Source organism: Micromonospora sp. NPDC048868 (genome assembly GCF_043198195.1).
In the GTDB taxonomy this organism is placed as follows: Bacteria; Actinomycetota; Actinomycetes; order Mycobacteriales; family Micromonosporaceae; genus Micromonospora; species Micromonospora reichwaldensis.
In genome coordinates this window covers 1-56,324 of sequence record NZ_JBICUN010000010.1, presented here as the reverse complement: position 1 = coordinate 56,324, position 56,324 = coordinate 1, and the positions used below count along the sequence as shown (strand labels likewise).

Annotated in this window: 51 protein-coding genes, 4 pseudogenes and 1 riboswitch (1 of these 56 running past the window's edge); of the genes and pseudogenes, 24 read left to right on the top strand and 31 right to left on the bottom strand. The window is 71.5% G+C overall.

Features of this window, described 5'->3' with window-relative positions:
• From ACGFNF_RS17715 to ACGFNF_RS17695, 5 genes are all read right to left on the bottom strand, one after another.
• On the bottom strand, nucleotides 1–194 hold the 5' portion of the coding sequence (locus ACGFNF_RS17715; RefSeq protein WP_393169059.1) for a polysaccharide deacetylase family protein. 601 nt of this gene lie to the left of the window's left edge; only the first 194 of its 795 coding nucleotides appear in the window; its start codon is at nucleotides 192–194; its stop codon lies off the left edge, out of view.
• 76 nt (nucleotides 195–270) lie between these two features.
• The gene (locus ACGFNF_RS17710; protein WP_393169058.1) at nucleotides 271–1,221 is read right to left on the bottom strand and encodes a MerR family transcriptional regulator; all 951 of its coding nucleotides are present in this window, start codon (nucleotides 1,219–1,221) and stop codon (nucleotides 271–273) included.
• On the bottom strand, nucleotides 1,211–1,840 hold the full coding sequence (gene idi, locus ACGFNF_RS17705) for an isopentenyl-diphosphate Delta-isomerase (RefSeq protein ID WP_393169056.1): 630 nt from the start codon (nucleotides 1,838–1,840) through the stop codon (nucleotides 1,211–1,213). Before idi ends, ACGFNF_RS17710 begins: the two co-directional genes overlap by 11 nt.
• Before the next feature lie 34 nt (nucleotides 1,841–1,874).
• The gene (gene crtI, locus ACGFNF_RS17700) at nucleotides 1,875–3,383 is read right to left on the bottom strand and encodes a phytoene desaturase family protein (RefSeq protein ID WP_357576969.1); all 1,509 of its coding nucleotides are present in this window, start codon (nucleotides 3,381–3,383) and stop codon (nucleotides 1,875–1,877) included.
• On the bottom strand, nucleotides 3,383–4,537 hold the full coding sequence (locus ACGFNF_RS17695; RefSeq protein ID WP_357576926.1) for a polyprenyl synthetase family protein: 1,155 nt from the start codon (nucleotides 4,535–4,537) through the stop codon (nucleotides 3,383–3,385). Before ACGFNF_RS17695 ends, crtI begins: the two co-directional genes overlap by 1 nt.
• A gap of 65 nt (nucleotides 4,538–4,602) precedes the next feature.
• On the opposite strand from ACGFNF_RS17695, the gene ACGFNF_RS17690 reads away from it, so the two are divergent.
• The 9 genes from ACGFNF_RS17690 (at nucleotide 4,603) to ACGFNF_RS17650 (ending at nucleotide 20,468) form a co-directional block, all read left to right on the top strand.
• Entirely contained in the window at nucleotides 4,603–5,541 is a 939-nt protein-coding gene (locus tag ACGFNF_RS17690; RefSeq protein WP_393169053.1) for a phytoene/squalene synthase family protein, read from the top strand.
• Nucleotides 5,542–5,581: 40 nt separating this feature from the next.
• A complete protein-coding gene (locus ACGFNF_RS17685) occupies nucleotides 5,582–7,039 on the top strand; it encodes a dihydrolipoyl dehydrogenase family protein (protein ID WP_393169051.1) in 1,458 nt (485 codons plus the stop codon).
• Nucleotides 7,040–7,151: 112 nt separating this feature from the next.
• Nucleotides 7,152–8,153, top strand: a complete 1,002-nt coding sequence (locus tag ACGFNF_RS17680) for a LacI family DNA-binding transcriptional regulator (RefSeq protein WP_132235096.1) — start codon at nucleotides 7,152–7,154, stop codon at nucleotides 8,151–8,153.
• A 363-nt stretch (nucleotides 8,154–8,516) separates the two neighbouring features.
• Nucleotides 8,517–9,896, top strand: coding sequence for an ABC transporter substrate-binding protein (locus tag ACGFNF_RS17675; protein ID WP_393169049.1), 1,380 nt, complete (start codon nucleotides 8,517–8,519; stop codon nucleotides 9,894–9,896).
• 78 nt (nucleotides 9,897–9,974) lie between these two features.
• Entirely contained in the window at nucleotides 9,975–10,931 is a 957-nt protein-coding gene (locus ACGFNF_RS17670) for a carbohydrate ABC transporter permease (protein ID WP_393169047.1), read from the top strand.
• 12 nt (nucleotides 10,932–10,943) lie between these two features.
• The gene (locus ACGFNF_RS17665; RefSeq protein ID WP_393169045.1) at nucleotides 10,944–11,831 is read left to right on the top strand and encodes a carbohydrate ABC transporter permease; all 888 of its coding nucleotides are present in this window, start codon (nucleotides 10,944–10,946) and stop codon (nucleotides 11,829–11,831) included.
• Between the two features lie 138 nt (nucleotides 11,832–11,969).
• Complete coding sequence (locus ACGFNF_RS17660) at nucleotides 11,970–13,583, top strand: alpha-amylase family glycosyl hydrolase (RefSeq protein ID WP_393169043.1); 1,614 nt, start codon at nucleotides 11,970–11,972, stop codon at nucleotides 13,581–13,583.
• Between the two features lie 132 nt (nucleotides 13,584–13,715).
• Nucleotides 13,716–16,595, top strand: a complete 2,880-nt coding sequence (locus ACGFNF_RS17655) for a discoidin domain-containing protein (RefSeq protein ID WP_393169041.1) — start codon at nucleotides 13,716–13,718, stop codon at nucleotides 16,593–16,595.
• 180 nt (nucleotides 16,596–16,775) lie between these two features.
• Nucleotides 16,776–20,468 (top strand): discoidin domain-containing protein, encoded by a 3,693-nt coding sequence (locus ACGFNF_RS17650; protein WP_393169039.1) that lies wholly within the window; start codon nucleotides 16,776–16,778, stop codon nucleotides 20,466–20,468.
• 100 nt (nucleotides 20,469–20,568) lie between these two features.
• On the opposite strand, the gene ACGFNF_RS17645 is transcribed toward ACGFNF_RS17650, so the two are convergent.
• Nucleotides 20,569–21,333 carry a crotonase/enoyl-CoA hydratase family protein gene (locus ACGFNF_RS17645; protein ID WP_393169037.1) on the bottom strand — a complete coding sequence of 255 codons (765 nt, stop codon included), beginning with the start codon at nucleotides 21,331–21,333 and terminating at the stop codon, nucleotides 20,569–20,571.
• A 40-nt stretch (nucleotides 21,334–21,373) separates the two neighbouring features.
• On the bottom strand, nucleotides 21,374–22,291 hold the full coding sequence (locus ACGFNF_RS17640) for a DMT family transporter (RefSeq protein ID WP_393169035.1): 918 nt from the start codon (nucleotides 22,289–22,291) through the stop codon (nucleotides 21,374–21,376).
• Between the two features lie 93 nt (nucleotides 22,292–22,384).
• Nucleotides 22,385–22,583, top strand: a riboswitch (cobalamin riboswitch).
• A gap of 38 nt (nucleotides 22,584–22,621) precedes the next feature.
• Here ACGFNF_RS17640 and bluB point away from each other — a divergent pair.
• The gene (bluB, locus tag ACGFNF_RS17635) at nucleotides 22,622–23,245 is read left to right on the top strand and encodes a 5,6-dimethylbenzimidazole synthase (protein WP_357576920.1); all 624 of its coding nucleotides are present in this window, start codon (nucleotides 22,622–22,624) and stop codon (nucleotides 23,243–23,245) included.
• A 108-nt stretch (nucleotides 23,246–23,353) separates the two neighbouring features.
• Nucleotides 23,354–24,205 (top strand): Rieske 2Fe-2S domain-containing protein, encoded by an 852-nt coding sequence (locus ACGFNF_RS17630; protein WP_393169033.1) that lies wholly within the window; start codon nucleotides 23,354–23,356, stop codon nucleotides 24,203–24,205.
• Nucleotides 24,206–24,241: 36 nt separating this feature from the next.
• Here the strand turns inward: ACGFNF_RS17630 and ACGFNF_RS17625 are convergent, their stop codons facing one another.
• The 12 genes and pseudogenes from ACGFNF_RS17625 to ACGFNF_RS17570 form a co-directional block, all read right to left on the bottom strand.
• Nucleotides 24,242–25,513 (bottom strand): LysM peptidoglycan-binding domain-containing protein, encoded by a 1,272-nt coding sequence (locus ACGFNF_RS17625; RefSeq protein WP_393169031.1) that lies wholly within the window; start codon nucleotides 25,511–25,513, stop codon nucleotides 24,242–24,244.
• A gap of 15 nt (nucleotides 25,514–25,528) precedes the next feature.
• The gene (locus ACGFNF_RS17620; RefSeq protein WP_132232360.1) at nucleotides 25,529–25,960 is read right to left on the bottom strand and encodes a pilus assembly protein TadG-related protein; all 432 of its coding nucleotides are present in this window, start codon (nucleotides 25,958–25,960) and stop codon (nucleotides 25,529–25,531) included.
• Complete coding sequence (locus tag ACGFNF_RS17615; RefSeq protein ID WP_393169028.1) at nucleotides 25,957–26,436, bottom strand: TadE/TadG family type IV pilus assembly protein; 480 nt, start codon at nucleotides 26,434–26,436, stop codon at nucleotides 25,957–25,959. The genes ACGFNF_RS17620 and ACGFNF_RS17615 overlap by 4 nt, the downstream gene beginning before the upstream one ends.
• A complete protein-coding gene (locus tag ACGFNF_RS17610) occupies nucleotides 26,421–26,885 on the bottom strand; it encodes a TadE/TadG family type IV pilus assembly protein (RefSeq protein ID WP_393169026.1) in 465 nt (154 codons plus the stop codon). The genes ACGFNF_RS17615 and ACGFNF_RS17610 overlap by 16 nt, the downstream gene beginning before the upstream one ends.
• Nucleotides 26,886–26,894: 9 nt before the next feature.
• Entirely contained in the window at nucleotides 26,895–27,104 is a 210-nt protein-coding gene (locus ACGFNF_RS17605; protein ID WP_151456965.1) for a hypothetical protein, read from the bottom strand.
• 26 nt (nucleotides 27,105–27,130) lie between these two features.
• Nucleotides 27,131–28,012 carry a type II secretion system F family protein gene (locus ACGFNF_RS17600; RefSeq protein ID WP_393169024.1) on the bottom strand — a complete coding sequence of 294 codons (882 nt, stop codon included), beginning with the start codon at nucleotides 28,010–28,012 and terminating at the stop codon, nucleotides 27,131–27,133.
• Nucleotides 28,009–28,957 (bottom strand): annotated as a pseudogene (locus tag ACGFNF_RS17595) (type II secretion system F family protein). Before ACGFNF_RS17595 ends, ACGFNF_RS17600 begins: the two are co-directional and overlap by 4 nt.
• Nucleotides 28,918–30,450 (bottom strand): ATPase, T2SS/T4P/T4SS family, encoded by a 1,533-nt coding sequence (locus ACGFNF_RS17590; protein WP_357576914.1) that lies wholly within the window; start codon nucleotides 30,448–30,450, stop codon nucleotides 28,918–28,920. The pseudogene ACGFNF_RS17595 and the gene ACGFNF_RS17590 overlap by 40 nt, the downstream one beginning before the upstream one ends.
• Nucleotides 30,440–31,240, bottom strand: coding sequence for a ParA family protein (locus tag ACGFNF_RS17585; protein ID WP_393169022.1), 801 nt, complete (start codon nucleotides 31,238–31,240; stop codon nucleotides 30,440–30,442). Before ACGFNF_RS17585 ends, ACGFNF_RS17590 begins: the two co-directional genes overlap by 11 nt.
• Nucleotides 31,241–31,242: 2 nt before the next feature.
• On the bottom strand, nucleotides 31,243–31,902 hold the full coding sequence (locus ACGFNF_RS17580; protein WP_357576912.1) for an SAF domain-containing protein: 660 nt from the start codon (nucleotides 31,900–31,902) through the stop codon (nucleotides 31,243–31,245).
• On the bottom strand, nucleotides 31,899–32,783 hold the full coding sequence (locus ACGFNF_RS17575) for a hypothetical protein (protein ID WP_393169324.1): 885 nt from the start codon (nucleotides 32,781–32,783) through the stop codon (nucleotides 31,899–31,901). The genes ACGFNF_RS17580 and ACGFNF_RS17575 overlap by 4 nt, the downstream gene beginning before the upstream one ends.
• A gap of 119 nt (nucleotides 32,784–32,902) precedes the next feature.
• Nucleotides 32,903–33,418, bottom strand: coding sequence for a hypothetical protein (locus ACGFNF_RS17570; RefSeq protein ID WP_393169322.1), 516 nt, complete (start codon nucleotides 33,416–33,418; stop codon nucleotides 32,903–32,905).
• Between the two features lie 629 nt (nucleotides 33,419–34,047).
• On the opposite strand from ACGFNF_RS17570, the gene ACGFNF_RS17565 reads away from it, so the two are divergent.
• Nucleotides 34,048–34,824 carry a prepilin peptidase gene (locus ACGFNF_RS17565; protein ID WP_393169020.1) on the top strand — a complete coding sequence of 259 codons (777 nt, stop codon included), beginning with the start codon at nucleotides 34,048–34,050 and terminating at the stop codon, nucleotides 34,822–34,824.
• A gap of 147 nt (nucleotides 34,825–34,971) precedes the next feature.
• Here the strand turns inward: ACGFNF_RS17565 and ACGFNF_RS17560 are convergent, their stop codons facing one another.
• Nucleotides 34,972–35,610, bottom strand: coding sequence for a phosphatase PAP2 family protein (locus ACGFNF_RS17560; protein ID WP_357576910.1), 639 nt, complete (start codon nucleotides 35,608–35,610; stop codon nucleotides 34,972–34,974).
• 263 nt (nucleotides 35,611–35,873) lie between these two features.
• Between ACGFNF_RS17560 and ACGFNF_RS17555 the strand changes: the two genes are divergently transcribed.
• On the top strand, nucleotides 35,874–38,189 hold the full coding sequence (locus ACGFNF_RS17555; RefSeq protein ID WP_393169320.1) for a glycoside hydrolase family 65 protein: 2,316 nt from the start codon (nucleotides 35,874–35,876) through the stop codon (nucleotides 38,187–38,189).
• Nucleotides 38,190–38,221: 32 nt separating this feature from the next.
• Nucleotides 38,222–38,713 carry a GNAT family N-acetyltransferase gene (locus ACGFNF_RS17550; RefSeq protein ID WP_393169017.1) on the top strand — a complete coding sequence of 164 codons (492 nt, stop codon included), beginning with the start codon at nucleotides 38,222–38,224 and terminating at the stop codon, nucleotides 38,711–38,713.
• Here ACGFNF_RS17550 and ACGFNF_RS17545 read toward each other — a convergent pair.
• Complete coding sequence (locus tag ACGFNF_RS17545; RefSeq protein WP_132232336.1) at nucleotides 38,657–39,163, bottom strand: hypothetical protein; 507 nt, start codon at nucleotides 39,161–39,163, stop codon at nucleotides 38,657–38,659. The two genes, ACGFNF_RS17550 and ACGFNF_RS17545, sit on opposite strands and share 57 nt — an antisense overlap.
• A gap of 104 nt (nucleotides 39,164–39,267) precedes the next feature.
• Nucleotides 39,268–39,885, bottom strand: coding sequence for a TetR/AcrR family transcriptional regulator (locus ACGFNF_RS17540; protein WP_393169015.1), 618 nt, complete (start codon nucleotides 39,883–39,885; stop codon nucleotides 39,268–39,270).
• Nucleotides 39,886–40,003: 118 nt separating this feature from the next.
• Here ACGFNF_RS17540 and ACGFNF_RS17535 point away from each other — a divergent pair, with 118 nt between their 5' ends.
• Both ACGFNF_RS17535 and ACGFNF_RS17530 read left to right on the top strand, forming a co-directional pair.
• Nucleotides 40,004–40,870, top strand: coding sequence for an SDR family oxidoreductase (locus tag ACGFNF_RS17535; RefSeq protein ID WP_393169013.1), 867 nt, complete (start codon nucleotides 40,004–40,006; stop codon nucleotides 40,868–40,870).
• Nucleotides 40,871–41,040: 170 nt separating this feature from the next.
• Entirely contained in the window at nucleotides 41,041–41,718 is a 678-nt protein-coding gene (locus ACGFNF_RS17530; RefSeq protein ID WP_393169011.1) for a hypothetical protein, read from the top strand.
• A 159-nt stretch (nucleotides 41,719–41,877) separates the two neighbouring features.
• Here the strand turns inward: ACGFNF_RS17530 and ACGFNF_RS17525 are convergent, their stop codons facing one another.
• The gene (locus ACGFNF_RS17525) at nucleotides 41,878–42,597 is read right to left on the bottom strand and encodes a TetR/AcrR family transcriptional regulator (protein ID WP_393169009.1); all 720 of its coding nucleotides are present in this window, start codon (nucleotides 42,595–42,597) and stop codon (nucleotides 41,878–41,880) included.
• A 104-nt stretch (nucleotides 42,598–42,701) separates the two neighbouring features.
• Between ACGFNF_RS17525 and ACGFNF_RS17520 the strand changes: the two genes are divergently transcribed.
• Nucleotides 42,702–43,685: an NAD(P)-dependent alcohol dehydrogenase gene (locus ACGFNF_RS17520; RefSeq protein ID WP_393169007.1), complete on the top strand. Its 984-nt coding sequence runs from the start codon at nucleotides 42,702–42,704 to the stop codon at nucleotides 43,683–43,685.
• 42 nt (nucleotides 43,686–43,727) lie between these two features.
• Here ACGFNF_RS17520 and argS read toward each other — a convergent pair whose 3' ends face one another.
• Nucleotides 43,728–45,446, bottom strand: a complete 1,719-nt coding sequence (gene argS / locus ACGFNF_RS17515) for an arginine--tRNA ligase (protein WP_393169005.1) — start codon at nucleotides 45,444–45,446, stop codon at nucleotides 43,728–43,730.
• 705 nt (nucleotides 45,447–46,151) lie between these two features.
• On the opposite strand from argS, the gene ACGFNF_RS17510 reads away from it, so the two are divergent.
• The 3 genes from ACGFNF_RS17510 to ACGFNF_RS17500 all read left to right on the top strand — a co-directional run bounded on the left by ACGFNF_RS17510 (nucleotide 46,152) and on the right by ACGFNF_RS17500 (nucleotide 47,450).
• Nucleotides 46,152–46,370, top strand: coding sequence for a hypothetical protein (locus ACGFNF_RS17510; RefSeq protein WP_393169003.1), 219 nt, complete (start codon nucleotides 46,152–46,154; stop codon nucleotides 46,368–46,370).
• A gap of 114 nt (nucleotides 46,371–46,484) precedes the next feature.
• The gene (locus ACGFNF_RS17505) at nucleotides 46,485–46,931 is read left to right on the top strand and encodes a DUF3592 domain-containing protein (RefSeq protein ID WP_393169001.1); all 447 of its coding nucleotides are present in this window, start codon (nucleotides 46,485–46,487) and stop codon (nucleotides 46,929–46,931) included.
• A 192-nt stretch (nucleotides 46,932–47,123) separates the two neighbouring features.
• A complete protein-coding gene (locus tag ACGFNF_RS17500; protein WP_393168999.1) occupies nucleotides 47,124–47,450 on the top strand; it encodes a hypothetical protein in 327 nt (108 codons plus the stop codon).
• 984 nt (nucleotides 47,451–48,434) lie between these two features.
• On the opposite strand, the gene ACGFNF_RS17495 is transcribed toward ACGFNF_RS17500, so the two are convergent.
• A complete protein-coding gene (locus ACGFNF_RS17495; RefSeq protein ID WP_393168997.1) occupies nucleotides 48,435–48,734 on the bottom strand; it encodes a DUF6342 family protein in 300 nt (99 codons plus the stop codon).
• A 417-nt stretch (nucleotides 48,735–49,151) separates the two neighbouring features.
• On the opposite strand from ACGFNF_RS17495, the gene ACGFNF_RS17490 reads away from it, so the two are divergent.
• Nucleotides 49,152–49,715: a DinB family protein gene (locus ACGFNF_RS17490; RefSeq protein ID WP_393168995.1), complete on the top strand. Its 564-nt coding sequence runs from the start codon at nucleotides 49,152–49,154 to the stop codon at nucleotides 49,713–49,715.
• A gap of 216 nt (nucleotides 49,716–49,931) precedes the next feature.
• Nucleotides 49,932–50,444, top strand: a complete 513-nt coding sequence (locus ACGFNF_RS17485; protein ID WP_393168993.1) for a hypothetical protein — start codon at nucleotides 49,932–49,934, stop codon at nucleotides 50,442–50,444.
• Nucleotides 50,445–50,560: 116 nt separating this feature from the next.
• On the opposite strand, the gene ACGFNF_RS17480 is transcribed toward ACGFNF_RS17485, so the two are convergent.
• A complete protein-coding gene (locus ACGFNF_RS17480; RefSeq protein ID WP_393168991.1) occupies nucleotides 50,561–50,818 on the bottom strand; it encodes a Txe/YoeB family addiction module toxin in 258 nt (85 codons plus the stop codon).
• Nucleotides 50,815–51,090: a type II toxin-antitoxin system Phd/YefM family antitoxin gene (locus ACGFNF_RS17475; protein ID WP_393168989.1), complete on the bottom strand. Its 276-nt coding sequence runs from the start codon at nucleotides 51,088–51,090 to the stop codon at nucleotides 50,815–50,817. The genes ACGFNF_RS17480 and ACGFNF_RS17475 overlap by 4 nt, the downstream gene beginning before the upstream one ends.
• Before the next feature lie 418 nt (nucleotides 51,091–51,508).
• Here ACGFNF_RS17475 and ACGFNF_RS17470 point away from each other — a divergent pair.
• Nucleotides 51,509–51,628 (top strand): annotated as a pseudogene (locus ACGFNF_RS17470) (hypothetical protein); the annotation flags it as partial.
• A 352-nt stretch (nucleotides 51,629–51,980) separates the two neighbouring features.
• Here ACGFNF_RS17470 and ACGFNF_RS17465 read toward each other — a convergent pair.
• Together ACGFNF_RS17465 and ACGFNF_RS17460 are read right to left on the bottom strand one after the other, a co-directional pair.
• Complete coding sequence (locus ACGFNF_RS17465) at nucleotides 51,981–52,370, bottom strand: hypothetical protein (RefSeq protein ID WP_393169338.1); 390 nt, start codon at nucleotides 52,368–52,370, stop codon at nucleotides 51,981–51,983.
• Between the two features lie 607 nt (nucleotides 52,371–52,977).
• Nucleotides 52,978–53,238 carry a GntR family transcriptional regulator gene (locus ACGFNF_RS17460; RefSeq protein WP_393168987.1) on the bottom strand — a complete coding sequence of 87 codons (261 nt, stop codon included), beginning with the start codon at nucleotides 53,236–53,238 and terminating at the stop codon, nucleotides 52,978–52,980.
• A gap of 204 nt (nucleotides 53,239–53,442) precedes the next feature.
• On the opposite strand from ACGFNF_RS17460, the pseudogene ACGFNF_RS17455 reads away from it, so the two are divergent.
• A pseudogene (locus tag ACGFNF_RS17455) lies at nucleotides 53,443–53,727 on the top strand (hypothetical protein); the annotation flags it as partial.
• 538 nt (nucleotides 53,728–54,265) lie between these two features.
• Here the strand turns inward: ACGFNF_RS17455 and ACGFNF_RS17450 are convergent.
• Nucleotides 54,266–55,447, bottom strand: coding sequence for a hypothetical protein (locus ACGFNF_RS17450; protein WP_393168985.1), 1,182 nt, complete (start codon nucleotides 55,445–55,447; stop codon nucleotides 54,266–54,268).
• Nucleotides 55,448–56,102: 655 nt separating this feature from the next.
• A pseudogene (locus tag ACGFNF_RS17445) lies at nucleotides 56,103–56,324 on the bottom strand (GntR family transcriptional regulator); the annotation flags it as partial.

The following is a 56,324-nucleotide window of genomic DNA, read 5'->3' as shown; positions in this document are numbered from 1 at the left end:
AGCGGCCGGACCAGGCGCCTGGGCGGGGTGCCGCGGGTCGGTCGCGGGGCGGCCGACGGAGCCGGCTCGGCCGGCAGCGGGGCCGAGGCGACGGGGTCGGGGCCGGCGGCCTGCCGGCCCGTCGCGGTGCCGTCGCCGCAGCCGCCGAGGAGGATCAGGGCCAGACCGGTGGCCAGCACGGCGCGTAGGCGCATCGTTCGCTCCCGGAGGGGGTCGGGGTCGGCGGACCTCCCGACGCTAGTGGACGGCGTCCCGCCCTCGGCACCCCCGTCAGTCCGCCGTCGCCTGGTCCAGGGAGTCGCGTAGGGCGAGCGCCAGCGAGACCGCCTCGGTGAGGTCGACCGGCCGCACCACCCCGGCGGGCAGCGAGTCCGCCAGCCAGCCCGGCCCGGCGGCGAGCACCAGCAGTGGCCGGCGGGGCGCGGCGAGCAGGGCGTTGAGCTGGGTGGGGTCGGCGGTGGCCCGGGTGTGCGACCAGATCACCACGGCGGCCGGACCGGTCCGGTTGACGGCCTCGAGCAGCGCGGGCAGCGGCATCCGGGCGCCGAGCATCCGGTAGCCGACCCCGGCCTCGGCGAGCGCGGCGGCGAGCGCCTCCAGCGGCAGGGTGTGCTGCTCCTCGTCGGCGCAGGTGAGCACGATGCGCGGTGGGCCGGCGGGCGCGCCGGCCCGGGCGGCCACCGCGAACGCCTCCGAGACGCAGCGCGACATCAGGTGCTCGACCTCGACCAGCCCACCGGTGGCGGCGTGCCGCTCCCCGATGCCGAAGAGCACGGGGCGCAGCAAGCCGTCCCAGGTGGCGACCACGCCGTCCGCCTGGACGGCCCGGGCGATCGTCTCGCCGATCGCGACCGCGTCCAGCCGCATGGCGGCGCGGGCCAGCCCTCGGGCCGCCGGCCCGGCCCGGCCGACCGGGATCGTCGTACCGCCGCCGTCCCGGCCGGCGACGGCGCGCACCCGTGGGGGTACGGCGGCGTCGGCGGGCACGGCGTCCGGTGCCCGGCGGGCCCAGCGGGCCGCCTCCGCCGGGGTGACCCCCTGGGCGGTGAGCCGTCGCATGATCTCCAGGCGCGCGAGGTCGGCCGGCGTGTAGCGCCGGTGGTGCCCGGGTACGTGCTCGCTGGGCCCGAGGCCGTAGCGCTGGTGCCAGGTGCGCAGGGTGGTCACGGCGACGCCCAGCCGTCGGGCGACGGCTCCCGCGCTCAGCGCCTCATCGGCCACCCGACCGCTCCGAGGCGTCGTTCGCCGGCGGGCCGGGCGGGCTGGCGTCCGGACCCGGCGGGCTGGGCGGGCCGACGGCCGTCCCCGAGGGGGCCAGCAGGCGGTTCACCACCCCGCCCAGCCACGGTGCGTACGCGCGGGGGTCGGCGTCGAGGTCGGCCGCCAGCGAGAGGGGGTCCACCCAGCGCAGCTCGGCCACCTCGTCGGGGTCGGGCAGCAGCGGGTCGCCCGGCCGGAACTCGCCCCGCAGGACGTGGTCGTACTCGAACTCGACCCGACCGGTGACCGGGTCCTCGGCGTAGTAGACGTACACCCCGACCTCGGTCAGCTCGACCGGGCCGGCGCCGAGCTCCTCGCGCAGCCGGCGGTTGGCGGCCTCGACGAGGGACTCGCCCGGCGTCGGGTGGCCGCAGCACGAGTTGGCCCAGCGCAGCGGGAAGCGGGTCTTCACCGGCGCCCGCCGTTGCAGCAGCACCCGGCCGTCGGGGTCGACGAGCAGCACCGAGAAGGCGCGGTGGAGCTGGCCCGGGGGCTGGTGGGCGGCGGCCACGGTGGTCTCGCCCTGCGGCCGCCCGGCGTCGTCGACGAGCTCGACGAGATGCTTCTCGCGGGTGGTCACGGCAGGTGTCTCCAGGGTCCGAGGGGGAGGGCCATCATGCTGCCCCGGTGATGCGGCCGGCGGCCAGCTTGCCGGAGATGAGCACCATGGGCACGCCGACGCCGGGCTGGGTGCCCGAGCCGACGAAGACGACGTTCGGCAGCGTCCGGTGCAGGTTCGACGGGCGGAACGGGCCGGTCTGGAAGAGGCTGTGGGCGGCGGCGAACGGGGTGCCGGCGGCCATGCCCTGCTCCGCCCACTCGGCCGGGGTCACGGCCCGCAGCACCTCGACGCCGGCCCCGAAGCCGACGTAGCCGCGCTCCTCCAGGGTCCCGACGAGCTGGTCGGCGTAGCGCTGGGTGAGATCGCCCCGCCAGTCGAAGGGCGCCCGGTCGAGGTTGGGCACCGGGGCGAGCACGTAGTAGGTGTGCCGCCCGGCCGGCGCCACCGACGGGTCGGTCCGGCTCGGGTTGGTGACCAGCAGGGACGGGTCGCTCATCAGCTCGCCCCGCCGGATGACCTCATCGAAGGTGCCCTTCCACGACCGTCCGAAGTGGATGTTGTGGTGGGCGATCTTCCCATACCCCTGGGTCGACCCGACGTGCAGGACCACGCAGGAAGGGGAGTAGGTGAGCCGGCGCGGACGGCTCGGCGGCAGCAGGTCGCGGTAGGCGACCGGCAGGTCGGGATTGAGCACGACCACGTCGGCCGGGATCAGCTCGCCGTCTGCGGTCACCACGCCGGTGGCCCGGCCGTGCGCGGTCTCCACCCGGGTCACCGTGGTGTCGTAGCGGATCTCGACGCCGTGCTTCTCGGCGGCGCCGGCCATGCCCCGGGAGACGGCGTGGATGCCGCCGCGCGGGAAGTACACGCCGGCCACCGAGTCGAGGTACGCGATGACCGCGTAGATGGCCAGCGCGTCGTGTGGGGCGAGGCCGGCGTACATCGCCTGGAAGGAGAAGATCCGCTGGGTGCGCGGGTCCCGGAAGAACTGGTTGATCTTCGTCTGGAGCCGGCGGAACGCGCCGCCCGCCAGCAGCTTCACGAGGTTTCCGGTGAGCAGGTCGGTGGGCGCGTCCAGGTTGCGCTCGATGAAGTCGGCGCGTTCCCACTGCCACAGCCTGCGTGCGTAGTCGACGAAGCGCAGGTAGCCGTCGGCCTCGCGCGGGCCGCAGACCCGGGCGATCTCGGCGGCCATCCGCGTGGTGTCGGTGATGACGTCCAGCGTCGACCCGTCCGGGTAGTACGCCCGGTAGGCCGGGTCGAGCGGGGTGAGGTCGAGCCAGTCGTCCAGCTCCTCGCCGACCGCGCCGAGCGCCTCGGCGATCAGGTCGGGCATGGTGAGCACGGTGGGTCCGGTGTCGAACTCGTAGCCGTCCACGCCGAGCCGGCCGGCCCGGCCGCCCGGTACCGGCTCGCGCTCCAGCACGGTCACCTGCCGACCGCTGCCCGCCAGGTGCAGCGCGCAGGCCAGCCCGCCCAGCCCGGCGCCGACGACGACCACCCGGTCCGTACGCCCGTCGACGGTGCGCACGCGACCACCTCCTTGTGCGAAGTTGCCCATCATGCCCGCCGGTTGGTGGCGGCGGTGGCGAGGCCGGTCAGCGCGGTGCGCGCGGTCTCGTCGATCGACGCGGTGCCGAGGGCGGTCAGCGCCTCGTCGACCCGGTCGGAGATCATGCGCTCGACCCGGTCGACCGCCCCGGTGTCGGCGACCAGTTCGGCGAGGCGGGCGACCTCCGCGTCCCCCACGTCGGCGCCGAGGCCGTCCAGGGCGCGCCGCTGGGTCGGCGTGGCGAGCTGCCGGGCCAGCATGAGCAGCACGGTCGGCTTGCCGGTGCGCAGGTCGTCGCCGGCCGGCTTGCCGGTGGTGGCCGGGTCGCCGTAGACGCCGAGCAGGTCGTCGCAGAGCTGGAACGCCTCGCCGACGGCCAGCCCGTAGCGGGTGTACGCGGCGGTCAGCGGGGCGTCGCCGCCGACGCCGGCCAGGCAGGCGCCGAAGAGTAGCGGACGCTGCACCGTGTAGCTCGCGGTCTTGTAGCGGGCGACCCGCAGCGCCCGGTCGACCGACCAGTTCGCCGCGTCGCTCTCGCCGAGCACGTCGAGGTACTGCCCGGCGATCGTCTCCACGCGCATCTGGTCGTAGCAGCGCCGGACGTCGAGCAGGCGGGCCGGCGGCAGCGTCGCGTGCGCGAGGAGCCGGTCGGCCCAGACCATGCAGAGGTCGCCGATCAGCACCGCGACCGCCTCGCCGAACCGATGCGGGTCGCCCCGGTGGCCGGCGGCGGCGTGCCGGGCGGCCAGCGCCACGTGCGCGGTGGGCCGGCCACGGCGGGTGGCGGAGGCGTCCATCACGTCGTCCTGGACGAGGGCGAAGGTGTGCAGCAGCTCCAGGGCGGCGAACGCGGGCAGCACCGCCGGCAGCGGACCCGTGCCGCCGGGCGCGCCGCGCCACCCCCAGTAGGCGAACGTGGGTCGGACGCGCTTGCCGCCGGCCAGCACGCAGTCGCGCGCCGTCGCGGCGAATCCGCCCATCGCCGCGTCGATCTCGCGCAACGCGTCGACCTCGGTCGCCAGGAAGGCGGCGAGGGTGTCCTGCACCGCCGTGACCAGGTCCTTCGTGTACGCGGCCAGGACCGCCCGGACCGGATCGTCCCCGTCGGTCGGGCCGGCGGGGGCCACGCGGAGCGAGTTACCCGCAACTGCGTCGTTGGCCATGTGACCGAGCGTACCCTAGGCTTACGAGTTGCGTCGATTCGTGCGTCGATAAATGAGGAGGGCCGGTGGACACCGATCTCACCGCTGCCTATGACCGCTGCCGTGAGCTGCACAAACGGCACGGCCGCACCTACTATCTCGCCACCCGGCTGCTGCCCGCTTGGAAACGGCGGCATGTGCACGCCTTGTACGGATTCACGCGCTACGCCGACGAGATCGTCGACCGCACCGAGGAACTTCCCCCTGCCGAGCGCGCCGCCCGACTCGACGACTGGGCCGGCCGCTTCGTCGCCGGACTGCACGGCGAACCGGTGGACGACCCGCTGCTCCCCGCCGTGCTGCACACGATCGCCGTCTTCGATCTCGACCGGGACGACTTCGCGTCGTTTCTCAAGAGCATGGCGATGGACCTGACGGTCACCTCGTACCGCACCTACGACCACCTGCTCGACTACATGGAGGGCTCGGCGGCGGTGATCGGCACCATGATGCTGCCGATCCTGGGCAGCTCCGACCCGGCGGCGGCCCGGGAGCCGGCCCGCCAGCTCGGCTTCGCCTTCCAGCTCACCAACTTCATCCGGGACGTGGCCGAGGACCTCGACCGGGGGCGGACCTACCTGCCCGACGACGACCTGGCCCTGTTCGGCGTCACCCGGGAGGACCTGGCCGAGGCGCGCGCCCGGGGCCGCGCCACGTCCCGGATCCGGGAGCTGATCGCGTACGAGGTGACCCGCGCCCAGGCGCACTACGTCGCCGCGGCTCCCGGGATCACCCTGCTCGCACCCGCCTCGCAGGCCTGCATGCGCACCGCGTACGCGCTCTACGGCGGGATCCTGGACGAGGTGGCCGCGCAGGACTACGACGTCTTCGTCGACCGGGCGCTGGTGCCGCAGCGCCGCCGGCTGGCGGTGGCCGCCCGCGCCCTGCTCACCCCCGCCGGCACGCCGGTGGTGATCCCCGGCCCCGCCCGGGTGCCCGGCCCGCTGGCCGTGCCGACCCCGTGACCCGCTGGCCGGCCGCCGGGCGGTGCGCGATGCTGGCGGGATGGCGGATCCGGAACTGGTGGACGTGGTCGTGGTCGGGCTCGGGGTCGGCGGCGAGGAGGTGGCCGGGCGGCTCGCCGAGGCGGGGCTGACCGTCGTCGGCGTCGAGCGTGACCTGGTCGGCGGGGAGTGCCCGTACTGGGGGTGTGTGCCGAGCAAGATGATGATCCGGGCGGCCAACGCGATCGCCGAGGCCCGCCGGGTGGACGGGCTCGCGGGCACCGCCGAGGTGCGGCCCGACTGGGCGCCGGTGGCGAAGCGGATCCGCGAGGAGGCCACCGACACCTGGGACGACACGGTCGCGGTACAGCGGTTCACCGGCAAGGGCGGGCGGTTCGTCCGGGGCACCGCCCGGCTCGACGGCCCCGGCCGGGTGCGCGTGGGCGAGCGGGTCTTCCAGGCCCGGCACGGGATCGTGCTCGGCACCGGCACCAGCCCGTCCGTGCCGCCGGTCGACGGGCTGGCCGACACGCCGTACTGGACCAACCGGCAGGCGATCGAGGTCGAGGAGCTGCCGGAGTCGCTGCTGGTGCTGGGCGGCGGGGCGATCGGGCTGGAGCTGGCGCAGGTCTTCGCCCGGTTCGGGGTTCGGGTCACCGTGGTCGAGGCCCTGGACCGGGTGCTCGCCGTCGAGGAGCCCGAGGCGTCCGAGGTGGCCGCCGCCGCGCTGCGCGCCGACGGGGTGGAGATCCACACCGGGGTACGGGCGGAGCGGGTCGGCCACGACGGGCGCGGCTTCACCCTGCACGCGGCCGGTGGGGCGCGGTTCACCGCCGAGCGGCTGCTGGTGGTGACCGGTCGCCGGGCCCACCTGGACGAGCTGGGCCTGGACACCGTCGGGGTGGACGCCGGCCGGCGCTATCTGTCCGTGGACGACCGGCTGCACGTGACGGAGGGGATCTGGGCGGTCGGCGACGTCACCGGCGAGGGGGCGTTCACGCACGTCGCGATGTACCAGGCGGGGATCGTCGTCGCCGACGTGCTCGACCACGCCCGGCGCGCCGCAGGCGGGCCCGACCCCAGCGGCACCGCGAGCGCGACGGGCGGCGCGTCGGGCACCACCGGCGTGCGCGGTTCCGCCGGTGCGGTGCCGCGCGCCGACTACCGGGCGCTGCCCCGGGTGACCTTCACCGACCCCGAGGTCGGCGCGGTCGGCCTCACCGAGTCGCAGGCCCGCGAGCGGGGCGTCAACGTGCAGGTCGGCCTCGCCCGGTTGCCGTCGTCGGCGCGGGGCTGGATCCACAAGGCCGGCAACGAGGGCTTCGTCAAGCTGGTCGCGGACGCCGACCAGGGCGTGCTGATCGGCGCGACCTCGGTGGGGCCGGCCGGTGGCGAGGTGCTCTCCGGCCTGGCGGTGGCGGTGCACGCGGCCGTGCCGCTCGCCCGGCTCCGGCAGATGATCTACGCGTACCCGACCTTCCACCGGACGGTCGAGGACGCGCTGCGGAACATGTCCTGACGACCGGGCTGCATGCCGGATGCCGGATGGCGGGCAGCGCGCGGCAGCGGAAGGCAATCGCCCGGCAGATGGCTGCTCATTTCTTTCATTCCGATGACGTACGATTGCGGCCGTGACGAAGCGGTTGACCGAAGTTGCCAAGAAGGCGGGCGTCAGCGAGGCCACCGTCAGCCGGGTGCTCAACGGCCGGGACGGGGTCTCCGAGGCGACCCGGACGGCGGTGCTGACCGCGCTGGACGTGCTCGGCTACGAGCGGCCCACCAAGCTGCGCGGCGAGCGCGCCCGGCTGGTCGGGCTGGTGCTGCCCGAGTTGCAGAACCCGATCTTTCCGGCGCTCGCCGAGGTGGTCACCGGATCCCTCGCCCAGCGGGGGTTCACCCCGGCGCTCTGCGCCCGCACCATCGGTGGCGTCTCCGAGATGGACTACGTGGAGATGCTCCTCGACCACCAGGTCTCCGGGGTGATCTTCGCCGGTGGGTCGTACGCGCTCGCCGACGCCCGGCACGACCACTACCGCCGGCTGACCGACCGGGGCCTGCCGGTGGTGCTGGTCAACGCGGGGGTGGACGAGTTGGGCTTCCCCCGGGTCTCCACGGACGACGCGGTGGCGGTGGAGCAGGCGTACGGGCACCTGCGCTCGCTCGGGCACGAGCGGATCGGGATGGTGCTCGGCCCGGAGGGGCACGTGCCGTCCCGGCGCAAGTTGGACGCGATGGCCCAGGCGGCGGGCTGGGGTGACGACACGGCGTACGTGGAGCGCTCCAGCTTCTCCATGGAGGGGGCACGGGTCGCCGCGACCAAGCTGGTCGAGCGCGGCGTGACCGGCATCGTCTGCGCCAGCGACGTGCTGGCCCTGGGCGCCATCCGGGCCGCCCGGCGGCTGGGTCGGGTGGTGCCGACCGACGTGTCGGTGGTGGGCTTCGACGACTCCGCGTTCATGACCTGCACCGACCCGCCGCTGACCACGGTGCGGCAGCCGATCGAGACCATGGGGCAGGCCGCCGTGGACCTGCTGGTCACCCAGATCGAGGGCGCCGGCGTGCTGCACGACGAGCTGCTGTTCGAGCCCGAGCTGGTCGTCCGCGGCTCCACCGCGCCCGCCCCCGGTCGCTGACCCGGGTCCGCCCCCGCCCACCTGAACGACGGAACGGCCGTCGACCGCTGCCTGCGGTCGGCGGCCGTTCCGTTCTGCCTGCCCGCTGGCAGGAACCAATCGGGGTCAAAGCCGCAACTCGGCCGCCTTCCAAGATCCTGTCAAAATCTGTCGTATCAAAGTCTCGTCTTTTCAACGCGGGATCGATACCTTGCTGGGACAAGTTCGCTTGACTACAGTGACCCCACTCACACCTGGCCCCGGCGCAGCTACCCGGGATCAGGTCGCTTGGCAGATGCAGATCAGTGCCGGCGCATCGGCGCGGTGACGACCACCGGGCATCAGCGCAGGTCATGGAGACACCGTTCCCGAAGGGATGGACAGATGTCCGTACCGCAGTACCGGAAGACTGCGGCGTTGGCGCTCGTGGCCGGCCTGGGGCTCAGCCTTGCGGCCTGTTCGACGAAGAGCGACGACGCGACAGGCAGCGCAGGCGGCAAGGTCACCGTCACCGTCGACTGCCAGCCGGTCGGCTCCCAGAAAGAGCTGTTGAAGAACTGGAACGACGACGTCGCCGAATTCCAGCGGCAGAACCCCGACATCGTCATCAAGAGCGTGAGCGTCGGCGAGCAGTGCAACAACCCGCCGGACTTCACCGCCCGCCTGGCCGGTGGCACCGTGACCGACCTGTTCTACGGATACATGACCGATCTCCAGCAGGTGCTGGACTCCGGCCAGGCGATGGACATCAGCGAGTACGCCGACAAGGACACGATCCCCACCTGGGACAGCGTCGACCCGGCGCTCAAGGAGGCCTTCAGCCACGACGGGAAGCTCTACGCCGTCCCGGCGAAGAACTACTCGATGGGCCTGGTCTACAACAAGGTGCTGTTCCAGCAGGCGGGGCTCGACGCCAACAACCCGCCCAGGACGTGGCCCGAGGTCCGGGCGGCCGCCAAGAAGATCTCCGCGCTCGGCAACGGCATCGCCGGCTACTCGGAGTACAGCGCCGGCAACACCGGCGGCTGGCACTTCACCTCCCTGCTCTACTCGCAGGGCGGCCGGATGCTGACCGAGGACGGCAAGAAGGCCGACTTCAACAACGCCATGGGCAAGCAGGTCCTGCAGAACCTCAAGGACATGCGGTACGGCGACAACAGCATGGGCAGCCGCCAGCTGCTCCAGTGGGGCGACCTGCTGACCAACGCCGCCGCCGGCAAGGTGGGCATGTTCATCGGCGCGCCGGACGCCACCCAGGCGATCGTCAGCCAGTTCCAGGGCAAGTTCCAGGACTGGGCGATGGCCCCGCTGCCCGGCCAGGACGGCCCGGCGAAGGGCACGCTCGGCGGCGGCGAGGGCTACTTCTTCAAGAAGGGCCTCTCCCCGGAGCAGGTCGAGGCCGGTCTGAAGTGGATCGCCTACCAGAAGCTGACGCCAGGCAAGGGCCAGTTCGACTACGTGCGGGCCAAGCCGCAGAACTACCCGGTCGGCCTGCCCCAGCCGCTGCTCTTCGCGGGCGGCAGTGACGCGCAGAAGCAGGAGCTCGAACTGCGCAAGGCGAACGCGAACGTCGACACCGCCAACTTCGCGCTCTTCGAGGCCACCCCGGTGCAGATCAAGGGCGAACCGCGCAACGCGCAGGCGATCTACGCGGTGCTCGACGCGGCGATGTCCGGGGTGCTGACCAACCCGAACGCGAACATCGACGCGCTGCTCAAGACGGCCGAGGACAAGGTCAACCAGCTCCTCGCCGCACAGAGCTGACCCGACGGTGGGGGCCGGTGCGCCGGCCCCCACCCCGCCCGCACCGCCCGTCCGGTCACCGACTCACCAGGAGTTGCCTTGGCGATCCTCTCCGCCCCGGGGACCACCAGAGACACGGGTCGTCCCGCGTCGACGTCCCCGGTCGGGCCGCAGCGTACGAGCCTCGGCCGCAAGGTGCGGGACAACCTCACCGGCCACGCGTTCCTGATCGGTGCGGTGCTCTGCTTCGCGGTCTTCTCCTGGTACCCGATGATCCGCGGCATCGTGATGAGCTTCCAGCGCACCCGGCGCGGCGAGACCACCTGGGTGGGCTGGGACAACTACGCCCGCATCCTCGACGACCCGAGCTTCTGGACCGCCTGGAAGAACACCTTCTACTTCACGGTCCTCGCGCTCGTCCTCGGCTACGTGGTGCCGTTCTTCGTGGCGATCCTGCTCAACGAGTTCCGCCACGCCAAGGGGTACCTGCGGATCCTGGTCTACCTGCCGGTGATGCTGCCGCCGGCCTCGGCGCTCTTCCTGTTCAAGTTCTACGCGTACGACCCCAGCGACGCGGGACTCCTCAACGCGATCCTCAAGGCCCTGCACCTGCCGACGTCGCAGTGGATGCAGTCCCCCGACATGACGATGCCCGCGATGGTGCTGGCGTCGACCTGGATGAACATGGGCAGCGCGGTGCTGATCTACCTGGCGGCGTTGCAGAACATCCCCGGCGAGCTCTACGAGGCGGCCGAGCTGGACGGCGCCGGGATCTGGCGGCGGATCCTGCACGTGACCGTCCCGCAGACCCGGCTGATCCTCGCGCTCCTGGCGATGCTCCAGATCGTCGCCACCATGCAGCTCTTCATCGAGCCGCTGATCCTCGCCAACGGCGCGGGCGCGGAGGACTCGGCGACCTCGGTCGCGTACCTCATCTATCAGCACGGGTTCTTCCAGAACGACCTCAACGGGGCCGCGGCGCTCGGCGTGATCATGCTCGTGGTGCTGGCCGGGTTCTCCGCCGTCTACGTGCGGCTGACTGCGAAACAGGACTAGGACGGACGCGGAATGGCACAGGACTCCGGGACCCGGACACTCGTCTCCCCCGCCCAGCTCAGGCGGGGACGCGGCAGGGTGATCTACTGGGCGCTGCTCGCCGTCGTCGTGACGGGCTTCACGCTCGTCTTCCTCGGGCCCCTCTACTGGATGGTCACCGGCGCGCTCAAGTCCGGCCAGGAGATCGCGCAGACCCCGCCGTCGCTGTTCCCGAAGGATCCGCAGCCGCAGAACTACGTCGAGGCGTGGAACAACCTCGACCTCGCCAAGCTGCTGTTCAACACCTTCTACTACGCGGCCGGCGCGGTCCTGTTCCAACTCGTCTTCGACACCGCCGCGGCGTACTCCCTGTCGAAGCTCCGGCCGATCTTCGGCAACGTGATCCTCGGCCTGATGCTGGCGACGCTGATGATCCCCGCGATGGTCCTCATCGTCCCGCAGTACGTGACCGTGATCGACCTGCCGATCCTGCACGTCAACCTGCTCGACTCGCCGTTCGCGATCTGGCTGCCCCTGGTCGCGAACGCGTTCAACATCTTCCTCCTGAAACGGTTCTTCGACTCGATCCCGGAGGAGCTGATGGCGGCGGCCCTCATGGACGGGGCGACCCCGCTGCGCACGCTCTGGTCGATCGTCCTGCCGATGTCGCGCCCCATCCTCGGCGTGGTCTCGATCTTCGCCGTGACCGCGGTCTGGAAGGACTTCCTCTGGCCGAAGCTGGTCATGCCGTCGCCCGAGACCCGGACGGTCAGCGTCGGCATCTACGCCTTCTCGGGCGGTACGCCCATGAACGTGGTGGTCGCCGCCTCGGTCATCGCCGCGATCCCGACCGTCATCGTCTTCCTGATCTTCCAGCGGAACATCATGTCCGGCCTCACCACGGGCAGCCTCAAGGGATAGCCCCCGGCGCAACGTTCCGCGGCGAACAACGACTGTTTGCCCGGGACACCTCAAGGTCCGGCGAACCCGCCGACGCACTGACGCAGAAAGCAGGTGCTCGTGTCCAGAGCAGACAAAGGTCCGTGGTGGCGTGGAGCGGTGATCTACCAGGTGTACCCGCGTAGCTTCGCCGACGGCGACGGCGACGGCATCGGCGACATCGCCGGCATCCGGTCGCGGCTGGACTACCTGTCCGCGCTCGGCGTCGACGCGATCTGGTTCAGCCCCTGGTACCCCTCCCCGATGGCCGACGCCGGCTACGACGTGGCCGACTACCGCGACATCGACCCGGTTTTCGGCACCCTGGCCGAGGCGGAGGCGCTGATCGCGGAGGCACACGCGCTCGGCATCAGGAGCATCGTCGACGTGGTGCCGAACCACTGCTCCGACGCGCACCCCTGGTTCCAGGCGGCGCTCGCCGGCGGCCCGGACGCCCCCGAGCGGGAGCTGTTCTGGTTCCGCCCCGGCCGGGGCCCGAACGGCGACCAGCGGCCCACCGACTGGGTCGGCGAGTTCGGCGGCGAGACCTGGACCCGGACCACCAACCCGGACGGCACCCCCGGCGACTGGTACCTGCACCTGTTCGCCCCGGAGCAGCCCGACTTCAACTGGGACCACCCCAGGGTGCGCGCCGAGTTCGAGGACATCCTCCGGTTCTGGTTCGACCGTGGGGTGGACGGCATCCGGATCGACTCGGCCGGCCTGCTGGTCAAGGACGGAACGCTGCCCGAGACGCTGCCGGGCCGGCCGCACCCGTTCCGCGACCTCGACGGGGTGCACGAGATCTACCGCGACTGGCGGCGGATCGCCGACGAGTACCCCGGCGACCGGGCACTGATCGGTGAGGTGTGGATGCCGGACCGGCAGCGGTTCGCCAACTACCTGCGCCCGGACGAGCTGCACACGGCGTTCAACTTCGACTTCCTCGGCTGCGCCTGGGACGCCTCGGCGCTGCGCGAGAGCATCGACGGAACGCTGAGCGTGCACGCGCTGGTCGGCGCGCCGGCCACCTGGGTGCTCTCCAACCACGACGTGACCCGGCACGTCACCCGCTACGGCCGGGCGGACACCACGTTCAGCTTCGCCGCCAAGCGCGAGGGCATCCCCACCGACCTGGAACTGGGCACCCGCCGGGCCCGGGCCGCAGCGCTGCTGTCGCTGTCGCTGCCCGGCGCCGCCTACGTCTACCAGGGCGAGGAGCTGGGCCTCTGGGAGGTCGAGGACATCCCGTTCGCGCTGCGCCAGGATCCAATGTGGGAACGCTCCGGCCGGATCGACCCCGGCCGGGACGGCTGCCGGGTGCCGCTGCCCTGGGCCGGCGACGAGCCGCCGTTCGGGTTCAGTCCGGACGGCGCCACCGCCCCCTGGCTGCCCCAGCCGGCCGGGTGGAAGGACCAGACGGTCCGGGCGCAGACCGGCGACGCGTCCTCGATGCTCGAGCTGTACCGGGCGGCGATCCGGATCCGGCGGGCCGAACCAGCGCTCGGCGACGGGACGATGAGCTGGCTGCCCGCCCCGGACGACGTGCTCGCCTACCACCGTCGGCCCGGCTTCACCTGCCTGGTCAACCTCTCGGACGTCGCGGTGCCGCTGCCGCCCCACACCGGGCGGCTGCTCGCCAGCGGGCCGCTCGACGACGACCTGCTTCCGCCGGACACCGCCGTCTGGCTGCGTACCGCCGAAGAAGACCCGGCCGGACCCGAAACGGTCTGACCACCCGCGCGGTGCCGGCGGCCCGTCCCGGCCGTCGGCACCGCGGCACCCGCACCCGGGAAGGAGGTGCGCAGCTCCAGCGCCACGTTGTAACGCACGGGGGGACCACCGACGACAGGGAGAAGTTCGCCGATGCCCGACCACACCACCGCCACCCCGCATGCGCCCCCCGGAACCAGGACCCGGGCGGGTGTCGCCGCCCTCGCCGGCCTCGCCCTCACCGCGACCTCGCTCACCGTCATCGCGTTGACCAGCACCGCCACCCCCGCCCAGGCGGCGGGACTCTCGCCGTTCGACATTTCGGGGCGGGGCGCCACCGTCCCGTTCGTCGAGCAGGAGGCGGAGGAGGTCGCGCACACCGGCACGAGGATCGGCCCGGACCGCCGCTACGGCACGCTGCCGTCCGAGGCGTCCGGCCGGGAGGCGGTCACCCTCGACGCCGTCGGCGAGTACGTCGAGTTCACCCTGACCGCGCCCGCCAACGCGGTGACCTTCCGCTACAGCCTGCCGGACAACGCCGCCGGCACCGGCCGGGACGCCAGCATCGACCTGCGGGCCAACGGCGCGCTGGTCAAGGCGGTGCCGGTCACCTCGCGGTACGGCTGGTACTACGGCGGCTACCCGTTCAACAACAACCCGGGCGACACCAACCCGCACCACTTCTACGACGAGACCCGGGCCATGTTCGGGACCACGTACCCGGCCGGCACGAAGATCCGGCTCCAGGTCTCCTCGACCGCCCAGTCGCCGACCTTCACCATCGACCTGGCCGACTTCGAGCTGGTGGGCGCCCCGATCGCCAAGCCGGCCGGCGTGCTCGACGTGGTCACCGACTTCGGCGCCGACCCGACCGGGGCGACCGACTCCACCGCGAAGTTCCAGGCGGCGGTGGACGCCGGCAAGGCCCAGGGCCGGGCCGTCTGGATCCCGACCGGCACGTTCACCCTCTGGGACCACGTCGTCGTGGACGGGGTGACCCTGCGCGGGGCGGGACCGTGGTACTCGGTGCTCGGCGGGCGGCACCCCACCGACCGCAAGCGGGCCGCCGGCATCTACGGCAAGTACGTCCCCGGCGGCGGCTACAGCGGCGAGATCCGGCCGCACGAGGCCGGCGGACCCAGCCGCAACGTCACGCTGCGCGACTTCGCCATCATCGGCGACATCCGCGAGCGGATCGACGACGACCAGGTCAACGCCATCGGCGGGGCGATGTCGAACTCGGTGGTCGACAACGTCTGGATGCAGCACACCAAGGTCGGGGCCTGGATGGACGGCCCGATGGACAACTTCACCATCCGCAACAGCCGGATCCTCGACCAGACCGCCGACGGGGTGAACTTCCACTGGGGCGTCACCAACTCCACGGTGACCAACACGTTCGTACGCAACACGGGTGACGACGCCCTCGCCATGTGGGCGCAGAGCGTGCCGAACGTGAACAACTCCTTCACCCGCAACACGATCGGCGTGACGATCCTCGCCAACCACCTGGTGACCTACGGCGGGCGGGACATCAAGATCACCGACAACGTCACCGCCGACTCGGTCACCAACGGCGGCGGCATCCACGTCGCCAACCGCTACCCGGGCGTGACCGGCCCGACCGCCGTCTCCGGGACGATCACCGTCGCCCGGAACACGCTGATCCGCAACGGCAACTCGGACTACAACTGGCAGTTCGGCGTCGGCGCCATCTGGTTCTCCGCGCTCAACGAGCCGATCCAGGGCGCGGCAATCAACGTCACCGACACCGACATCCTGGACAGCTCGTACGCGGCGCTGCACTGGATCGAGGGGCAGTCCAGCGGGATCAGCTTCAACAACGTACGGATCGACGGCGCGGGCACGTACGCCCTCCAGGTGCAGGCGCCCAGCCAGGTGTCCTTCACGAACGTGCGGGCCACCGGGATCGCCCAGGCCAACCCGATGCACAACTGCGTCGGCAGCGGCTTCCAGATCACCCAGGGCACCGGCAACTCCGGCTGGTACACGTCGACGCCGTACTGCGGGCCGTGGCCCGAGCCGCAGTGGGGCGGCGGCCCCACCAGCCCGCCCCCGACGTCGCCGACCACCCCGCCCCCGACCACCCCGCCGCCCACCACGCCCCCGCCGACCACCCCGCCCCCGACCGGCGGGAACCTGGCGCAGGGGCGGCCGGTGACCGCGACGAGCACCAACCAGAACTACGTCGCGACGAACACGGTGGACGGCAACGCGGCCAGCTACTGGGAGAGCGCCAACAACGCGTTCCCGCAGTCGCTGACCGTCGACCTGGGCGCGGCGCGCACCGTCGACCGGGTGGTGCTGAAGCTGCCCGCCGGCTGGGAGCGCCGGACCCAGACGCTGTCGGTGCTCGGCTCGACCGACGGCTCCTCGTGGGTCACCCTCGCCGGGTCGGCCGGGCGCGCGTTCGACCCGGCCGGCGGCAACACGGTGTCGATCAGCGTGCCGGCCGGCGAGCGCCGGTTCGTCCGGCTGACCGTCACCGGCAACACGGGCTGGCCGGCGGCGCAGCTCTCCGAGTTCGAGGTGTACGGCGGCGGCACCACCACCCCGCCCCCGACGACCCCGCCGCCGACCACCCCGCCCCCGACCGGGAACCTGGCGCTCGGTCGGCCGGCCGCGGCGACCAGCCACGCCGACGTGTACGTGGCGGCCAACGCGGTCGACGGCAACCCGAACACCTACTGGGAGAGCGCCAACAACGCCTTCCCGCAGTCGCTGACGGTGGACCTGGGCGCCAACCGGACGGTGTCCCGGGTCGTGCTCAAGCTCCCGCCGTCCTCGGCCTGGCAGACCCGCACCCAGACGCTGTCGGTGCTCGGCTCCACCAACGGTTCGTCGTTCACCACCCTGAAGGCGTCCGGCGGCCACACCTTCGACCCGGCCACCGGTAACACGGTCACCGTGACCTTCGCGGCGACCAGCCAGCGGTACCTGCGGCTGACGTTCACCGGCAACAGCAGCTGGCCCGCCGGCCAGCTCAGCGAGTTCGAGATCCACTCCAGCTAGCCCGATGGCCCCCGCCCGTCCCGGCGGGGGCCATCGGAGTCCGGGCGGCCCGGCGCAGCGCCGCCCCGACATCGCCCCGCACCGTCCCCCACCTGTCGCGGCACGACGGGCGTACCCCTGCGCCCGTCACCGGGCAACGCACCCGCACCCCACCCCCCCCCGAAAGAGGTGTAGCGACCCATGTCCAGAAACGGCACCAGACCCGGGACCGCGCCGGCCGGCGCGCCCCGTCCCGTCCCCCGGTCGGCCCGCCCGGCCAACCGGCGGCTGCTCGCCGGCGTGCTCGCCGGGCTGCTCCTCACCGCCGTCCCGGCCGTCACCCCGGCGGCCGCCGCACCGGCGGCGGACCCGGCGGCGACCGCCGCCCGCGCGGCCCTGCTCGCCGGGCTCTCCGCCACCATGAGCGCCAGCAGCCACAACCAGAACTACGTGGCGAGCAACGCCAACGACGGCAACGCGGCCACCTACTGGGAGAGCGCCAACAACGCGTTCCCGCAGTGGATCCAGGCGGACCTCGGCGCCACCGTCACCGTCGACCGGGTGGTGCTCAAGCTGCCGCCCTCGTCGGACTGGCAGACCCGCACCCAGACGCTGTCGGTGCTCGGCTCCACCAACGGCTCGTCGTTCACCACCCTGAAGGCGTCCGGCGGCCACACCTTCAACCCGGCCACCGGCAACACCGTCACCGTCAGCTTCACCGCGACCAGCACCCGGTACGTGCGGGTGCAGGTCACCGGCAACACCGGCTGGCCGGCCGCCCAACTCTCCGAGGTCGAGGTCTACGGCGCCGCCGGGAACCCCGACACCCAGGCGCCCAGCGCCCCGGGCAACCTCGCGTACACCCAGCCCGCCAGCGGGCAGATCCGGCTCACCTGGTCCGCGTCCACGGACAACGTCGGGGTCACCGGCTACGACGTGTACGCCAACGGCGCGCTGCGCGGCAGCGTCAACGGCTCCACGCTGACGTACACCGACAGCCAGCCGGACAGCGCCACGGTCTCGTACCAGGTCCGGGCCAGGGACGCGGCCGGCAACCAGTCGGCGAACAGCAACACCGTGACCCGGACCGGCACCGGCAACCCGCCCGTCGGCAGCAACCTGGCGGTCGGCAAGCCGATCACCGCCTCCGGGCACGTGCACACGTTCGTGGCGACCAACGCCAACGACAACAACGTGGCCACCTACTGGGAGGGCAACGGCAACCCGAGCACGCTGACCGTGCAGCTCGGCGCCAACGCCAGCCTCAGCCAGGTCGTGCTGAAGCTGAACCCCGACTCCGCCTGGGGGGCGCGTACGCAGAACATCACAGTCCTCGGGCGGGACCAGGGCTCCTCGACCTTCACCACCCTGGTCGGCGCGGCGAACTACGCCTTCAGCCCGGCCAGCGGCAACACGGTGACCATCCCGGTCTCCGGCGCGGCGGCCGACGTGCGGCTCTCGATCGCCTCGAACACCGGTGCCCCGGCCGGGCAGGTCGCCGAGTTCCAGGTCATCGGCACCCCGGCGCCGAACCCGGACCTGACAGTTACCGGCATGTCGTTCAGCCCGTCCGCGCCCGTGGAGACGAGCACCGTTACGCTCTCGGCCACCGTCCGCAACGCCGGCTCGGCGGCCTCCGGCGCCACCAACGTCAACTTCTACCTCGGCACCAACCGGGTGGGCACCGCGCCGGTCGGCGGCCTGGCAGCCGGGGCCTCGGCCACGGTCACCGCCAACATCGGCAACCGGGACGCGGGCAGCTACCCGCTGAGCGCGAAGGTCGACGAGTCGAACACCGTCGTCGAGCAGGACGACACCAACAACAGCTACACCAACCCGAGCCCGCTGGTGGTCAGCCCGGTCGCCAGCTCCGACCTGGTCGCCGCCGCGGTCGCCTGGTCGCCGGGCACCCCGGCGGCCGGCAACACGGTCACCTTCTCGGTGTCGATCCGCAACGCCGGCAGCGTGGCCTCCGCGTCGGGCGCGCACGGCATCACGCTCACCGTGCTCAACGAGGCGGGCACGGTCGTGCGTACCCTGACCGGCTCGTACTCCGGGGTGATCAACGCCGGGGCGACCGTCGGCCCGGTCAACCTGGGCACCTGGACGGCCGCGAACGGCAAGTACACCGTCCGGGTGGTGCTCGCCGCCGACGGCAACGAGCTGCCGGTCAAGCAGGGCAACAACACCAGCGACCGGGCGCTCTTCGTGGGGCGCGGCGCCAACATGCCGTACGACATGTACGAGGCCGAGGACGGCGTGGTCGGCGGCGGCGCCAGCGTCGTCGGGCCGAACCGGACCGTCGGCGACCTCGCGGGTGAGGCGTCCGGCCGGCGGGCGGTGACCCTCAACTCGACCGGCAGCTATGTCGAGTGGACCACCCGGGCCAGCACCAACACCCTGGTCACCCGCTTCTCCATCCCGGACGCCCCGGGCGGCGGCGGGATCAACTCGACGCTGAACGTCTACGTCAACGGCACGTTCCACAAGGCCATCGACCTGACGTCCCGGTACGCCTGGCTCTACGGCAACGAGGCCAGCCCGGGCAACTCGCCGAGCGCGGGCGGACCGCGGCACATCTACGACGAGGCCAACGTCATGCTCAACTCCACGGTGCCGGCGGGCAGCAGGATCCGCCTGCAGAAGGACCCGGCCAACACCACCACGTACGCGATCGACTTCATCAACACCGAGCAGGTGGCGCCGATCGCGAACCCGGACCCGGCGCGCTACGCCACGCCGACCGGCTTCACGCACTCCGACGTGCAGAACGCCCTGGACCGGGTGCGGATGGACACCACCGGCAACCTCGTCGGGGTCTACCTGCCGGCGGGCAACTACTCCACCGCGTCGAAGTTCCAGGTGTACGGCAAGGCGGTCAAGGTGACCGGCGCCGGCCCCTGGTACACCCGGTTCAACGCGCCCTCCGGCCAGGACAACACCGACATTGGCTTCCGGGCCGAGAACTCGGCGGCCGGATCGTCCTTCGCGAACTTCGCCTACTTCGGCAACTACACCTCGCGCATCGACGGGCCGGGCAAGGTGTTCGACTTCTCCAACGTGTCGAACATCGTGATCGACAACATCTGGAACGAGCACATGGTGTGCCTCTACTGGGGCGCGAACACCGACCACATGACGATTAAGAACTCCCGGATCCGGAACATGTTCGCCGACGGCATCAACATGACAAACGGGAGCACCAACAACCTGGTCAGCAACAACGACGCCCGGGCTACCGGCGACGACAGCTTCGCGCTGTTCTCGGCGATCGACGCGGGCGGCGCCGACATGAAGGACAACGTCTACGAGAACCTGACCTCGACGCTGACCTGGCGGGCCGCCGGTGTCGCCGTCTACGGCGGCTACGGCAACACGTTCCGTAACATCTACATCGCGGACACGCTCGTCTACTCCGGCATCACCATCAGCTCGCTCGACTTCGGCTACCCGATGAACGGCTTCGGCGCGAGCCCGCCCACCCGGTTCGAGAACATCTCGATCGTCCGGGCCGGTGGGCACTTCTGGGGCGCGCAGACCTTCCCGGCGATCTGGGTCTTCTCCGCCTCGAAAGTGTTCCAGGGCATCCGGGTCAGCGACGTCGACATCGTCGACCCGACCTACAGCGGCATCATGTTCCAGACCAACTACGTCGGTGGGCAGCCACAGTTCCCGATCACCGACACGGTCTTCACGAACGTCTCCATCAGCGGCGCCCGCAAGAGCGGTGACGCGTACGACGCGAAGTCCGGCTTCGGCATCTGGGCCAACCCCATGCCGGAGACGGGGCAGGGGCCGGCCGTCGGGTCGGTCACGTTCAACAACCTGCGGCTGAGCAACAACGCGGTGGACATCCAGAACACCACCTCGACGTTCACCATCAACCGTAACTGACCCACCCCGGTCGCCCGGGCGGCGGCCGGTCCACCGGGCGGTGCGGCCACTCGACACCCGAGTGGCCGCACCGCCCGGCCCGTCGAGATGTCCCGCCCGGTCAGTCGGCCGGGTCGCCGTGCCGACCGGCGCCAGCGGCGAACCGGGCCGCACCGGCCGCCGCGTCGGCGGCCAGCGACTCCATCCCGTACGCCAGTTCGCCCGCCATGGCCTCCGGCTCGGGCCGGCCGGCGCCGGTGAGTAGCGCCGCCCGGTCGTTGCGCAGGCAGGTCTGTGGGTGCCGGGCGATCTCGGCCGCCAGCCGCTCGGCCGCCGCCCGGGACTCACCCGGCGCGACCAGCCGGTTCACCAGACCCATGGCGTACGCCTCCTCGGCCGGCACCGGCCGCCCCGTGAGGATCAGGTCCATCGCCCGGCTCTCGCCGATCAGCCGGGGCAGCCGGACCGTGCCCCCGTCGATCAACGGCACCCCCCAGCGGCGGCAGAACACCCCGAGCACCGCGTCGGACTCTGCGACCCGCAGGTCGCACCAGAGCGCCAGCTCCAACCCGCCGGCCACCGCGTGACCGGAGATCGCGGCGATCACCGGCTTGCTGAGCGTCATCCGGGTCGGACCCATCGGGCCGTCCCCCTGCGCCTCGACCCGGTTGCCGCTCGGGGTGCCGATGGCCTTCAGGTCGGCCCCGGCGCAGAACGAGCCGCCGGCACCCCAGAGCACGGCCACGGAGGCGTCGGGGTCGGCCTCGAAGGCGCGGAACGCGTCGGCCAGCGCCCGTGCCATCGGCCCGTCGACCGCGTTGCGCGCCGCCGGCCGGTCCAGGATCACCGTGGTCACCGCCGCGGCGCGTTCGACGCGTACGCCCATGCCGACAGCATGCCTCCGACGGTGCCGGCGGCGCCAGGCGTCAGCGCGGGGCGGACCGGTCCGGGCGGACCAGGGTGGCGCCCAGCGCGGCGCCGACCACGCAGGCCACCCCCGCCGCCTGCGGCCAGGCCAGCAGCTCGCCGAGCAGGACCAGCCCGACCAGTGCCCCGATCGCCGGCTCCAGGCTGAGCAGGACCGCGAAGACCCGGGCCGGCATCCGGCGCAGCGCCGCCATCTCCGCCGAGTACGGCAGCACCGACGACAGCAGCGCCACCGCCGCGCCCAGCGCGAGGGTCCACGGGTCGAGCAGCGCCGTACCGCTGCCGGCGACCCCGAACGGCAGCACGGCCAGCGCGGCGACGGCCATCCCCAGCGCGAGGCCCCGGCTGCCCGGCACCCGGGCGCTGACCGCCTTGCCGAGCAGCACGTAGCCGGCCCAGCCGACCGCGACGGCCACGCAGCACAGCAGCCCCAGCCGGTCCATTCCCGTCCCGCCGAGCCCGCTGATCAGCAGCACGCCGCCGCCGGCCAGCGCCGCCCATGCCACGTCGGCGAGGCGGCGGCTGCCGGCGAGCGACACCAGCAGCGGCCCGGCGAAGCCGATGGTGACCGCGACGCCCAGCGGCACCCGGTGCAGGGCCGCGTAGAAGGCGAGGTTCATGACCGCCAGGGCCAGCCCGAACGCCCCGACCAGACCGGCGGTACGCCAGCCCAGGCGCAGCCCCGGCCGGACCAGGACCAGCAGGATGAGCGCGGCGAAGCCGAGCCGCAGCGTGGTGGTGCCGCCGGCGCTGGTGCTGCCGAAGAGCTGCTTGGCGACGGCCGCCCCGACCTGGGTGGAGAGCATGCCCAGCAGCATCAGCAGCGGGGGCGGCACGGCCCGGGGCTGGCCCAGCGCGACGCTCAGTCGGGTCGCCGGTCGGCCGGCCGGCAGCGGGCGGGAGGAGAGTGCGTACACCCGGACCACAGTGGCCGTGGACGGTGCTGCCCGCGACCGGATTTTCACGCCCGTGTCGCCTCCCGTCACGGGCCGGACGGCGCTAGCATCCCCGACGGCACGATCATGTGAGGTGCCCCGCGCGAGCGGGGAGAATCGGGAAGCCGGTGTGAATCCGGCACGGGCCCGCCGCGGTGACCGGGGAGCCACCGTCCACGCGTACGCGCAGCCACTGGCCCGTCCGGGCCGGGAAGGCGGACGGCCAGGCGTCGATCCGGGAGTCCGAAGACCGGCCTCGCGTCCGGTGCCCGCGTCCGGCGTGGCGTGGGCCGAGCGCAGCGGGAGCCTGCCTTGGATCTGTACGACGTCATCCACCGCCGCCGGGACGTACGCGCCCAGTTCACCGGCGCGCCGGTGCCCGAGGAGACACTGCACCGGGTGCTGGCGGCGGCGCACGCCGCGCCGAGCGTCGGCTACTCGCAGCCCTGGGACTTCGTCCTGGTGCGCGACCCGGAGCTGCGCCGCCGGTTCCACGAGCACGTCCGCACCGAGCGGAACACGTTCGCCGCGACGCTCGACGGGGAGGCGGCCGAGCGGTTCGCCCGCATCAAGATCGACGGCGTCCTGGAGTCGACGCTGTCCGTGGTGGTCACCCACGACCAGGACCGGGGCGGCCCCGCCGTGCTCGGCCGGCACGCCATCGCCGACACCGGGCTCTACTCGACCTGCCTCGCCATCCAGAACCTCTGGCTCGCCGCCACCGCCGAAGGGCTCGGGGTGGGCTGGGTGTCGTTCTACCGCGAGCCCTGGCTCGCCGAGCTGCTCGGCATCCCCGACGGGATCCGGCCGGTGGCGTGGCTCTGCCTCGGGCCGGTCACCCACTTCGAGGCGGTACCCGACCTGGCCCGGCACGGCTGGCGGCGGAAGCGCCCCCTGGCCGACGCGATCCACCACGACCGCTGGGCGGCACGCTGACCCGCCCGGGGCGTCCCGTTACGGGCCGACGGGGCGCACCTCACGTACACCTGCGGACTTGTCACCGCCGACCGGTTTGCGGGGGCTCCTGCCGGGAAGTCGGTACGGGTGCGAGCACTCTTGACGAAGATCGAGCAGGCATCCGGCCTGGACCGGGTCGGCGACCGGTTGCAGCGCGCGGTCCAGGCCACCCTCCGACCGCAGCGGGTCCGCGACCTGCTGCACGGCGTCTGGCTGGGCCATCCGCTGCACCCGGCGATGGTGCAGGTGCCGGTGGGCGCGTGGATCAGCACGGCGGTGCTGGACCTGATGCCGGGGCAGCGCCGGGCCGCCGCCACGCTGTGCGCGGTGGGCACCGTCAGCGCCCTCCCGGCCGCGGTCACCGGCCTCAACGATTGGGCGGCACTGGCTCGCGACCAGCGCCGGATCGGCCTGGTGCACGCCGCGTCCAACAGCGTCGGCCTGGCGTTCTACGCCGGCTCGGTGGCCGCCCGGATGACCGGCCGGCACAACCTCGGCCGTACGCTCGGCTTCCTCGGGCTCGGCGCGGCCAGCATGGGGGCGTACCTCGGCGGGCACCTGGCGTACAAGCAGGGCGCGCAGGTCAACCAGAGCATCTCCGAGCTGCACCGGATGAGCGACGGCTGGCACTCGATCGCGGACATGGCTGCCCTGCCGGAGCGCACGCTGATCACCCGGGATGTCGACGACGTCTCGGTGATCCTCTACCGGCACGGCGACGAGGTCACCGTGATGCTGGAGCGCTGCCCGCACCAGAGCGGCCCGCTGGGCGAGGGCGAGGTGCGCGAGATCGACGGGCACGACTGCGTGGTCTGCCCGTGGCACGGCAGCGCGTTCCGCCTCAACGGCGGCGAGGTCGTGCACGGTCCGTCCGGCAACGACCAGCAGATCCTGCCGACCCGCGTCGTCGACGGCATCCTGGAGACCCGCCTGCCCTGATCGTCGCCCGGCGGCCTCCCGGCCGGCCCCCGGGAGTCAGGGGCGGCGGTGACGGCCGACCGCCGTGTCGTCGTGGGACGAACCCGCACGGGTCCGGCCGGTCAAAACGCTGTCGTGGGTACCGGCCTCCGTGCCCCGGTCGACGCCGATCGCGCCGCCGCGTGGGGTGGTGCGGATGTCCCGGTGACCGGTGCCGCGCCTGGCCGTGGTGGTGCCGCGCGCGGTGGTGCCCCGGCGGGCGGCGGCCATGCTCCGGGCCGCGCCGGCCGGTACGCGGGCCGGGCGGCGGCGCAGGCCCAGGACCGCGCCGATCTGCGCGCCGACGATGCTCGCCACCGCCAGGACGGCGGAGACCGCGAGGGGCCGGTTCACCCGATCGGGCTCGCCGGCCCGGGCGGCTCCCACCGTCACCGTCGGGGCCTGACCGGCGTCCCTCTCCGCCGGGGGCGGCACCGGCGCCTCGGCGGCCGGCGGGGGCGGCGTGGCGCGCTCGGGAGCGACCTTCCCGGGCGCCGGCTGCGGGGCCGGCCGGGCGGGCGCGGGCGGGGTCGGGCGGGCGACGAGGCGGCCGGTCGCGTGCCGGCGGGCACCCCGGTCCTCGGCGTCCCCGGGCAGCCTCAACAGCTGACCCGGGTGGATCCGGTCGGGGTCGCCGAGCCGGTTCAGCTCGGCCAACTCCCGGTAGTCGGCGAACTCGTCCAGGTAGCGCTGGGCGACCGCGCCCAGGTGGTCGCCCCGGGCCACCCGGTAGACCGCCACACCGTCGTCCGAGGCGGATGAGGTCACCGGAGCGGACGAGGCGACCGGCGTGGACCAGGTGTGCGCGGCCGGACCCGGCCAGGCGGCCTCCGCCACCGCCCGCGCGGTCGCGGGCGGTGCCGCCGGCAGGGCGTACGGGCCGGTGACCGCCGTCGCCGCGCTCGCCGCCGGGCTGGCCGCGAGGATCAGCGCGACCGAACCGACAAGCGCGGCGGCGGCCCGTTGCTGGCGACTCATCCCCGGCAGCCGGGGCGCCGGCCGGCGCAGCGCCTGTGCGCAGAGTTCGACCAGGACGGAGAAGGCGAACGTGGCCCAGCCGAACCAGCCGGTCAGCGCCAGGACCCGCAGGAAGAGCCGCCCGTCGTCCCGGCTGGTCAGCGTCGCACCGATCTCCGCGACGCTGGGCAGGTGGTCGGGCAGCGGGTTGCCGGCGAGGGCGAGCAGCGCCACCGGCGCGCCGACCAGCACCGCGCAGAGCACGACGAGCGCGCCGAACCCGGTCAGGATGCGTCCGGTCCGCCGTACGACGGAACGCCCCGATGCGGCCATGGCTGCCTTCCCTTCCTACGGTGCCCCGGTGAGCGGCCGCGCGGTCGCCTCACCGGAGACGGTGACGGTCTCGTCGAAGCCGAGCAGGCCGAGCATGGATCGGTGGTGCGTGACGGTGACGCGTACCCGGACCCGGGTCTCCCCGTCGACGACCGGGAAGCTGACGGTGTGGCCGGCGGCGCCGGCGGCGGCGAGGTAACCGGCGACGGCCCGGCGGGCCTGGGGGCGGTCGATCCGGGTCGGCCCGCCCTCGATGGCGCTGGCCCGGTCGATGGCCTGGCCGCCAGCGCGGGCGGCCTCGGCCGCGAGGTTGTCGGCCCGCTGCAACGTGCGCAGCTGACCCGCGCCGTCGAAGGCCAGGCCGATGACGGAGAGGACGCCGACCATCGCCACCGCGAGGAAGATGCTGACCCGGCCCTCGTCGTGCCGGCCTGCCACGGCGGTCATCCCCGGCTCCGGTAGCGGTCCAGCGGCGACGTGAAGTTCGCCGACACGCGCTTGCCGGCGGGCATCCCCGGCAGGACGGAGAGGTGCAGGTCCCCGTAGGAGACCGTGCAGGCGACCCGGACGGTGACCGAGGCGTCCTGCCCGGCCGGGCTGCGGAACGCCGCGTCGAAGCTGGTGGGAGCGCCGCGTACCGCGCCGCTGAACGTCACCTCGGGAGTGCCGGCGCAGTTCAGGCCGCGCCAGTCGAGCTGCTGGCGGGCCGCGTCCCGGGCCTCGGCGCGGGCGGTGCGGGCGTCCCGGGAGATCGAGGCGGCGCGGGCGGCGTCGTGGGCGGCGGCGTCGATCGCCTCGGCCGCCACGGCGGTACGCCCGGCGACGCCGGCCAGCACGATCAGCGCGATGAACGCCGGGGCGAGCACCGCCACCTCGATCGAGACCGAGCCCCGCTCGGCGGTACGGCTCACGGCGCGGTCCACCGTTCCACGGTCCCGTGCGCGGTCTGGTGCACCGGGAAGGTGACCCCGGGTACGACCGACAGGGACCGCCCGCGCACCGTGCAGGTCACCTCGGTCGCGGTGGTCTCGCAGCTCGGTGCGGGATCCTTCCAGCCGACCAGCCAGCCGCCCGAGGCCTTCAGGAACCGGACGGCCCGCGCCTCACCGGCCCCGGGCGGCGCCTGGTGCAGCCGCTGCGCGTTGACCGCGCTCTGCGCGGCGTTGAGCGCGGTGGAGCGGGCGACGAACCAGGCCGCGGCCTGGATCGAGGCGAAGAGCAGCAGCAGGACCACCGGCATCACCACCGCCAACTCGACCGGGTTTGCCCCCCGGTCGACCCCGCCGGCCACGAGCCGCCGGCCGGCAGCCGCGACGGGACGCCGGGCGACGGTGGCCGCCCGGCGTACCGGGGTGGGGTCTGTCCGGCGCACGGCCCGGCGTTACTTCGGGTCCGGAGCCTGGTGGGTGGGGATGTTGGTCATCCAGTCGTTGGCGGCACCGAGGGCGGCGGCGGTGACCGCCATCGCGACGGCGACCAGACCGAAGATGATCACTGCGGTCGGTACGGGGCTGTCGCCCCGCTCGCCGTCCTCGCGCAGCTCGGCCAGGCGTGTCGACACGACGACGTGCAGTCGGGTGATGACGGACATGACGTGCTCCTTCTCTCGGGGGCTGATCACAGGCGGGCGATGAACGGATAGACGGCGAAGCCGAGCAGGACGAAGACGAGCAGCGCCCCGGGGATGTCGAGCCGGCTGGTCACCCCCTCGGCCCGGGCCAGGTTGTCGGTGCGGATCTGGTCGCGCAGCGAGTCGGCGCGGCTGCGCAGGGTCTCGTGCACCTGCGCGCCCTCGCTACCGGAGGAGCGCATGATCGCCCCGACGTCGCCCAGTTCCGGGATGCCGATGCGCTCGGCGAGGTCGCGAAGCTCGTCCCACGGCGAGTGCATCTGCATCTGCGCGATCCGCAGCGACTCGGAGATGCGGTCGAAGACCCAGCCGTCGCAGACCGCCGCCGCCCGCTCCAGCGACTGCACCGGCCCGTGCGCGGCGGAGAGCTGGAGGGCGACCAGGTCGAGGTAGGTGCAGACCGCCTGGCGGAACTCGTCGCGCGCCTTGTCCGCCCGGTCCAACACCGACCGGTGCGCGATCAGGGCGCAGAGCAGCGCCAACCCGAGGCTGCCGAGGACAGGTACGACCACCGGCAGCCGGATGCCGACGGCGAACAGGGTGACGCCGAGCAGCGTCGGCGCGGCGAGCCCGATCAGCGCGGAGAGCAGCATCGACAGGGCGTACTGCTCGGGCGTCCGGTCGATCAGGGCGAGCTGCCGGTGCGGTGGTCGCAGCCAGCGGGACAGCCCGGTGAGCCACTCCAACCGCCGGTCGGCGGGCGTGGCGAGCTGCCCGGCGCCGGCCGGTTGGTGCAGCCGGCGCAGCGCGGGCCCGAGCGCGGGGGTCGCCGGCACCAGCTCGCGGACCACCAGGAAAGCGCCCAGCCCGACCGCCGCCCCGCCGCACACGGCGACGGCGAGCTGCCAGTTGAGGACGACAGCACTCATGGGGTCGCCACCTCCTCCGGGGCCGGAGCCGGCAGGAAGCGGGCCGGCCGGCGGGGCTGGCTCATCGACCGCACCCAGGCCAGCAGGCCGACGAAGGCCGCGCCGAGCGTCGCCATCACGAGCTGCCCGAAGGGCGTGCCGTACGGGCTGACGTACTCGGTGTTGAGCAGCCCGTACGCGACGGTGGCCAGGGTCATCCCGGTGAGGAAGCGGACCGCGAACCGGGGCTGGGTGCGCTTCGCCTCGATCTCCCGGCGGGTGGCCACCTCGGCCGCCGCCGCCCCGGCGATCGAGCCGAGCACGTCGCCGAGGCGTTCGCCCCGGTCGGTCACGTGCAGGATCAGCGCCGCCACCACCTGGTCGCAGACCGGGTCGCCGATCTCGTCGGCGAAGGCGAGCAGCGCGGAGCGGGCCAGCCAACCGGCCTGGAGGCGGGCGGCGAGCAGCCGTACCTCCTCCTGGATCTCCTCGGGTGCGGTGCCGACCGTCCCGATGATCGTCTGCTGGAGTCCCTGGCCGGTGGCGGAGACGTCCTTGAGCCGGCGGGTCCACTCGCCGACCGCCTCGATGCGGGCGATGGCCCGCTGCTCGGCCTTGCCGACGGAGAACAGCCACGGGGTGCCCGGAACGGCCACCGCGACCAGCAGGCCGACCACCGGCAGGCCGGTGACCAGGAAGGCCAGCGCACCCGCGACCAGGGCGGCGACCAGCAGCGCCTGGTGGGCCCGCTGTTCGCGCGGGGTGACGCCCGGGCCCTTCCAGAGCCGGTCGAGCCCACGGCCCGCGCCCGGGCCACCGGGCGGCCGACGGGTGCCGACCAGCGCGACGACCGCCAGCAGCAGCCCGGCCACGCAGGCGGCGCCGGAGGCCACCGCGACGAGTTCGACGTTGTCCAGCACCTCCGGTCACCGCCGCCCGAGCCGGGTCTGCCGGGGCCGCCGCCACGCGCCCGTGCCGGCCTCGATCCACCGGCTGAGCAGCCGGGCGTCGTAGCCGACCCGGAGGAGCTGGGCGCGCACCCGCTCGGGCAGGTGCCGGGGCACGGCTCGCCCGTCCGGCCCGGGCCCGAACACCTGGGTGGTGGTGATCCGGTTGCCGTCGCCGACGCCGATGACCTCCTCGACGTGCGAGACGAAGCGGTGCTTGCGCCCGCCGATCGCGGTCTCGTCCTCGACGGTGACGTAGACGATCAGGTCGAGCGCGTTGCCGGCCATCCGGCGGGCCTGGTCGACGGTCATCTCCCGGCCGTGCGCGAGCGCCAGCTCGATGATCCGCTCGCTGACCCCGGCGGGCGTACGGGCGTGGATCGTGCACATCGAGCCGCGGCTGGTCGTCATGGCCTGGAGCATCGGGACGATCTCCCGGGACCGGACCTCGCCGACGATGATCCGCAGCACGCCCATCCGCAGGGAGACCGGGATCAGGTCGGCGATGCTCACCTCGCCGGCCGGGCGACCGTCCGCCCCGCGTTCGCCGTGCCCCTCCCGGGCCTCGAAGCTCATCACCGCCCGGTGCTTGAGCCGGCGGCGGGCCGGCAGCAGCTCGCGGCTCTCCTCCAGCAGCACGTACGGCTCGTCGGCCGGGATCTCGTCCATCAGCGCCCGGATGACTGTCGTCTTCCCGGCGCCCGCGAGGCCGGCCACCATGATGTTCAGCCCGGCGCGCATGGACGCGCGGAGGAAGTCGCGCACCAGCGGGTCGATCATCTCGTCCAGGTCGCCCCGGCCGCCGGCCAGGTCGTCGAGGCTCACGTCCAGCGTGTTGTGCTTGCGGATCACCGCGTACGGGCGGTGGCTGACCAGGAACACCGCGGCGAGCCGGCTGCCGTCGGGCAGTTGCAGGTCGAGGGTGGGCTTGGACGTCGACAGCGAGCGTTCGGTGGCCCCGGCCCGGCGGGCCGCCGCCTGGAGGATCTCCACCAGCTCGTCGTCGCTGTCGGCGATCGGCTCCACCCAGTCGACCCCGCCGCCGTGGCGGGTGACGCGCACCTGGTCGCAACCGAGGATGTGCACCTCCTCGATGGTGTCGTCGACCAGCAGCGTCTGGAGGCGACCGAGCCCGGCCAGTTCGGCGGTCACCTGGTCGAGCAGGAGCCGCTCCTCGCCGGCCGCCATCGGGGTGCCGGCCCGGCGCACCGCGTCCGCGTACTCGGCGACCACCGTCACCGCGAGCCGGGCGCGCTCGGTGTCCTCCTCGTCGACGGTGAACTCCCGGCCGCGCTGCCACAGGGCCAGCCGCTCGCTGAGTTCCCGGCGCAGCTCGCGTACCACCTGGAAGTCGACCCGGGGCCGGGGCGGCGGCTCGGGCCGCGGCGCGGTGACCGGCACCGGCAACGGGAGGGGATGGTGGCGCCCGTTGGGCGGGGCCAGCGGCGGGGCGGTCGAGGTGGCGCCGGGCGGCTGCCGGCGCGGGTCGCCGGAGACCGGTTCAAACCGCATCCGGCACCCCCTGCGGCACGGGCCAGGTCAGCCGGGCGCGCCGGCGTTCCAGCGGCGCACCGACCGGCACCTCCAGGGCCCCGGCCGCGCGCATCAGGGGCCGACCGGCCCGCACGGTGCCGCCCAGGCCGAGCACCTCGGCCGTACGCGGATCGTGCGGCATCCGGGCGATCACCGGCAGCCGCAGCGCCTTGCTGACCTCGCCGCTGCCGTGGCCGTCGCCGACCAGCAGCAGCCGCAGGGTGCCCGGCGGCACCCGGTGCTCGGCGAAGTCCCGCTCGATCGTCCTGGCCATGGCCCGGGTGCCGGAGAGGTCGGGGAGCCGGGCGCCGCTGACCAGCAGCACCACCGAGGCGGCGCGCAGGATCGGCCACGGTGGACCGACGACGTGCAGCCGCCCGCAGTCCACCACCACGTCGTACGGTGGGTCGCCGGACTCCAGGCTGCCGAAGAAGTCGGCGAACCGCTGCCAGAGCGGGATGACGCTGCCGGCCTGGGCGGGGTCGACGACGCCGGGCAGCAGCAGCCGCTCCCGCTTCGGCGCGTCCAGGTCGACCAGTTGGGACCAGAACGCCGCCTCCAGGTTGCCGTCGCGCAACTCGCCGACCGCCAGTTCGCCGATGCCCCGGGGGCCGTCGAGCGCGCCGCCCAGGTAGCCGGCGAGGATCGACCCGCCGGCCGGGTCACACTCGGCGAGCACCAGCCGCCGGTGCCAGGTCAGGGCGCACGCGAGGGCGGCGGTGGTGACGCCCGGGGAGCCCTTCGCCGACACCAGCGCGATGATCGCCATGGTCAGGCCGCCTCAATCAGTACGAGGGCGATCCGCTCCTGGCTGGACAGTGCGACGACGGCCGGCACGTCCCGGACGGCGAGCGCCAGGTAGACCACCACCTCGTCGTCGTCGTCCGAGGTGACGGCGTCGATGACCGTCGCCTCGAACCGGGTGGCGGCGCCCGCGGGGCGGTCGTCGTCCCCGTCCGGCGTGCTCACCAGCAGGATCTTGTCGCCGGGGTGGAGCCTGCGGGCGGGCACCTCGGCGGGGCTCAGGCCCAGCGCGAGCTGCTGCTGGCCGGGCCCGAGCAGCGGGTCGTCGGTGAGCTGCGCCATGGTCAGCAGCGTGCCGGGGGTCAGCGCCACGGCGGCCCGCTTGCCGACCACCTCGTCGAGCCGCCCGGCGGGTACCGGCGACAGCCCCTGGCCCCCGGCCACCTGCACCGGGACCAGGTCGTCGGCGCTGACCTGCCGGCCGACCTCGACCGCCCGGGCCACGGCCAGGTAGCTGCCGGTGGCGCGTACGGAGGTGACCGCGAACGCCGCCCCCAGGCCGCCGAGGGCGATCAGCAGCACGGCCAGGCCGAGCAGCCCGGGGCGCATCCGCCGCTGCCGGACCACCCTGGGCGGGGCGACCGGCGCGTCCACCGGCCCGGTTCCGTTCCGGGTCGCCACACTCATTGAGTCACCACCTGTAGTTCGTTGATTCGGACCGGGACCGTTCCCGTGGTCCGGTTGACCGGGATGACGCCGCTCTGGCCGCCGCCCTGCCAGGTCACCGTCCAGTAGGTCGTGGCCCGCACCCGGTAGTCGCCGGCCTTCGGGTAGCCCTGGTAACCGCAGTCGGGGGAGGGGCGGCCGGCCAGTGGGCCGTCGGCCCGGTACGGCGTACCGGCGTCGGCGCAGGTGACCTTGCGGCCGTTGCCCATGTTCCAGACGATCCGGTCGAACGTCGCCGTGATCCGTACGGTCAGGCCCCGCTCGCGCTCCGAGGCCCGCTGGATCGGCCCGAAGTACTTCTTGTCGTCGTTGCGGCCCCACATCCAGACCGGCAGCCCGACCAGGCCGGGACCGTTGCTGCGGCGGGGGGCGACCGCGATCCGGGGCGCCGCGATGGTGATCTTGGCCAGCGCCCGCCGGGCGAGTTCCTCCGGGTCGGGCGGCGCGCCGAAGCCGGGCGGCGGGGCGTCGCGCAGGACCGTGGTCTGGGAGCCGAGGTCGCCGCCGTTGCAGGTGCGCACGTACCACTGCTGGCCCTCGGGGGCCTCGGGCTGCGGTTCGGCGAGCTTGTAGTAGCAGCCGTCGCCGTTGTTGAACCAGCCGAGCACGCTGTCGTAGCACTTGACGGTGCGGCCGTTCCACTGGCACTTGGCGCCGCCGCCCCCGCCGCCCGAGTCGCCGCCCCCGCCGTCGTCCCCGCCGCCGCCGGGGTCGCCCGGGGTGCCGGGATCGTCGTCCCAGACGCTGCAGTCGCTCTGCCCCGGCGGGCACTCCGCGCCGGGGTCCGCGCGTCCTGCGGCGATCGCGGGCACGGCCGCCCCGAGCGCCAGCAGCAGGGCCAGGGCGGCGCCCGCGAGCGACCGGCGGGCCGTCCCACCCCGGCCGCCGCGGTCGGCGGTACGGACGCGAGCGGCCCCGGCGGTACGGGCGTGGGCCGCCCTGGCGTCCGATCCCGCCCGCGTCAGCACGGCTGGTCCTCGTGGGCGGCGCCGGCGCTGATCAGCCAGCGGCCGTCCGGGTAGCGGGTGGCGGTGGCGGTGGCCAGGTGCCGCGTTCCGCCGGTGCCGGGCACGACCCGCTTGTCCCTGGCGTAGACCAGCCGGTAGCCGGTGGCGTCCAGGCAGTCCTGGATCTCCACGGCGGGCGGGCTCGAATCCAGGCTCACCGAGGTCACGGTCGGGTCGGAGACCAACGTGCCGGTACGCATCGCGCCGTGCTCCTTCGCCTTGCGGATGGTCAGCCGGACCCGGGTCAGCAGCGGGTCGGCGAGGAACCGGGACAGTTCCGGGTCGTGGGGGTCGCCGCGCCCGCTCGCCTTGCGGGAGGCGGCGAGATATCCGGCGTACGCGGCCAGCGCCGCCTTCCTCGCCGCCTGCTCGTCGGCGGCCCGGTGGGTGGGGGCGGGAGCGTCCCCGGCGGTCACCGCCCGGGGGGTCGGTCCGGGCTCGGCACCGCAGGCCGGGACCGCGCCGAACATCGCGATGGCGAGCAGGCAGGTTGCCCATCGGCCGAACCGCCGTCCGCGCACGTCGTGCCTCCTCGGTGGCGACCCGGGGGCCGGTCTCGGCGGCCTCCGGGCATGCGGCGGCGTGACCGGATGGGTCGTCCGGACCTGTCGGAAATCGCCTACGCATTTGCCGTTACGGATCTCTACAAAAGCGTTGTCCCGCGTCGTCCTGTCTTTTCGCTGTGGGTTGCACCACACCCAAGGGGCGAGCATAGGCTGACGCTCGCCGATGCAACAGAGGCAATTCGTTCGAACACTGTGAGTGATGACAGGTGGTGGCGACGGGTGGTCGGGGCCGGTGCGGGTGGGTCGGGCGGCGGGAATCGGTGGGGCGCCGGCGTGGGAAGCGTGCGCGGTGGGCGAGGCGTCGTCGAGGCGGCCGGTGCGTGTCCCGGACGTGGCGTCTGGTCCGATCCGTCCCCCGCGCCGACGCGTCGCTATTCCGTCAGGGTGGGATTCCCGCCTATATGGACGCGCCATTTCCGTGGCCGACGCCGCGCATTGCGGGGGAGGGGTGCGGGCCGTTCCGCCCGTTACCGAATGGCATTCACGGCGCTACCCTGCGTGGTCACCACCTGTGCCGGCCTCCGGGGGCGATCGTGGCGCTGACCGGGCCGTCGGCGGTGGCGGAGCCGACCGCACCGAAGGTCGCCGCGCGCGGGGCGCGGCTGCTGGCCGTACTCGCGCTCGCCCCGGTGCTCCGGCTCGCCGTGATCCGGCACGCCGTACCGCCGGGGGTGGCGACCCGGACCGGGTGCGACGCGTGCGGCACCCCGGTCGGGCTGGCCCGGCCCTGGCCGGCGCTGGGCCCGACGGCGCGGTGCGGGCGGTGCGGGGCGCGCGTCGGCCCGCCGCCCGGCACGGTGGAACTCGCCCTCGCGGCGGCCGTCGGGGCGCTGGTGCTGCTCGGGCCGCCCGCCGCCGTGCTGGTCGCCACGGCCTGGTGGCTGGGCTGGGCGATCCCGCTGGTCCTCGTCGACGCGGCCGTGTGCCGGCTGCCGGACCGGCTCACCTGGCCCGCCGCTGCCGGGACCTGGCTGCTGCTGGGGCTGGCCGCCCTCGCCGGAGCCGGCCCGGCGCCCTGGCTGCGCGCCACCGCGGCCGGCGTCGCGCTGGCGCTCTTCTTCGCCACCACCACGCTGCTGCTCGGCCGTCGCGGCTTCGGCCTCGGCGACGCCAAGCTGGCGCTCGGCGTCGGCGCGCTGCTGGGCTGGTACGGCTGGGCGGTCCCGGTGGCCGGGCTGGTGCTCGCCCTGCTGCTCTCCGGGGCGGTCGGCGTCGCGCTGCTGGCCGCCCGCCGCGTCGGCTGGCGCAGCCACCTCCCCTTCGGTCCGTTCCTCGTCCTCGGCGCCCTCGCCGCCCTCGTCCTGCTCTGATCCTGCGGGCGCAGGCCGCCCGCGCTCACCTCCTGGCCGGGCGGCCTCCCGTCCGCGCAGGCGCTCCGTGCGGGCAGGCCTCCCGTGCGGGCAGCCTCCCGTGCGGGCAGGCATCCCGTGCGGGCAGGTTCCGCGTCCCGCGGGCGGTCAGCGGCGGGACGTCGGGGTGGCCGGATCGCGGACGGGGCGCTCGGCCTGGCGGGCGCGGCGGTGCAGCAGCCCGGCGGCGGGGCGGGCGAACAGCGGGGTGAGCAGCGCGGCGAACAGGGCGCCGAGCAGGACACCGGCGACCACGTCGTGCGGGTAGTGCACGCCGACGAAGGTGCGGGAGAACGCGGCCAGCGCCGCCAGCGGCAGCGCCACCAGGCCGACCCGGCGCGACAGCAGCAGCGTCGCCATCGCCAGGCCGCCCGCGATCGTGGAGTGGTTGCTGGGAAACGACCAGTCGCCCGTCGGCGGGCACTCGCCGGCGATGATGGCGAGTTCGGCGGCGATCGCCCGGCAGGGGCGTTCCTGGTCCACCACCGTCTTCAACAACTCGCTGCACCCGTACGCGAGCACCACCGGCGCCGGCGACACCAGGGCGTACGCGCGATCGCGCGGCCCGCCCCCGAGCCGGGACACGGCCGCGATCAGCCACAGCGCGCCGAGCAGCAGAATCGCGCCCTCGGTGAAGTGCTCGGCGAGCCACTGCACCGGTTGCGGGGTGTCGGCGGCGAAGTCGACGATGTCCTGGTACCACTCGACACTGATCTTCGGAACGTCCGACGTGTCCGCATCAATCATGATTCACCTCACGGATCGTTCATACCTCGTTTAGCTCCCAGGCAACCCTGGAATACCTGGAAGTCGGGCGCAGTGTGCATTGGTCGGGTGGTGGCCCCCGACTTTCGTCTCAGCGACCTCTCAGCCCCATCTGCTTCGATTGGCCCGGTACGTCGGACTTCCCTGGAGGCGCTGTGCACGAAACCCCCATCGCCGATCGGCCGCCGACCGGGCAGGTCACAGGGGGCGACGAGGCCTGGCGGATCCGGCGTACGCAGGCGGACATGGACCGCCTCGCCGAGACCGAGTCGATCTTCGCGTTGGGCAACGGCTGGGTCGGCTGGCGCGGCAACCTGGACGAGGGCACGCCCTACGGCATGCCCGGCACCTACCTCAACGGCTTCCACGAGCGGCGCGAGCTCGACTACCCCGAGGACGGGTACGCCTTCCCGCAGTTCAGCGACACGGTGATCAGCGCGCCGAACGCCGCCCTGATCCGCCTCTGGGTCGACGGCGAGCCGCTGGACGTGCGTACCGGCACCCTGCGCACCCACGAGCGGGTGCTCGACCTGCGCGCTGGCGTGGTCGAGCGGCACACCGAGTGGATCTCGCCGGCCGGGCACGGCGTACGCGTCCGCAGCGTCCGGCTGGTCTCCCTGCCCCGGCGTCCGGTGGCCGCCGTCCGGTGGTCCGTCGAGCCGTTGGACGGCACGGTCGAGGTGCGGGTCTGCGCCGACCTGCTCGCCAACGAGCGGGTGCCGGAGCGCGCCGACGACCCCCGCGCCGCCTCCGTGATCACCGACCCGCTGACCGCCGAGTACCGGCACTCCGACGGGCACGACGGCGTCCTCGTCCACCGCACCGGGCACAGCGGCCAGCGGGTCGCCGTCGCCGTCGCGCACGACGTGCACGCCCCGGACGGCTTCGCCCCCGGCGTCGACTGCACCCCCGACCGGCTGCGCCTCACGCTGACCGGGACGCTGCGCGCCGGCGAGCGGCTGCGACTGACCAAGTTCGCCGCGTACGAGTGCACCCCGGTGGACGGCCTGCCCCCGCAGGAGCTGGCCCGCCTGGTCGTCGCGGAGGCCGACGCGGCCCGCGCGGAGGGCTTCGAGGCGCTGCTGACCGGCCAGCGCGCGGCGCTGGACGCCGCCTGGCAGACCGCCGACGTGCAGCTCGACGGCGACGACGAACTCCAGCAGGCCATCCGGTTCTCGGTGTTCCACCTGCTCCAGGCGGGCCGGGCGGACGGCGACCGGACCATCCCCGCCAAGGGCCTGACCGGCAACGGCTACGACGGGCACGTGCTCTGGGACACGGAGGGCTACGTCCTGCCCGTGCTGACCTACCTCGACCCGCCGCTGGCCCGCTCGGCGCTGCGCTGGCGGCACGCCCACCTGCCGCAGGCCCGCGAGCGCGCGGCGGAGCTGCGGCTGACCGGGGCGACCTTCCCGTGGCGGACCATCGGCGGGCGGGAGTGCTCCGGCTACTGGCCGGCCGGCACGGCCGGGCTGCACCTCAACGCCGACATCGCCGACGCGGTGCTGCGCTACGCCGCCGCCACGGGCGACGAGGAGTTCCTCGCCGGGCCCGGTCTGGAACTGCTTGTCGAGACGGCCCGGCTCTGGCACGGCTTCGGGCACTGGTCCGACACCGGCACCTTCCACCTGCACGGCGTGACCGGCCCCGACGAGTACAGCGCCCTGGTCGACGACAACGTCTTCACCAACCTGATGGCCCGGCGCAACCTGCGGGGGGCCGCCGACGCCGCCGAGCGGCACCCCGAGGCGGCGGCCCGGCTCGGGGTCGAGGCGGCCGAGGTGTCGGCCTGGCGTGCGGCGGCCGACGCGGTATTCGTCCCGTACGACCGCAAGCGCGGGGTGCACCAGCAGTCGGCCGGCTTCACCGAGCAGCCGGAGTGGGACTTCGCGGACACCTCCGAGGACGACTACCCGCTGCTGCTGCACTTCCCCTACCTGGAGCTGTACCGCAAGCAGGTGGTGAAGCAGGCCGACCTGGTGCTCGCCATGCAGCGCTGCCCGGGGGAGTTCACGGCCGACGAGAAGGCCCGCAACTTCGCCTACTACGAGGCGCGGACCGTCCGGGACTCGTCGCTGTCGGCCTCCCCGCAGGCCGTGCTCGCCGCCGAGGTCGGGCACCTCGACCTGGCGTACGACCTGTTCGCCGAGTCGGTGCTCCAGGACCTGGCGGACCTCGGCGACAAGACCGGCGACGGGCTGCACCTGGCGTCGCTGGGCGGGGCGTGGCTGGCCCTGGTGCAGGGCTTCGGCGGGCTGCGCGACGACCGTGGGGTGCTCTCCTTCGACCCCCGGCTGCCGGCGGCGATCGACCGGCTCGCGTTCCACCTGCGCTGGCACGGCCACCGGCTGCGGGTCACCCTCACCGCCGACGAGGCCCGCTACGAGCTGCCGGACGCCGACCCGGAGACCGGCATCGAGGTGTGGCACCACGGCGAGCCGCTCCGGGTCACCGGAGCCGGGCCGGTCGCCCGGCCGATGCCCGAGGTGCCCGACCCGGGGCCGGAGCCGCCCTCCCCGCCCGGCCGCCGCCCCACCCGCCGCTCCGCCGGCGACCACTGAGGCGTACGGGCGCAGCTCGGTAGGGTGGCGCCGTGCCCGAACTCGAGCGGCTCGCCGCCCACCACGCCGACGCGCTGCTGCGCTTCGAACGGGAGAACCGGGAGTGGTTCGCGCGCTCGGTGCCGGACCGGGGCGACGCGTACTTCGCCGACTTCGCCGCGCGGCACGCGGGGCTGCTCGCCGAGCAGGAGAGCGGCACCTGCCACTTCCACGTCCTGGTCGACGCCGACGGGGACGTGCTGGGCCGGTTCAACCTGGTCGACGTCGCCGACGGCGAGGCCGAGCTGGGCTACCGGGTGGCCGAGCGGGCCGCCGGGCGCGGGGTGGCGACCGACGGCGTCCGCCGCGTCGTGGCACTGGCCCGCCGGGCGTACGGGCTGCGCCGGCTGACCGCCGGGACCACGCTGGACAACGCGGGCTCGCTCGCGGTGCTCCGGCGTACGGGGTTCACGCAGGTGGGCGAGTTGTCACTCGACGGGCGCCCCGGGCTGCGGTTCGCCCGCGGGCTGACGGCCGACGACTGACGCGCCGGACATCCGCTGCCGGACGGTCTCCAGCGCCTCGAAGGCGTACGCCCAGTTGTGGCACTTGAAGCTGCGCAGCCCCTCGATCGCGGTGCGGCAGTCGGTGCAGCGCACCCCGGCGATCGCGTCCGGGACCTCGGTGTTGACGTACCTGCGGTCGCCGAGGATGACCGTCGCGATCATCATCCGGTCGTGTACGCCGGAGAGGGCGGAGGAGACGATGTCGTACCAGTTCACCCGGCGGCCGCACTTCGGGCAGTCCGGCTCGTCGCCGCTGACCCAGAGCGGGGCGCCGATGCTGCGCAGCGGCATGCCGAGCAGCTTCTCGATCCGCCGTACGTCCGACTCCGGGGTCGTCCACCGGTGCCTGCCGGGCAGCGAGGCGGGCGAGTCGTAGACGGCACGGAACAGGACCGGGTCGACCTCCACGGTCTCGCGCTGACTGGTCATCGGCGTGCCTCCTCCACGGTCGGTGCCCGCACCCGGTGGGGTGGGTACGACCGGATCAACGACGACCGGGGGTCGGGTGTTGTGTCCGCCCGGCGACGCGAGGGCTACGCCTCGCGGGGCCGCAGGCCGCGCAGCGCCGTGTCCACCACCCGGTCGGCGTACCCGTGCGTCAGCGGGCCGGTGCGCTGGAGCCACCGGTTGAGGACCGGCCCGAAGATCAGGTCGACGGCCACGTCGAGGTCGACGTCCTCGGCGAGCTGCCCCGTACGCCGGGCGGCGCGCAGGCGTTCCTTCTTCAGCTCCCGCATGGGCCCGTCCAGCCGTTCCGCGTAGTCGGCGGCCAGGGCGGGGTCGTGGACGATCTCGGTGTGCAGGGCGCGCATGGGCAGGTCGTAGCGCGGGTCGTTCAGCTCGTCGACGACGGCCCGCAGGACCAGCTTCAGGTCGGCGGCCAGGTCGCCGGTGTCCGGCAGGGCACCGCCCTGGCCGTCCTGCCCGCCGTCGGTCGTGAGCGCGAGGAATGCGTCGAACAGCAGGGCGCCCTTCGAGGGCCACCAGCGGTAGATCGTCTGCTTGCCGACGCCGGCGGCGGCGGCGATGCCCTCGATGCTGAGCTTCGCGTAGCCCACGTCGCCGACGAGGTCGAAGGCGGCGGTGAGGATGGCGCGGCGTGCCGTCTCGCTGCGACGGCTGGAGTCGGGGGCGACCTTCTGCGTGGGCACGGGCCCAATCTAGCAAGAGGATGAGACGAGACGGTCCGTCTTGACAGTGGGGCCCGGTCGGGTAGGGTCACTCTCGTCAACAAGACGAGACGGTCCGTCTCGTTAGGGAGGGAGTCCCATGGAAGCCTCAGCCACCGCCGCACCGCGGGTCTGGTTCGTCACCGGGGCCAGCCGTGGCCTCGGCCGCGCCTTCACCGAGGCCGCGCTCGCCGCCGGCGACCGGGTCGTCGGCGCGGCCCGGGACGTCTCGCCGCTCGACGACCTCGCCGCCCGACACCCCGACCGCCTGCTGGCGCTGCGCCTCGACGTCACGGACCGCGCGGCGGTCCTCGACGTCGTCGAGGAGGCGGTACGGCACTTCGGCCGGCTCGACGTCGTCGTGAACAACGCCGGGGCGCTCTACATGGGCATGGTCGAGGAGTTCACCGAGGCCGAGGCGCGCGCCCAGCTGGACCTCAACTTCTTCGGCGCGCTCTGGGTCAGCCAGGCCGTCCTGCCGCATCTGCGCGCCCAGGGCGGCGGGCACGTCGTGCAGGTCTCCAGCATCGGCGCCCTCGGCGGCTTCCCCAGTACGGGGCTCTACAGCGCGAGCAAGTTCGCGCTGGAGGGCATGAGCGAGGCGCTGGCCGCCGAGGCCGCCGGGTTCGGCGTCAAGGTCACCATCGTCCAGCCGGGCGGCTACTGGACCGACCTCTACACCAGCAGCACGGCGGCCACCCCGAACCCCGCCTACGACCCGCTGCGGGAGGAGTTGGCGCGGCAGTGGGCGGAAGGGTCGATCGACAGCGAACCCCGGCTGGCCGCCGAGGCGCTGATGAAGCTCGTCGCCAGCGACGACCCGCCGCTGCGGCTGCTGCTGGGCAGCATGGTCTACGACCTCGCCTTCGACATCTCCAGGCGACGCATGGACGTCTGGGCCGGCTGGGAAGAGGTGAGCCGCGCCGCCGAAAAGGCGGTCCCGGCCCCGGGCGCCGAACCGGCCTGACCTGCGGGCCGGGTCGGGAGGCGGCGAGGGCTCCGTCAACCGGTCCGGCTCCCGTGCTTCCCGATCACAGTGGCCTTCTCCGCTCCACTGTGGACCCTGTGCCGACCGTCGGCGGCCGGCCGTGGCGGAGGCGCACTACGCTCCGGGCCACACAAGGAGAGGGAAGATCAATGCGGAGGACCCTGCTGCCCGTCGCGGCACTCGCCCTGGTGGCGGCGCTGAGCGGATGCGTCACGATCAACACGCCGGCGGACGACCCGGACCCGGCCGCCTCGGCGCAGCCGACAGGCAGCACCGTCAGCGTGGACGACGAGACAGCGGACCCGGACAAGCCGGCGCCCTCGGCCGTACCCGACACGTCCGGAGCGCCCGCCACGCTCAAGGCGCTCACCTGCACGCAGCTCAAGACCGCCGTGCTCGGTAACGGATCCGAGCGCTACAACGGCTACCCGGATCCGATCCCGCTTCTCGACGGCATGTGGTCCGGGGAGGACGGCACCGTCGTCCACATGCAACAGCCGTGCGCCATCGGCGACCTGACCGGCGACGACGCGGCCGACGCGGTGGTCCCGGTGCTGATGGACGGCGGCGGGACCGGCAAGTTCTGGCAGATCGTGATGTACGGCAACATCGACGGTAAGCCCGTCTACGTCACCATGGTCGACATCGGCGACCGTACGCCCGTCGAGTCGGTCTCGATCAAGTCGCGCCGGGCGACGGTGGTCTATTTGACCCGCCCCGAGGACGCGTCCTCGGCGGAGGTCGCCGTGCGGCGTACGGCCGTCTACGAACTCAGCGGCAGCCGGCTCGTCGAGATCAGCCACACGGACGCGCCGTACACCCCCTGAGCGGTCGACCCCGCGCGGTGGGCCGTTCCGGCGCGGAACGGCCCACCGGCCCGGTCGCTCAGGGATTGAGCAGGACCTTGATGGCCCGGCGCTCGTCCATGGCCCGGTACCCCTCGGCGGCCTGGTCGAGGGGGAGGGTGAGGTCGAGCTACGGCGTGGTCATCGGGTGACCGATCGCGGCGACGTCCAGTTCTGCTGTCGGAGCCGTTCGATGCCGTCCAGCAGCAGGTCCAGCGCGAACTCGAACTCGAACTGGTCGTCGCAGCCCTGTCCCACGACCGACGCGTCGTCGTGGGACGCGGCCGTGGAGATCTCCGCGAGGTGCGGGAACCGGGCCGCGACCTCCGGCGGGAAGGCCTGCGGTGGTTCTGAGCTGGCCGTGCCGGAGCGGCCGGCGCGCCGGGAGGCGTCGAACAGCTCCTGGCTGAAGCCCAGGATCCGGCTGCCCATCGCGTGCATCACGTGGTGGGCGAGGTCGGCGGAGAACCCGCCGGCCCGGAGGGTCCCGACCACCGAGTCGAGGTACGCGAGGACGGCCGGCGTCGCCATGTTCCGCGACTCGATAGCGAGCGGCGCCCATGGGTGGCGCCGCAGCACCTGCCGCGCCGAGAGGATGCGGCTGCGGACCGCGTACTTCCAGTCGGCGTCGGGCACCGGCGGGTCGATCTCGCCGACGACGACGTCGATCATGCCGTCGAGTAGTTCGTCCTTGTTGGCCACGTGCTTGTAGAGGGCCATCGGCACGACGCCCAGGTCCTGGGCGAGGTTGCGCATGCTGAGGGACTCGATCCCGGCCCCGTCGGCGAGCGCGACGGCGGCGTGCAGGATCCGGTCCCTGCTCAGCGGCGCCCGGCGCAGCGTCTCAGCCTGCTCAGCCATCTCGGTCCTCGTCTTCTGGCGGCGGTTGAAACCTTAACCGCCTTGACCGGTGTACGCCGTACACCTACATTGGGTGTACGGCGTACACCTAGCGGGAGGTAGAGATGAAGGCGATAGTCCAGGACCGGTACGGCCCGCCGGAGACACTCACGCTCGCGGACGTCGACGTGCCGGTGCCCGCCGCCGACGAGGTGCTCGTACGGGTCGAGGCCGCCGCGCTGAACGCGTACGACTGGCATGCCATGCGTGGCGATCCGCGGATGGCGCGGTTGGCGATGGGCCGGACGCGGCCCCGCGCGCGCATCCGCGGCCGCGACTTCGCCGGCCGGGTCGAGGCCGTCGGCAGCCACGTCCGACAGGTGCGCCCGGGCGACGCCGTCTTCGGCGACCTCGGCGACGCCAACGGCGCGTTCGCCGAGTACGTGTGCGTGCCCGCGACCCTGGTCGCGCCGAAGCCGGCGAACCTGATCCCGCAGCAGGCCGCCGCGCTGCCGCTGGCCGGTGTCACCGCGCTCATGGGGCTGCGCGACGTCGGGCGGGTCGAGCCCGGCCACCGCGTCCTCGTCAACGGCGCCTCCGGCGGCGTCGGCACCCTGGCCGTCCAACTGGCCAAGGCGCTCGGGGCGACCGTGACCGCAGTGTGCAGCACCCGCAACGTCGACCTGGTCCGCTCCCTCGGCGCCGACCACGTCGTCGACTACACCCGCGACGACTTCACCCGCGGCGACCGCCGTCACGACGTCGTGTTCGACCTGGTCGGCAACCGCTCGCTCACGGCGCTCCGGCGGGCGCTGACCCCCACCGGGACGCTGGTGCTCTCCGGCGGCGGCGTGTACGGCGGCGGCAGCCTCGTCGGGCCGGTCTGGCTCCTCGCGCGCGGACGGCTGCTGGCGCCCCTCGTCCGGCAGCGCATCGTCACCCTCACCGCGGTGCCAAGCCGGCAACACCTCGACACGCTCCGCGCCCACGCCGAGGCCGGCCGCCTCACCCCGGTCATCGACCGCACCTACCCGCTGCGCGAGGTGCCCGAGGCCATCCGGTACCTCGAAGGTGAACACGCGCGGGCGAAGGTGGTCATCACCCTCTGACCTGCGGTGCCGTTGCCGGCGTCGATCGCCCCCAATTATCGATCACAGGCGCTCGGGAGTCCTGATGCCGAGCAGGTACAGCCCCTGCCGGAGCACCCGGGCGGTCACGTCGCAGAGCGCCAGCCGGCTCTCCCGGACCGGCCCGTCGGCGCGCAGCACCGGGCAGCGCTCGTAGAACGCGCTGAACGCGACGGCCAGCCGGTACAGGTATCCGGTCAGGTGGTGGAACTCCAGGCTGTCCGCCACCTCGCAGACCACCGTCCCGAAGCCGACCAGCTCGAAGGCGAGCGCCCGTTCGGCCGGATCGGCCAGCGAGATCGCCGCCTCCGGCCGGGCCGCCACCCCGGCCCGCCGGAAGATCGACCGGATCCGCGAGTACGCGTACTGGAGGTAGGGCGCGGTGTTGCCGTCCAGCGACAGCATCCGCTCCCAGTCGAGCACGTAGTCCCTGTGCCGGTCGCTGGACAGGTCGGCGTACTTGATCGCGCCGATGCCGACCGCCCGGCCCACCTCGTCCGCCTCCACCTCGCCCAGGTCCGGGTTCCGCTCCCGGGCCAGCGCCGTGGCCCGGACGATCGCCTCCTCCAGCAGCCCGACCAGCTTCACCGAGCCGCCGGCCCGGCTGCGCAGCATCCGCCCGTCCGACCCGAGGATCGAGCCGAACCCGATGTGCTCGGCCCGGGCCGGCGGGGCCAGCCAGCCGGCCTGCGTGGCGGCGGCGTACACCATCTCGAAGTGCCGCCGCTGCGGCAGGCCGACCACGTAGAGCAACCGGGTCGCGGCCAGGGTGCCGGTGCGGTGCCGGATCGCCGCCAGGTCGGTTGCCGGATAGCCGTACCCGCCGTCGGACTTGCGGACGATCAGCGGCAGCGGCTCGCCGTCCCGGCCCACCGAGCCGGGCGGAAACACACAGGCCGCACCCTCGCTCTTTCGCAGCAGCCCCAAGCGGTCCAGCTCCTCGGCCACCGGTTCGAGCAGGTCGTTGTAGCTGCTCTCACCGTGGAAGTCCCGCTCGGTGAGGGTCACGTCGAGCAGGTCGTAGACGGTCATGAAGTACCGCTCGGACTGCTCCACCAGCAACCGCCACAGCCGCAGCGTCGCCGGATCGCCGCTCTGCAGGGCCACCACCCGCCGCCGGGACCGCTCCCGGAACGCCTCATCCGCGTCGAACGCGACCCGGGCCGCCTTGTAGAACGAGTCCAGGTCACCCATGGACAGCTCGCGCGCCGCCTCGGCCCCGCCCAGGTCGACCAGGTGCTCGATCAGCATGCCGAACGGCGTGCCCCAGTCACCCAGGTGGTTGGCCCGCAGCACCCGGTGCCCCAGCCACTCCAGCAGCCGGGCCGCCGCGTCGCCGATCACCGTCGACCGCAGGTGCCCGACGTGCATCTCCTTCGCCACGTTCGGCGCCGAGTAGTCGACCACCACCGTCTCCGGCTCGACAGCCACCGGCACCCCGAGCCGCGGGTCGGTGGCCAGCGCGGAGACCAGCCCGGCCAGGGCTTCGTCGGCGACGGTCAGGTTCAGGAAGCCCGGCCCGGAGACCTCGGCTGCGCTGCACAGATCGGCCAGCTCCGCGAGGTCCAGCACCTCGGCGGCGATCGCGCGCGGCGGCCGGCCGAGCCGCCGGGCCAGCGCCAGCGCCGCGTCGGACTGGAAGTCCGCGCGCTGGGAGCGCCGCACGACCGGATCAACCGGCCCGCCGGCCACCGTCGCGAACGCCGGCGCCAGCCGGTCGGCCAGCAGTTTCTCAAGGTCCATGGGTACGCCGATCTCGCTCGGATCCGCCGCGCGGATCACCGGATGGGGATGCGAGCGGACCGAGGACGATCGACGATGACCGGCGGCTCGATCCGCCGGTCGCAGGAGAAGAAGACTCAGCGCAGGCGGTCGCGGGACCGCCGGCGTCGCAGCGCGCCGACCTGGACGTCGGGGGACGTCATCGGGTACGCGGGCGAGCTGGTCATGGCAGCAGCCTAACCGCCCAGACCGGGGGCTGCGCAACGCCGTTCCGCAGTGAGCGGGCACACCTGGAATCGTCAGCCTTTCAGGGTCGTTGCTGTCGACAGCGGTACGTCCGACCCAACGCGAGCCTCGTCGCGGAGAGCGGTCACAAGCCGTCCGCTTGACCGGACCTGCGCATACTGAGAGCAGCGACAGGCCCACGGACTGTCAATCGGGCTTATCGTCGATCAATAGACGGAGGTCGACATGCGTTGGCTCATGATTCTCATCATCGCGTTGGTGGTCGTTGCAGCGGTCTGGCTGTGGCGCCGTTCCCAGAAGGGCTCACTCGACATCGACGGCCAGGTTCGTAACCGGCAGGCGTCGACTGAGGCCCGCAGGCGACTTGACGAACACCGCAACCCGAGTGACGGTAGCCCCGGCAGCGGCGCCGGTGGAGTCGGTGGTGTCTGGGGCGGGTAAGGCAGACGGGCGCGTTCGAACCGCTGGCAGACTGCCGTCATGTCGTCTGAACCGGAATCGTGGTCCATCAAGCACTTCTCGCAAGGCAACCCAGCCGGCCCCGGCCAGGACAGCGTCCCGGCGCTGCTACGGCGGATCGCAGACAGCATCGAACAACGGTCCGGCATCGAGGTCCAGGACGTCGTATTGCGCAACGAGGTCAACGCCGACGGTGACTGGTGGTCGGCCACTGTCTACTTCCATGAACCGTCGGTCTAGCAGAGTCCGGCGTGCAGATTGACTCGTCCGCCGCCCATCAGGTCAGCCGCAAGCACATCGCGGCTGAGTATTGACCGCACCAGCCTCATTGCTGGCCGGTTCTAGAGTCCGGCCATGGACCGCCGACGGTTAAGCCGAACCTTCCTGCGGGTGTTCTCCATGTTCGGTCTCGTCTTTGTGATTGCGCTTACGGCGCTCGGCACATGGTCAGCCGCAGACGAACGCCGGGGATCAGAGGCAGTGGCTGACGTGCTGGACGTCGAGCATCACGGGACAAAAACATTCCTGACAGTCCAGTTCACCACAAACCGTGGCGAGACGTGTGAATCAAGTCTGCGCGTTACGGTCGATGCCAACCGGGCTGTGAGTGCTGGTCAGCACATCCGTGTCCGCTACGCCAAGAGCGACCCTTGCCTGAGGGTGCGCGAGGTCGGCGATCACTCCGGGTGGTTCATGGTCCCCATCGCGGTGGTGCTTCTGATCACCTTCGCCATCCTGACCTATGTCGTGTGGCGCCGGCCCCGACCCCCGCTCCCACTCCGGTACGCGGGCATGCCGTGACGAGTCGGACGAGGTCGGTTTGACCCGGACCACCGTCAGACCTTGAAGCGGAAGGCAAGTGCTGGGCTGCAAAGACGGCCCTGCAATGTCCCCCACAGCCCGCAGGTGTCCGTCACGGTCGTCACTCGGTTAGTCACCCACCTGGTCGGCCCTCCAATGTGGAGGTCTGGGTAGGTCCGACACCATGACCTCATGGATGACGAAGCTCGACGGCGGTGGCATCAGCAGCACCAAGCGTCCTGGCTCCAACTCGCCGCCACCCTGCGGACCGAGGGCTGGGGGGCGCAGGTGACGTGCTTGGCAGCTCCAGTGCAGGTGGAAGGCTCTCTGCCAAACGGCGAGCGATTCTACTTCCGCGCCCGGCACAGTGACGTGTCGTTGGGCATCGGAGGCGACGACCCAGCAGACATCTCCGAGTGGGAAGACAGCGAGTCGCATCAGGAAGCCAGCTACCTGCCCGCCGCCGACGGCGAGGCCATCATCAGACGGCTTGCTCGCCGCTACCTGGAGGAGCGCTAGCCGACTGGGCGAGCACCGTCAGTTTGGAAGGTGCCTTGAACTGTACGCAGTGCCCCATGGCAGGGACGGCCGACCTGTTGGGTCGGTGGTACGCCGTGGCAGGCCACCGTCACGGTTTCGGTCGCTCACTGCACATCACCCTGGCAAGGGTTCGGCATTGACTGCCATCTAGCATCACCTCGTGGTTCCGACTAGCACGAACTCAGCTGGCGGGCTGCCGCCTCGGCGTCTCCCGCTGGGAGTCAACATCGCAAGCTCATTGTTGGTTCTTCAGGCGTCGTTGCTGATATTCGCGGCGATCTCCGCCATATATTCCCAAGGGGGCATCAACGATGCCGTGAACGACGCAGCGGGTCGTTCCGGCGCCCCAGTAGACAGCAGTGTTGCCGCACTCAAGGCGTCCTACTTTTATTTCGAAGCTCGGCTCACCACGTGGTATGCACTCTTCTTCGCGCCTGCATCGGTTGGCGTCGCGTTGTGGCTCAGGACGGGTCATCAGAGCGCGAGAGTAGTCGCCCTCGCGACGAGTCTGCTCAGCGTGCTTTGCTGTTGCTGTTCCGGGGGTTGGCTATGGCTATCTGACGAACCAACAGAGATTGATGAAGCGCTTCCGGCCGCATTCGGCCGAATATATCCAGCATGGGTCGAGCTGGGTAAGATCGGGCTAGTGGTGTCCTTTGTGCCTGCACTTATCGCGGCAGCCGCACTGGTCCGCAGTGGGCGTACCGTTGCCCGCACCTTCCCAGGATCGAACCAATGACCTCTGCGGTGTGAACGCGGTTATTGCCCACCGCGTCTGTCTAGGCGCGTACGCGGCCGAGCGTCATGGTGCACAGGGTGAGGTGTGGCGGAGTGGCCAAACTCCTAACCAGGTCGCCATCACCATGGAGATCGGGAGCATGCCATTAACTCGACAGCGGCCGACATGGCACGGGAGCACCCGCGGTGTGCGGGTGCTCCCGTGGTTCACGTTTGGCGTCGTTATCAGTACTGCAGATTCGTCTGCATTTCCGTGACGCGGCCGGCAATCTGCAGATTGCCGTCGGAATCCAGGATGGCAATGATCTTCTTCTGGCTTCCGTGGTGGGTGGTGAAGAAAATCTTGTCGGCCTCTTGGCTGGTGCTGTGGTTGGTGTTCACCGACAGTTCGATGCTGACCGGGGAGCTGATCATAACGTCCCGCTTGGGTGAGTTCGGGTAGCATTGGTTCTGCCGCAGCTTGATTCGCCCATGGGTGTCACCCTCGTCCCAGTCCGAGGCCACGCCCAAGTCGATATCCGGCATGGGAATCTCCCTTCCTTGGTTCGCGATGATTTCCCGCGTTCGGGAACAGCCTATGGCTTCCATAGCCGGCGGCAAATGTCGGCTATATTGCCGAGCCGGTTAATGGTTTGGTCACCGTCAGGTAAAGCTGATGTAGCCCAAGACTCAATCAAGGGCTCAGGCAAGGTGATGGCATTACCGTCGTGAGTGGTTTCGGGTAGACGCATTTTGCGCCGAGCTCAAACGCCTCGCCGCCCGTCAGGTCTCTGACCTGCTGAAACGACTTCCATCGTTTCCGGCGTCTTCCGCCGCTACTCGCGCTCAGTTGTGCCGGATCTGCGGCACGGACCGGGCGCGGGGCAGACAATGGCCCGAGGCATGATTCGACGCGTCCGCGAGGGTCGGCAGCCAGGTCTGCGTTGTAGGTAGTGTGCGGAAGTGACAAGAAGCGAGCGACTCGCGGACCAGCTGGACCGGCACTGGCACAAGAACCTGCGGCCACGGCTGCACGGTCTTGCCGATGAGGAGTACTTCTGGGAGCCGGTGCGAGGCTGCTGGAGCATCCGCCCATGTGGCACGTCGGCAGCACCGATGTCGGTAGGCTCGGGGGAATGGACGATGGACTTCGCGTCCCCTGGTCCGATGCCGGCGCCGGTGACCACGATTGCCTGGCGGCTGGCGCACATCATTGTCTCCTGCCTAGGTTATCGAGTCGGATGGCACTTCGGCGGCCAGGACGTCGACTCGCAGACATTTGCCTACGCGGGGACCGCCGACGAGGCGCTGAAACAGCTCGATGAGATGTATGAGAGATGGAACGCGGGGGTCCGCGAGCTCGCGGACGCTGACCTGGAGAATCCGCCCACGGTGGGTCCCGAGCGGTTTCCCATGGAGGGCATCGTTCTGCACGTCAACAGGGAGCTGATCCATCACGGCGCTGAGATTTCCCTGCTGCGCGACCTCTACCGCTGGCAGGACGGAGCCGTACCGCGCGGAATATGACCACCCCGCCGCTGCCTCCGGCTGAATCACGTACGAGAGGGTGCGGCCGGCCCGGCGCCGGGCGTGTTGCGTGGCCGGCGTGGAGCGACAGCGGAGCATCGGACGCGCGCCCAGGCGGCGGCGCGTGCGGCCCGTCAAGGGCCGCCTTGATAGACGTACAGAAAGTCCTCCCACACCGGCCGGCAGCCGGGCTTCCTGTCGGGGCATGCTGGGCACATGCAAATCCCTTGGCGGAGCAGCCTGGACGCCTTCGCACAGATCCTGTGGCGGCATGGCATCGAGCAGTCCTCGGTGACCGACGTGCAGGCGGCATGGGGTGCGTTCGCTGAGTTTCTGCAACTGGACATCGACGGCATCGATCCGACTCCAGACTCTGATGCTGACGGCTTCATCGTCCAGTGGGGCCGACGGTCCTGGAGCGACAACCGTCTGATTTTGACCTTCACCCGTCAGATCGCCATCGCTGATGTCGGTGACTGTGTCGCCCCCTACGGGCAGCCCGAACTATGGCAGCTCGACTTGGAATTGACTTTCGACGACGAGGCCGGTCTGATCGACTTGGACGGCCTTGACGTTCGGGACACGGGGTTCAGGTTTGCTCCCACTGGACCGCTACGCGCCGCCGCGCTGGCGGATATCTGGGCGGAGACGCAACAGCATCCCCCTGTCCGTGCAGCCTGGATCGCGACCCCAGCGAGTAGCCGCTTGTCCTTTGAGTGCGTCTGCTGACACCCAAACCGTAGGGCGGATCAAAGCTCGCCAATCCAGTGCAGTGCGGTACGGCGGGTTGACGTGTGGGTACCCGGCGCTACTTTGGGCTCTCATCAAGCACGCCAGCCCGTCCGTTACCGGTCGCCGTAGTGGTACCGGCAAGCGACGATTTCGACGTCATCCTTGGTGATCCGATAGACCAGCCGGTGTTCGCGATCGATCCGGCGGGACCAGAAGCCGGACAGCTCTCCCCGCAGGGGTTCCGGCTTGCCGATGCCCTCGTATCCGTTGCGCATCACGTCCGCGATGAGATCGTTGATGCGTTTGACCAGCTTCCGGTCGGTGTGGCTGAGGTACTGGTTCCAGGCCGTAGCGGTGAAGACCAGCCTCACACGACGTCCCGCACGGTGGCCGGGTCGATCAGGTCCCGCTCGGCCGCGTCGCCTTCCTCAAGCTCTGCGATCGAGCGGCGCAGGGCTGCGGCGTTGGCCGGGTTGCGAAGGAGGTACTCGGTTTCCTTCATCGCCTCGTACTCCGCAAGCGGCACGATGACCACCGGTTCGTGGCCCGACCGGGTCACCACCACTTCCTCCGCGTCGTTGATGACGCTGTCGAGTTCGGCGGCTAGGTTCTGCCGTAGCTGGGTGAAGTTGACGGTCCGCATGACCACCTCCGGGGTAAGTACAGAAAACTGTACCTCGGATGGGCTCGACCCTGGCGATGGATCCACGGGTGCTGCTGCACATCGCTGCTGTGCCGGCCCGGAGCACGGCAACAGCGGCCCCGAAAAGGGCCGCTGACCTGCGTAGGAGTGGGCCGCCAGGGACTCGAACCCTGAATGCCGGACGTCGTCGATAGATCATCCTGTATCGGTCAGATCCGGCCCCTGGCCAGGGCGGCGACCCTCAGCGCTTCTCGACGTTTTACACACGTTTTCGGTCTCAGTTGTGCCGGATCTGTGCCCGACGATCATGGTCGAACATCGAACTTGATCAAGGCACTCCAAGATCACTAGAGTGCTTGGCGTGGAGCGGGAAGCCCTCTCCAAACGGTGGCCCTAGGTTCTCCTGTCCCTCATCGTCATGGCGTGCACAGGTGTGCTGGCCGTTCAGGCCGCCGCCAGCCACACCGGAGCGATGGTCAACCTGGGTGTTCTGCTGGCTCGTTGTGGTGACGATCGGGAGGCGGAGCAGTGGTACCGGCGGGCGGTCGACGCCGGCCACCCCGGGGCGATGCACAACCTGGGTGTTCTGCTGGCCCTGCGTGGTGATGGCGAGGAGGCCGGGAGGTGGCACCACCCTTGCCCATCGACGAGCGAATGCCAGCGCTCGGATGCCTGGTCTCGGAAGTGGTTCAGAGTTTCTGTACGGGTCCTTTTTCGAAGCAGCCCCCGGCAGTGCCGGGGGCTGCTTCGTGCTAGGTCGTCAGGGCGCGCGGCCGGTCGTTCCGCTCGTGCTTCAAACCGGCCGCGCCGATGCCCGACGACAGGCCCGCAGCGAGCTTCATCAGAGCATTATCGAATGCCTCCGAGTTACCGGCGAGCCTCACATCGCGTCAGGAGTCAATATCTCGGGCGGCGCAGTTCTTCTGCACGCGCATTCCGCCGTAGTCTGGAATCCAGACCCAGTCGCAGACCGAGATCCGGAGCCGCTGACCATCGGCGACCCCGCCGGCTGCCTCGCAGCCGTTGAAGACAGTCCGATCGACAATCACTTGCAGGTAGGGCATGGTGGCAACCACGCCCTTCGCCCCTTTTCCGTCACCGCTGACCACGTCGCATGTCACGAAGCGATTGTTGGCGTCGTCGTACCAGCCGTAGGAGTCTCCGCTCTGCGACCACACATACTGGTCCGCGGCATGGGCTGGCCCTGCCACCATCACCGCGGCTGTAGATGCTGCGGCTGTGGCCACGGCCACCGAGACAAACCTCGAAGCCAATTTCATCGAGACCTCCTGCCGAGTGCGGGGTGCGCAGGCGCACCTCGTGAAGGATCGAAAGCGGGCGCACGAACGGCGGTGAGCCCTGACCGGGACCCTACCTGTCCCTTGTAGCCCCCGCTAGTTTCGGGACTAGAAACAACTCCAACGCTGGTCAATGTGCGATGAAGATCCGAGTTACCGAGCGCTCGTCGGTGCCGCTACCAGGGATGACGTTATCTTCGATCGGGAAACTACGGCGAGGCTGAGTCGTAGGGAGGACGGCGGGCTGCGCCGAGTGCTTGCCTCGGTTTGCCGTGACAAGCTGGTGAGTCAGTGGCGCGCCGACGGGCCCAGATGTCAGGGGCCGCCATGCCGCCCAACAAACTGGAATCGGGTCCGTTGCAGGTCGACCACGTCCGCGGCGGCGTGGTCCTGGTGGTCACCGAGGTCTACGCGGTTTGGTGGCACGACAAGCTATCGCAGTCGAGCAGCCAGCATCCGTGGCGCTTTGAGGTCCGAGAAGATCGGGGCGGGTGGCGGGTCTGGACGGTTCAGGCTCCGGCTTGGTGTGGCGACTACATCCGGCCGGACCGGTGCTGACGGTTGGCACCCGTGGTGACAGGGCGATCAGCTACGCCTCGCTCGTCGGCTTCACGAAGGTCCCCCGCTGCGGCACCACGAACAACACGCCCTGGTCCACCAGTACCGCGATCGCTCGCCGTACGGTCGCCCGCGCGAGGCCGTACTCCTGCACCAACTGAGACTCGGACGGGATCGCCCGGTTGGGCTGCCAGTCTCCACGCTCGATCCGGGCGGCGAGGATGCCGGCCAGTTGCCGGTACGGCGGCAGCGGTGCCCCGTGGTCAATGCGGGCCTCCGGGTCGATCTCCATGGCTCGACGCTAGAAGTCTCCGGATGATCGCCCTCAACCTTCTACGTACCTAGACGTATGAAGACCAGCGTTGGTACGGTGTGGTTACCCGCTGTGCTGGTCGTAGAGGATCCGAACTCGCTCCCGGTGCGGCGGCATCCCTGCCCGGCCGGGGCTCCTCCGACTCGGCCGGGCAGGGCAACCTTCGACCAGGGAGGGGCCTTCATGCCTGCCGAACAGCACGGGCGCACGTGGGCCAGGCCGCAACCTCGCTCGCCCAAGCCGGGTGATGAGCTGTGGATCGACCGGGAAGCGTCGGTGCAGTTCGCACGACAGCCGCGGTTCATGTTCCGGGTGATCTCGGTGTGCCCGAAGCCGACCTATCCGGGCTGGGTGTGGCTGACGGGCTACCAGCTCGATGAGCGGGGCAACGCTGTCGACAAACGGGAGATCTTCGTCAGGCTGGCGGGTCTGCATGGTGCCCGTCGATCTGATGGGCGCCTGGGGTCGGAGTCGGCTTTCGTGTCACGGTCCGGCACTCGGCGGACACCGCCACAGCGGCGCTCTTGACCTGAACCGCGACCGGCAGCGGAGTCGGCTCCTGGCCGATCGCCTCGACCCCGGCGGCTGCCCACCCCCTTCCAGGCGATGGTTTTGACCTGACCTGGATTCGGTCGTGGCTGGCACGGGGGGTCGTCTGCTCGGCACCGCGGACGCCGCCCCCATGCTTGGGGCTTGCCGGTCCTGCCCTGCGCGTCATTCTCGGCGCTCAGTCCCCGACGGCGGCCCGTTTTGACGCTGGGGTACACGAGGGTTAGCCCGGTCGGCCGGGGAGCTGCACTGTGGCTGTCAAGGGCTTCCCCTGATGTGCCGTGCGCCGGGGCGTGACCGGCCGCCAGGCCGCACGCGCGCCCCGGCGCGAACACGGCGGCGGGCCGCAGGCCCGCCCTTGACCAAGTAAAGAAAGTCTGAACACACTACGCTCCGGCCACCGTGGCCTGCACGGCCAGCACTGGCGCGGCGGAAACCTGACCGACGGTCGACAGTCCTAAGTGGCAAGTCCAATGAGCGTTTCAAGATCTAGAACGCCTAGGATTACAGCGACAGCTGCTATCACGATTGCTATGGCGGACCATCGCTGTTGAATCCAAGCGAGGCTAAGGTCTATCAGTCGTCCGCTAACGCGCACGACACGAATGGCATTTCTACCGGCAGGCGCAGTGGCCAAGGGGCGCGGCTTCCCGTCTTCGTCAAACACGCTTAGCCGTCTCACGATATGCCTACGCCATGTGGCGTCCCCTGTGATGATGAAACCCTGCGTTGCTCTGAGGGTTGTGACCAACGGGCCGGGCAATGGGCCATTAAGTGACTTCGGCGAACCCCAGTAGAGACGAATATCGTCCGCTACGGCGCGGTAGATGGCCGCGATAGGGTGCTGCACATCATGGCCGGAGACGGCATCTTCTTGCCGAGCCAGTCTTTCTAGCATCCGTGAAACGTGAAGCAGTTCTTGGCGGGCCCAGCCAATCTGATCGGATTTTCTCGGAGAAAGCGACCGCTGCCGCTCTCGCGGCTTTGCGTTCTGGGCCATGATTTGGTTGAGCTTAGCGACTAATACGAGATTTGAGGGGAAGTGGAGTATGAGCTTGCGCGCCTGGAAAGTGGTGAATCCGGCAATGGAAAGACCTGCAACATATGCGACAAATATGGGTAGGCTGTCGAGCTTGTTGAAGTCTAACGTAGCGGTGAAAACGTAAACATGGGCGAGAGCAACTAGCGCCATAGAAGTCAGGCCGATGAGATTGAAGATGCGAATCCAAAGGAGTCTTACGGATGTCGGATCCTTCTCGTATACCTGTTGCTGAAAAACCAACAGGCTGCGTCCACTAAACCTCGTAACATGAGATATTGAGTAATGGAACGCTACTCCGACATGTAGGACACTAAGACCGCCTATGACGAGAAGCGCGGCACCGCGCACCTCCTCCTTCAGGGACTCCGGATAGAAGCTCGAAATCAGAGGTGCTGCGACGTGCTGATCATATTGGCTAGCAAGCGCGGCGGTGAGTGTGGCTAAAGCGTAGTCGAGGTGCTTCTTGTCTATGATTCCGGATGCTATTCGCGTTTCAAATACCAGCAGGAAGGCCATTTGAGCCGCAAGAATGCCGAATGTTAGCAGCCAAATAAGGACGGGCAAAACAAGGGCAATAATGATCCGCGACCAATCCACCGCACGATTGGAGCACGCCATTAAACACTTGCCGCCACTGAGTCGTATACCCGCCACATGGGTTGAGTCGCCCGGGTGTCTCTCCTACGCTCGCTCACGCCTGCCCACATAAGTGGGCGAATCGGTCAGCCGAAGCGCATGCACCGCATGATGGCACTAGCCGCCTCGCTAATGGACACCGACCCAGTGTCGATTCGCAAGTCCGCGATCGGTAGGCGAGGAGTTTGAGCGATTGCCGCGAAACGTTGGTCATCGTCCCCGGTGCCCCGCGACTGGATGCGCCTGCCGAGTACGGCTGGCCGGGCGTATAGCTCGACTACACTCCAGTCAGCCTCGATGCCGTTAGCTGTGGCTTCAATCGCTTCGATCTGGCCAAGGTGCACGACTGGTATGCGCCCCGACTCCCATATTTGCTCAAGCCCGAAGCGGTCAACGAAGTACGTTGCGCCGTATCGAGTGTTCTCCCATAGGAGTGCCCCCCGCATCTGCCGTAGGGCATCTACTTGATCTTGACCGATCATCCGATAGCCGCGCGTCCTCCCGGGGCCGCACTTCAACCGCTTGAAGTGCTCAAACTGGGGATATTGGGCGACTAGTTGAGCGGTGATTGTGTCTTTTCCGCTTGCGGGAGCACCGTAGAGGATTAGGCCCCTTCTCATTGTTCAGCCATTTTGTCGAGCAGGTCTTTAGCTTGCTCCTGGAGTGGTCTTGCGCCAGCGGAATTGTCGAGCCGGACATGCGCCGACTTTGGTGCGAATTTGAAGTCAAGCTGTTTCAGGTAGTCGGTCCAGTTGGCAAGCTTGTGGTCATCTCGCGCGGCGCCGCGACGACGAATGTAGGTGTGCATGGTGATGGCGTCGCAGTAGACCCAGACGAC

Coding starts and splice junctions, on each gene's coding strand:
- crtI (WP_357576969.1), bottom strand. CDS start 3,383: ATGGGCAACTTCGCACAAGGAGGTGGTCGCGTGCGCACCGTCGACGGG.
- ACGFNF_RS17695 (WP_357576926.1), bottom strand. CDS start 4,537: ATGGCCAACGACGCAGTTGCGGGTAACTCGCTCCGCGTGGCCCCCGCC.
- ACGFNF_RS17685 (WP_393169051.1), top strand. CDS start 5,582: ATGGCGGATCCGGAACTGGTGGACGTGGTCGTGGTCGGGCTCGGGGTC.
- ACGFNF_RS17675 (WP_393169049.1), top strand. CDS start 8,517: ATGTCCGTACCGCAGTACCGGAAGACTGCGGCGTTGGCGCTCGTGGCC.
- ACGFNF_RS17665 (WP_393169045.1), top strand. CDS start 10,944: ATGGCACAGGACTCCGGGACCCGGACACTCGTCTCCCCCGCCCAGCTC.
- ACGFNF_RS17655 (WP_393169041.1), top strand. CDS start 13,716: ATGCCCGACCACACCACCGCCACCCCGCATGCGCCCCCCGGAACCAGG.
- ACGFNF_RS17650 (WP_393169039.1), top strand. CDS start 16,776: ATGTCCAGAAACGGCACCAGACCCGGGACCGCGCCGGCCGGCGCGCCC.
- ACGFNF_RS17645 (WP_393169037.1), bottom strand. CDS start 21,333: ATGGGCGTACGCGTCGAACGCGCCGCGGCGGTGACCACGGTGATCCTG.
- ACGFNF_RS17625 (WP_393169031.1), bottom strand. CDS start 25,513: ATGGCCGCATCGGGGCGTTCCGTCGTACGGCGGACCGGACGCATCCTG.
- ACGFNF_RS17620 (WP_132232360.1), bottom strand. CDS start 25,960: ATGACCGCCGTGGCAGGCCGGCACGACGAGGGCCGGGTCAGCATCTTC.
- ACGFNF_RS17605 (WP_151456965.1), bottom strand. CDS start 27,104: ATGTCCGTCATCACCCGACTGCACGTCGTCGTGTCGACACGCCTGGCC.
- ACGFNF_RS17600 (WP_393169024.1), bottom strand. CDS start 28,012: ATGAGTGCTGTCGTCCTCAACTGGCAGCTCGCCGTCGCCGTGTGCGGC.
- ACGFNF_RS17590 (WP_357576914.1), bottom strand. CDS start 30,450: ATGCGGTTTGAACCGGTCTCCGGCGACCCGCGCCGGCAGCCGCCCGGC.
- ACGFNF_RS17585 (WP_393169022.1), bottom strand. CDS start 31,240: ATGGCGATCATCGCGCTGGTGTCGGCGAAGGGCTCCCCGGGCGTCACC.
- ACGFNF_RS17580 (WP_357576912.1), bottom strand. CDS start 31,902: ATGAGTGTGGCGACCCGGAACGGAACCGGGCCGGTGGACGCGCCGGTC.
- ACGFNF_RS17570 (WP_393169322.1), bottom strand. CDS start 33,418: ATGTTCGGCGCGGTCCCGGCCTGCGGTGCCGAGCCCGGACCGACCCCC.
- ACGFNF_RS17560 (WP_357576910.1), bottom strand. CDS start 35,610: ATGATTGATGCGGACACGTCGGACGTTCCGAAGATCAGTGTCGAGTGG.
- ACGFNF_RS17555 (WP_393169320.1), top strand. CDS start 35,874: ATGGACCGCCTCGCCGAGACCGAGTCGATCTTCGCGTTGGGCAACGGC.
- ACGFNF_RS17545 (WP_132232336.1), bottom strand. CDS start 39,163: ATGACCAGTCAGCGCGAGACCGTGGAGGTCGACCCGGTCCTGTTCCGT.
- ACGFNF_RS17535 (WP_393169013.1), top strand. CDS start 40,004: ATGGAAGCCTCAGCCACCGCCGCACCGCGGGTCTGGTTCGTCACCGGG.
- ACGFNF_RS17530 (WP_393169011.1), top strand. CDS start 41,041: ATGCGGAGGACCCTGCTGCCCGTCGCGGCACTCGCCCTGGTGGCGGCG.
- ACGFNF_RS17525 (WP_393169009.1), bottom strand. CDS start 42,597: ATGGCTGAGCAGGCTGAGACGCTGCGCCGGGCGCCGCTGAGCAGGGAC.
- ACGFNF_RS17520 (WP_393169007.1), top strand. CDS start 42,702: ATGAAGGCGATAGTCCAGGACCGGTACGGCCCGCCGGAGACACTCACG.
- argS (WP_393169005.1), bottom strand. CDS start 45,446: ATGGACCTTGAGAAACTGCTGGCCGACCGGCTGGCGCCGGCGTTCGCG.
- ACGFNF_RS17510 (WP_393169003.1), top strand. CDS start 46,152: ATGTCGTCTGAACCGGAATCGTGGTCCATCAAGCACTTCTCGCAAGGC.
- ACGFNF_RS17505 (WP_393169001.1), top strand. CDS start 46,485: ATGGACCGCCGACGGTTAAGCCGAACCTTCCTGCGGGTGTTCTCCATG.
- ACGFNF_RS17500 (WP_393168999.1), top strand. CDS start 47,124: ATGGATGACGAAGCTCGACGGCGGTGGCATCAGCAGCACCAAGCGTCC.
- ACGFNF_RS17495 (WP_393168997.1), bottom strand. CDS start 48,734: ATGCCGGATATCGACTTGGGCGTGGCCTCGGACTGGGACGAGGGTGAC.
- ACGFNF_RS17485 (WP_393168993.1), top strand. CDS start 49,932: ATGCAAATCCCTTGGCGGAGCAGCCTGGACGCCTTCGCACAGATCCTG.
- ACGFNF_RS17475 (WP_393168989.1), bottom strand. CDS start 51,090: ATGCGGACCGTCAACTTCACCCAGCTACGGCAGAACCTAGCCGCCGAA.
- ACGFNF_RS17465 (WP_393169338.1), bottom strand. CDS start 52,370: ATGAAATTGGCTTCGAGGTTTGTCTCGGTGGCCGTGGCCACAGCCGCA.
- ACGFNF_RS17460 (WP_393168987.1), bottom strand. CDS start 53,238: ATGGAGATCGACCCGGAGGCCCGCATTGACCACGGGGCACCGCTGCCG.